Source organism: Parendozoicomonas callyspongiae (genome assembly GCF_023502345.1).
Lineage (GTDB): Bacteria > Pseudomonadota > Gammaproteobacteria > Pseudomonadales > Endozoicomonadaceae > Sansalvadorimonas > Sansalvadorimonas callyspongiae.
The window spans coordinates 1-57,671 of sequence record NZ_JAMFLX010000003.1 but is presented as its reverse complement, the minus strand read 5'-3'; the positions used below and the strand labels follow the sequence as shown (position 1 = coordinate 57,671).

The window sequence follows — 57,671 nt, the reverse complement described above, 5'->3', positions numbered from 1 at the left end:
GATCATGGCTTTCTTTGCCTGCAACACGCTTGCGAATAAGGCTGCGAAGTTCGTGCAAAGACAAACGACTGGTATCCAGGCGCATATCAGCTGCGTTGGCCATTTCCGTCAGGACATCCGCTTCTCTTCGAATGGCTTCATCCAGTGATGACTGATCATCGCTGAGAGGATGGCGGCGGCGTGTTGAACTGAATCGCTTTAACAGAGTCTCGTGGTCAGCATCCAGATAAATCACATCACAGGTGAGATTGCTGTCATTTAAAAGCTGCTTATGGGTATTGATAAAACCTGCCAGATCGCCGGACATATTACGGGCATCAATACTGACAGCAATTGAGTTCACCTCAGTCGGGTCATTACGAAACCGTTCGACAAGGCTGGTTAACAATCCTGCAGGTAAATTATCGATACAGTAAAAGCCTTGGTCTTCCAGTGCTCCCAGGGCAGCACTTTTTCCAGAACCTGAGCGGCCACTTATGATGACAAGCCGTATTGCTTTTGACATAGATTATTCTTCCCCCAGCCTTGAGCACTAAAGCGATTGTTTTCCTTGAGTGGAGTCGCTTACTTCTTTTGGCGCACTCTTTTGGTGTACAGGGCGCTTTAGCAAAGGATAGGTAAAAAAGCAGATATAAAAAAGAGCCTGCGGTAGAACACTTCTTTGGTGGGTGTTCCAGGCAGGCTCTCTCGGGAGCTGTGTTATCAATTTGTTCAAGAAAAGCTAAAGACAGAAAAAACGTCTATGGCTCGAATAAGCGAATTGAAAACAAGGCTGTATTTAACTTCAAAAAATCAGGATCAGGCCGTCACCTTATCTGTAAGCAGACGATACAAAGCTTCGCTGTTTGTCGCAGAGCGGAGTGCTTCACAGAGATCTTCATTACTGAACTGTTCGGCGATTAGCCTCAGAAACTGCAGGTGCTGCTCTGTTTCGTCTTCGGGCACCACGAGTGCAAAAACCAGATCAACCGGTTTTTTGTCTATGGCGTCGAAATCAATGGGCTCTGCAAGTCTGAGAAAAACAGCCTGTGGAGTTTCACAGCCAGAGATGCGGCAATGGGGCAGGGCAAAGCCATTTCCAAGACCGGTACTTCCCAGTTTTTCACGGGTAACCAACTGGTTGAACAGCTCTTTTGCGTCCAGCTTGGGCTGACGCTCGCTGACCAGGTTGGCGATATATTGCAGAGTGCGTTTCTTGCTGGCTCCCTGCACGCCGTAAAAGGCGTGCCCGGGAGCGAGGATATTCCGTAGGCTCATTACTTTTTGAATAGGGGGTTAATGCGATGCCCCCTGGAGGCGATCAATGTTCTTTTCTTTGTACTTCAGAAGTTGACGATCAAGTTTGTCCACAAGCAGGTCAATGGCTGCATACATATCTTCGTGTTCCGATGAAGCGGCTATGTCAGCATTTCGAACATGGAGTGTGGCTTCAGCCATCTGACGTTGTTTTTCAACACTCAAAGTGACTTGCACATTGGTAATTCCATCAAAATGTGAAGCGAGCTTGTTCAGTTTACGATTAACATATTCGTGCAGAGCTTCTGTAACTTCGAACTGATGACCGCTGATGTTAACTTGCATGCGTTACTCTCCTGATGTCAGGTTGAGCAGTCCCGGTGAATTCCATACCGGACCGACACTTTGATTCTATCACCAGTCATTGGCCTCGTCTCGACTTTTGCTCAATTGGCAGCAAACCTCTGCCAAATCCATGAGTTGGAGCAGTGGGTTTCCAAAAAGCGCTATAACGTTGCGTGGGGCAACTATATGAAATGCTTATAAATAAGGCTTCTTGCGTAGTCGGGATACCCGTTTTTTACTCATGATAAGCGAGTGCTAGGAAATTGACGGAGATGGTGGGGGAGAAAATGAAAAAGGCTGATGGTTAAATCAGCCTTTTTCTTTCATTGGAAGGGGGGATAGCCATCGCTTCCCGGTATTTGGCTATGGTTCTTCGGGCAACCTGAATGCCCTGTTCACCGAGCAGCGCTGCAATTTTACTGTCACTCAGGGGCTTCTTGGGGTTCTCCTGAGCAACCAGTTTCTTGATCAATGCTCTTATAGCTGTAGAGGAACACTCGCCACCGGAAGAGGTGCTGACATGGCTGGAGAAGAAATACTTCAGCTCAAAAATTCCCCGGGGAGTGTGCATGAATTTCTGGGTAGTAACCCGTGAAATTGTGGATTCATGCATTTCGACAGCTTCAGCAATATCATGCAGAACCAGCGGCTTCATTGCTTCTTCACCGTACTCAAGAAAGCCCTGCTGGTGTTCGACGATCCGGGTAGCAACTTTGAGTAGTGTTTCATTACGGCTCTGCAGGCTTTTGATAAACCAGCGTGCTTCCTGAAGGTGACTTTTCAGGTAGGTGTTGTCGGCGCTTGAATCGGCCCGGCGTATCAGGGATGCATAATTGTCATTGATGCGCAGGCGGGGAGATGTATCTGGATTCAGTTCAACAATCCAGCGTCCCTTGGCCTTGCGAACCATAACATCCGGAACAACATATTCGGCTTCAGATGTCTGCAGTGATGCCCCGGGATGCGGGTTAAGGCTCTGGATGATTGCCAGGGCGTTACGTAGCTGATCTTCCTTCATCCTGGTTCGGCGCATCAATGTCGCATAATCCCTGGTACCCAGAAGGTCTATATACCTGTCCAGAATACGGTGGGCAGCAATAACATCTTCAGTAGCTTCTGGAAGCTGGTGCAGCTGAAGAATCAGGCATTCGCGCAGATCCCGTGCACCCACGCCGACAGGATCAAAGTATTGAATGCGGTGCAGCATCATTTCCACTTCATCCATCTCGACGTCATCTTCCTGAGTAAAGCCGGAAAGAATCTCTTCAAGGGACACGGTGAGATAGCCGTTATCATCAATTGCTTCAATAATTGACATACCGATCATACGATCGGTTGCGGACATGGGTGTCAGTGTGAGTTGCCACTCAAGATGATCCTGCAATGTCTCGCTGGCACTGGTGCGGGCGGTAAAGTCATCAGGTTGGGAGTCGCTTGAGGTTCCATTACCTGATGATGGGGACGACTGGTAAACATCGTCCCAGACACTATCTACAGGCAGGTCGGTTGGAATCTCATTGTTCCAGTCATCCTGAGTTTCCTGGGTTTCATCCCGCTTTTCCTGGCTGGATACTGAGTTGAGGTCAGTCAACCCGGCTTCTGACAGGGCTTCCTGTGAACCGGGTTCACTATCAGTGCTATTCTGTTCATCCTGCTCCAGCATGGGGTTGCTTTCCAGTGCCTGCTGGATTTCCTGCTGCAGATCCAGAGTGGAAAGCTGGAGGAGGCGGATAGCCTGTTGCAGCTGAGGAGTCATGGTCAGCTGCTGGCCAATTTTAAGTTCCAATGATGGCTTCATGGACCTGGTGCTCAGCCTCTACTGCGTTCTGAAAGCCTGAAAAGCAAACTCCTTTGAGCCAGCGAGCTTCTCGGCAAAACGACATTATTGTTTGGGTTCCCTGTCGGGTTCTGTTCGCGAAAACAGTCTATAGACCCGGTCGGGCATGGTGTTCTCTTACAAACTCCATACCCCCATCTTACCTGTTAGTGGCTATATCCTGAAGTGCTCGCCAAGGTAAACATCGCGTACTTTCTGGTTTTCCAGAACCGTACGGCTGTCGCCTGAAGCAATAATATGTCCTTCGCTCACGATATAGGCATGTTCGCAGATATCAAGTGTCTCGCGCACATTATGGTCGGTAATCAGAACGCCAATACCACGATTTTTTAGATGAGTGACAATCTGTTTGATATCGGTGACGGAAATCGGGTCGACCCCGGCAAAGGGTTCGTCCAGAAGAATAAAGGAAGGTTCGGTGGCCAGGGCCCGTGCAATCTCAACCCTACGGCGCTCACCACCCGACAGACTCATGCCCAGACTGTCACGAATATGCTGGATATTAAATTCATCCAGCAGCAGCTCCATTTTTTCAACACGCTGGGCCTTGGCCAGCCCTTTGCGGGTTTCAAGAATGGCCATGATGTTGTCGGCAACAGTCAGCTTCCGGAAAATGGAAGCTTCCTGGGGAAGGTAACCAATACCTGCCCTGGCTCTGCCGTGCATGGGTAATCGGGTGATGTCCTGACCATCAATCAGTATCTGGCCATTTTCGTTTTTCACCAGGCCAACAATCATATAGAAGCAAGTTGTTTTACCTGCGCCGTTAGGACCCAGCAGGCCAACGATCTGGCCACTTTCTATGGAGACGGAAACGTCGCGAACAACCTGGCGGCCGCTGTAGGTTTTACTAAGATTTCGTGCTGTCAGTTGTGCCATTGGGGCTGATATCTTTACTTCGTCTGGCTGGGCTGGATAACCATTTGAACCCGGCCACCGGTTTTACCGCCCTGCTGGCCAGTGGCGTTTACAAGTTGTTTGGCCTGATCATATTCAATGTGATCACCGGTAAAGGTATCGCCTTTCTGGATCAGTTTGGCCTGCTTGATCAGTTCGATTTTTTCGACGGCAAAATCATAGTCTATGGTTTTACCCCAGGCTTTCAGCTTGCCTTTTTCTTCACTTTGCAGCTCTTCATAGTAAGCCTGTTTTTTCTTGCCTTCAGAGACGACCCGCTGAATTTCCCGGTTCTTCGAATAAATAGTGACGATATCGCCGGTCAGCTTGGTTGTACCCTGAGTCATCTCGACATCACCGCGATAGATGGCGATACCTTTGGCATCATCAATATCGGCACTGTCTGAGGAAATGTAGATGGGCTGGTTCCTGTCATCAGGAAGGGCCCAGAGTTGTGTAGCGATCAGTGCTGCAGCAAGAGTCACACAGAGTCTAGCGACTTTCATGAATGCTTCTAACCTTGGATTTGAGCTGAATAAAATCCCGTTTATAAAATGCGCGCATTCCGACAGTGTTGACAACGCTGGTGGCGTTGGTCAGGCGTGCAGGAGCGTCCGTATCCGCAAAATCCTGCCCAGAGTATACGGTCAGAAAATCCGTGTCTATACGCTGCTCGGCAGAACCATCCGGGGCAACCTGAATCATGACCACATCCTTGATAAGTTCGACGGTCTCACCATCGGGAAGTATACGGCCATTCTTTGCCGTAGAGTGCCAGGGAAGAATGTCATCTTCCTGATAGCTCCACATATCAGGCTCGGTTAAAAGAGTCACACCATTATGTGGGAAGTGGCTGATTTCTACCGAGTCCAGGGTCGATTCCAGACGACCGTTGGGGCCGTACTCACGCATCTTGGTATTGCGGGTAAAGAAGTCTGGTGCCTTGTCTGCCACTGAATTCAAGGGCTTAATAATTTCCTGAGGATTGTCGGCAGTATAAGACCAGTATCCTACAGCTGAGACAAACAGGACGAGGCATGCCGTAAATAGCATCTGGCGCAGAGACATCAGAAAGACCTCCGCGCAGAATTAGGGGGGCTGGCTGCATTTGTTTTGTCAGCCGGATTACAGGAAACGGTAAACTTCATAACACCTTTTCTTTGCCATGATGGAAGTGTCTTCCATAACCTTGAAAGACACTTTTTAAAAACACACGGCAGTTAAACAACACCTGCTTTCAGCAGATCATGCATATGGATTGCTCCAACCGGGCGTTTCTTTTCATCCACACAGATCAGCCCGCTGATTTTATGGTCTTCCATGATTTTCAGGGCTTCCGCCGCAAGAATTTCGGAAGAGATGGTGACGCAGTTCTTGGTCATGACCTCTTCAATTGAGGTCTGCTTGGGATCAACATTATGATCCAGAGCCCGGCGGAGGTCACCGTCAGTGAAGACACCAGAGAGACTGTGGTCTGCGTCAGTAATTGCAGTCATGCCCATGCCTTTGCTGGTGACTTCCATCAGCGCCTCACTCAGAGGAGTGCCTTTCGTAACCAGAGGCAGACGGGGGCCTGTGTGCATGATATGGCTGACCTTAAGCAACAGTCTGCGGCCCAGGCTGCCACCAGGGTGAGAAAATGCAAAGTCCTCAGCAGTAAATCCGCGAGCCTCCAGAAGGGCAACAGCCAGGGCATCACCCAGTACTAGTGTGGCTGTGGTGCTGGATGTTGGAGCCAGATTCAAAGGGCAGGCTTCCTGCTCAACGCCATTGTTCAGATGGATATCAGACGATTTGGCCAGAGCGGATTTCGGGTTGCCTGTAATGGAAATAACCGGAATACCCAGTCTTTTAAATAGTGGCAGCAGGGTTACTACTTCAGAAGCACCACCGGAATGGGAGAGTGCGATGACCACATCATCCGAGGTGATCATGCCCATATCACCATGGGAAGCTTCTCCAGGGTGAACAAAAAATGACGGGGTACCTGTGCTGGCCAGGGTGGCGGCAATCTTGTTGCCGATATGGCCGGATTTGCCCATGCCGGTTACGATAACACGTCCACGGCAGTCGAGAATGACTTTACAGGCTTTGGCGAAGTCGGAATCAATGCGGTCCTGAAGTGCGCTGACGGCCTGCTGTTCTATATCCACAGTTCTGCGGCCGGAGGCAATAAAATCTTCCGCTTCTTTCATGACGAGAATCGTCCACTTCCAGATGTTAAGCGAGTGATTGTAACGGATGGGCAGCTTTCCTGCATCCGGACTCCGTTACAACCGTTGGGTGAGGGCGGTATTCTACCTTGAAAATCTACAGGAATCAGGCTTAGCAGAGAATCAAGCTTGGAACAGGATTAAAAGTGTATAGGCAATGTAACAGCCCAGCAGCAGGAATCCAGAGGGTCTTCCTAGTACTTTTGGGGTCTTGCCAACCAGGGTCATAATCGCCAGAAGAATCGTTAAACCGGCCATAATGGGGAAATCCCGTCCAAAGACTGTGGGATCAATCGACATTGGCGCAACAAGACCTGGTACCGCCATGACTGCCAGCAGATTAAATATGTTGGAGCCAATCACATTGCCAATGGCCATATCGTGATGCTTTTTCAGGGCGCTGGTTATGCTGGCTGCCAGTTCTGGCAGACTGGTACCAATGGCTACAACCGTCAGGCCGATTGTCAGCTCACTGACTCCAAACCAGAGGGCGATTTCAGTCGCTGACCAAACCAGCATGCGGGAGCTGACCAGAAGTACTACCAGTCCAACCGCCAGATTCAGGCTGGCTTTCCCCTGAGACAACTCTGGGATTTCTTCATCACATTCCTGGCTGGCAGCGACCTCATCTTCCGGACGGCGGTTCTGTTGCTGCCATTTGTGAATGATGAACAGCGTGACGACTAAAGCCACTATCAGAATGATGCCATCAGGACGGCTGAGAAACTGATCATAAATCAGAACTCCAGTTGCCAGAGTAATCACTGTCAGCAGGGGCAGCTCTCTTTTGGCCAGCATGGAGTTGACTGGAATCGGGGCAAGCAACAAGGTTGCACCCAGCACCAACGCGATGTTGGCAATGTTGGAGCCCACGATATTACCAATCGCCAGATCGCCGTGCCCGGATAAGGCTGCCATCAGGGAAACCAGGATTTCAGGTGATGAGGTGCCGATGGATACAATGGTTAATCCGATAAGCATCGGCGACATACCCAGGTTGCGGGCGGTGGCCGCAGCGCCATCAACAAAATGATCAGCACTCCACATCAAGGCCAGAAATCCAAGAAAGAGAGCGCCTGAGGCTAAAAACATGAAGTCAAAACCGTCTAGTTAGAATATTTAGGGGAATAAACAACCCATTTTACCGTTATTGATATTGTGGATACCACAAGTTGTTTGGGGCTAGGCCTTGTTGAGGTTTTATGGAAAATCTCAGCAGTTTGATTTGCTGACTATTCTGTATACATACAGACAGGGATGTGGAAGAAAAGCATGGCTAATCCGGTCAGAGAATCAACCAGTAGAAACTCTTTGTATGCAGAACTCAGTACGGCTGAATCAACTACCGAGAGTGGTTCGGTGACTCCTGCTCCGGGTATGTCCTATCACCACAGCAGTGAGTCGATGTTTGATCATGAGATCAAGGACCTGTTTGATCGCAGTGTCGCACATAAACCTGGTGCGTTGTCCTGGCTGGAGTTTTTCGGAACTGCAGCCCTCAGTGTGGGAGGCTTGATCTATGCACCAGCCATTGTCGGTGCAGGTCTGGCAGGGCTTACCATAAAGAAAGGATATGATATCTGGAGTGGCTGGTCGGCGAGCAAGAACTCAGAACAGTTAAAGCAGGAGCTTCTTAACAGAGAGAGGCCTCCTGTTCTGTACTCATCCCAGATCATGGATCTTGCTTCTAAAGATGAAGAGTCCTGGGTCGAAGGGCAGAGTGAGATGGTTGGCCTTCTTCAGAGAGGGGTTAATCCTGAAGAGAGTCTAGCTACTGCCAAATTAAGTTCAGATGTCCAGAGTCCGGACTCATCGCTGAACCCGGTTCTTCATGCAGATATCCACTCTCCTCTTCTTATATCTGATCGGGAGGTGGAGGGGGAGGTTTCTCCAGAAGGCGCTGCAACCGCTCAAACTCATAAGCCTGACCCCAGTGAGGTTGTTGTTGAGGATTCGTCAGTCAGTGATCAGGATATTTTTGATCGTCTGGAAAAGCAGACAGGGAAATTGCAGAAAGATGCTGAGGCTCTCCGGAGTGAAAGAGATCGCTTGTTGGGCTTGCTTAAAGATGCGGGCCAGTCTCTTGATCGTCGTGATGCTAAAGATAAAGAGAGACAGGAAACATCAAAACATTTGGATGCGGATATGCAGAAACTGAGAACTCAAAATGAGGCTCTGCAGGATTCAGTAAAGGATTACTCCAGCCAACTTCAGGCAAAAACTGAGTTTGCCAACAGTCTGAAAGCAGAACTTTTTGAAAAAGAAGAGCAGTTCGATGCTTTGCAGGCTGAATATAATCAGGTGAAGAATGAACTGGATGGACTCAAGCGGGACGCTGAAAAGTTTGTTGAAGATGTTGATAGCCGCGCCCGGAACAGTATTCATGAGCAACAAAGAGAAGTTGAACATACAAAAAACATCTTGGGCAAAATTGTAAATCAGGAAGATCAATCGCTGACGGATGATGAGTTAAAAGAGATCGTCGTTCAGCTTGAGCTTCATAAACATCAAAGTGAAAACTGGGAAAAGCTGTGTAAAAGCATCGGTGCGCCGGGCATTGATCTGCAAAACCTTGTTGATAACTGGAAGCATCAGGCCGATGCTGCACAGAAGTGGCACGATACCATTGATCCCTTGCGGGCAGCGGGTCTGGATATATCCGATGATAAGTTCCTGAGTCTTGTGCAGAACGTGGTTTTTGCTCAACAAGAGGCAAGGCCAGTTAGAAAAAATGCCCGATAAGTCTGTCATGATTGCAGGAGATATATGGTATGTTCAACAACAATTTATGCTGATCCAATCATTTTTTAGTTGTACCTTCGTGTTAAGTAAGCTGCTTTTCCAGCCTGTTGAGTGTTAGAATACTCAATCAAATCCAAATTACCTGATTTGCGCTGACTGTTTAAAAGTGAGGAGTGTCGTCTATCCAGGGAAGTGGACTAGCTCGCTGGGTGGCCAGTATCCGATGAAGCCTGAACAAGATAATTATATTCAGATTCGTGGCCTGACGTTTTATCGGGGTGATCGGGTCATTTTCAATAATATTGACCTTGATATTCCCAAGGGGAAGGTCACAGGAATTATGGGTCCGAGCGGAACGGGTAAAACCACTCTTCTGCGGCTTATCGGTGCCCAGCTGAAACCTGATGCAGGTCAGGTCATTGTGGATGGTCAAAATTTAAACCAGACTGGCCGGGACGAGCTTTTCCATATACGTTCCCGAATGGGTATGCTATTCCAGAGTGGCGCACTGTTCACAGATCTGACTGTCTTCGAAAATGTCGCCTTTCCTCTCAGGGTTCATACCCACCTTCCGGAAGTCATGATTCGCGATATCGTCTTGATGAAGTTGCAGGCGGTAGGTTTGCGTGGTGCCAGTCAGCTTATGCCATCAGAACTGTCTGGAGGTATGGCCCGTCGTGTAGCTTTGGCCCGGGCTATTGCGCTTGATCCTGATTTTATTATGTATGACGAACCGTTTGTTGGTCAGGATCCGGTTGCCATGGGGGTGCTGGTAAACCTGGTTCGCATGCTTAACGATGCTCTTGGACTGACCAGTCTTGTGGTTTCTCATGATCTGAGTGAAACGGCCAGCATCGCTGATTATCTTTACCTACTGGCGGACGGGCATGTGATTGGCCAGGGTTCGCCCGATGAACTGCTGGCTTCTGACGACCCACGGGTACGCCAGTTTATGAAGGGTATTCCTGACGGCCCTGTTCCATTTCATTATCCGGCAGCCGACTATCGGCATGAGTTGTTGGGGGATCTTTCATGAAGCAGGCGCTGGATCACCTGGCAGCTTTTGGCCGAACCGGGCTTGATATTGTCCAGGCTATTGGCCGCGCAACAATCATGTTGTTCCAATCCGTTTTTGGGCGACGGAGTGGATATGGATCTTTTACTCCTCTGCTGATCAAACAAATTTATTCTGTTGGCGTACTGTCCCTGATTATTATTACTGTATCGGGACTGTTTATCGGCATGGTGCTGGGGCTGCAGGGATATAACATTCTTATTCGTTATGGCAGTGAGCAGTCTATTGGACAGCTTGTTGCTCTCAGCCTGGTGAGAGAGCTGGGGCCGGTTGTTACAGCGCTCTTGTTTGCCGGGCGGGCAGGCTCCGCACTGACGGCTGAAATTGGCCTGATGAAGGCAACCGAGCAGCTCTCCAGCCTGGAAATGATCGGTGTAGATCCACTTAAGCGTGTCATTGCTCCCCGCTTCTGGGCTGGTGTGATCAGCATGCCTCTTCTGGCCGGCATTTTTTCCATGGTCGGTATCTTTGGTGGTGCCATGATTGGAGTCGACTGGCTGGGAATCTATGAAGGTTCGTTCTGGGGCAATATGCAGCAGGCTGTCGATTTCCGAAACGATATTGTTGATGGTTTGATCAAGAGTGTGGTCTTTGGCTTCGTTGTCACCTGGATCTCCGTGTTTCAGGGATATGACGCAACACCGACTTCAGAGGGAATCAGTCGGGCGACCACTCGGACTGTTGTTTATGGCTCCCTCGCTGTTTTGGGGCTGGACTTTATCCTCACAGCCGTGATGTTTGGAGATTTATAAAAAAATGCGGATGCGAACCGTTGAGATCAGCGTTGGTGCCTTCCTTCTGGCGGGAATCTTTGCTCTTGTTCTTCTGGCCTTGCGGGTGAGTGGTCTGTCTGTTGATTCCAATGACAGCACATACCGGCTCTATGCCGAGTTCGATAATATTGGCTCGCTGAGTCATCGGGCCAAAGTATCTATGGCTGGTGTGACCATCGGTCGGGTGGTCTCAGTAGAGCTGGACAAGAAAACCTATATGGGCCGGGTCGTTATGGATATTGATTCGGACGTCGATAACATTCCAGTAGACAGTACTGCAGCAATCATTACTGCCGGCCTGCTGGGTGAGAAGTTTATTGGCATCAGTGTTGGCGGTTCCCGTGAATTTTATAAGGAAGGGGAAACTATAGACGACACTCAATCTGCTATCGTTCTGGAAGATCTTATCGGCAAGTTCCTGTTGGGCTCTGTCGGCAAAGAAGGTGACGATAGTGGTGGTGAGTTCTAACCAACTCTGGCTGTAATTTTTTGAAGGGAGCTGTTTTATGAATGTCAGTCTACGGAATTTTTTTGCTGGTCTTATGGTTTGCTTTTGGGCGTTGACTACAACCGCCCAGGCAGCGGACGGACCGGATAAAATTGTCGGCGATGCGACGGGCAAGGTTATACAGCTTCTGAAAACCGAACGGGCGGTATACGAAAAGAATCCCGGTAAGTTCTACGACGATGTGGAACAGATTATCGATCCTGTAATTGCCTTCGATGAAATGGGTCGGGGAGTTATGGGGAAATATGCCCACCGTGCAACGGATGCTGAAATCGCACGCTTTACTAAAGTCTTTCGCGACAGCCTGGTGACCTTCTACAGTAAGGCCGTGCTTACTTTTGATACCAGTCAGCTGACCCTGGGCAAGGTTGATTCTGTTTCTGCTGATACGCTGAAAGCCTATGAGGCAGGCAAGAGCCGTTCCATTCCTGTTGGCCTGAAAATTCGCAGCAAGGATACCGAGTATGCCATGTCCTATTCCGTGATGAAGAAGGACGGGCAGTGGAAGGTACGCAACATTGTTGTTGAAGGTATTAATATTGGTATCCAGTTCCGTAACCAGTTCCAGGATGCCATGAACAAATACCGCAGTGTTGCCACTGTAATCGATAAGTGGCCATCCCTGATGCAGCAGGAAACTGATCAGCAACAGAAAGAGCTGAAAGAAAAGGAAAAGGCGAAGTCATGACTGCAGGCCTGAGTCCTGTTAAGCCCGGACGTTTTGTTCTGAGTGGCGATGTTGATGTCTGGAATACCCCGGTTCTTGTTGAACAGGGGTGGCAGCTTCTGGTCAGCCAGGAAGAGAAAGAGCTGGTCATTGATATGTCTGCGATTGGTCAGGCTGACAGCTCCGCTCTGGCAATGCTGCTGTCCTGGCTGCGCAGGGCAAAAGGCCGCCAGATGAGGCTCTCTTTCTGTGGTTTCTCTCAGGACCTGATGGCGCTGGCCAAGGTTTGTGATATCGAGAGCATGCTACCAATCATTCCCAGCGAGAATCTGGGCTAGATCATTTTCAGGAAAATTTTCAGATTTTTACTGTTCGGCGGCTTCTGGACGCTGGTTTCCTGACCGCCACTTCCCTATCATAGAGCTCTTTTGTTTCCGATCCGGTTAGAGTTCTATGCATGCCAGTGAAGTTAAACAACTGCTAGAAGAGAAAATGGATGGGGCCCTGGTCGATGTCTCAGGGGAAGGCTGCGACTTTCGCCTGACTGTGGTTTCCGATGTTTTTGAGGGTGTGTTACCGGTCAAGCGCCAGCAGATGGTCTATACCCATCTCAACGAGCTGATTGCAGCCGGAACCATTCATGCTGTGACTATGCAGACCTTTACCCAAAACGAGTGGAAGGCCCAGCAGGGCTGAGCCGGCTCGGATAGCGTTTTACCTGCGGATATTCGATGGACAAACTGATAATTACTGGCGGTAACCGGCTGGACGGAGAAATTCGAATCTCCGGAGCCAAAAACTCTGCTCTGCCGATCCTGGCATCTACCCTGTTGGCCTCAGAGCCTGTTACCGTCTGCAACCTGCCTCATCTCCACGATATCACCACCATGATCGAGCTGTTTGGCTGCATGGGTGTGGAGCTGATGATTGATGAGAAGATGAATGTTGAGGTGCACGCCAGCACCATTCGCCACCAGACGGCACCTTACGATCTGGTAAAAACCATGCGTGCATCCATTCTGGTGCTTGGTCCTCTTGTGGCTCGCTTTGGTTATGCCGAAGTCGCTCTGCCAGGTGGTTGTGGTATCGGTAGCCGTCCGGTCGATCTGCATATTCGTGGTCTGGAGGCCATGGGTGCAGATGTTGTTGTGGAAGACGGTTACATCAAGGCCCGCGCCAAGCGCCTGAAAGGTGCCCGTATTGTTCTGGAAACTGTCACAGTAACCGGTACCGAAAATCTGTTGATGGCGGCGACGCTGGCGGAAGGCGAAACCATTATCGAGAATGCGGCCCGTGAACCGGAAATTGTCGATCTGGCCGACTGCCTGATCCGTATGGGTGCAAACATCGTTGGCCATGGTACTGATACCATCCGCATCCAGGGCGTAGAAAGCCTGAATGGCTGTGTTTACTCCGTTCTGCCTGATCGTATTGAAACCAGCACCTACCTGATTGCTGCCGCAGCTACCCGTGGCCGTGTACGTGTTAAAGATACTGATCCTCATATTCTGGATGCCGTACTGGTCAAACTGCGTGAAGCCGGTGCCAAGATTGAGTATGGTGAAGACTGGATTGAGCTGGATATGGAAGGCCGTCGTCCAAAGGCTATCAGCCTGAAAACAGCTCCTTACCCGGCCATGCCAACGGATGTTCAGGCGCAGTTTACTGCCATGAATGCTGTTGCTGAAGGCACTGGTGCTATCACCGAAACTATTTTCGAAAACCGCTTTATGCATGTTCAAGAAATGAAGCGGATGGGTGCCACCATTGATGTGGAAGGTAATACTGCCATTGTCCACGGTGTGGAAAGACTGAAAGCTGCACCGGTTATGGCTACGGATCTGCGTGCCTCTGCCAGCTTGGTTATTTCCGGTCTGGTTGCTGATGGTGACACCATTGTTGATCGCATTTACCACATCGACCGTGGTTATGAATGTATCGAGGAGAAGCTGCACCAGTTGGGTGCGACTATTCGTCGACTGCCACGCTAAACCGGCTTTATATTCCTGATCTGACAGGCTCCGTTGCGGTTTCCCGTAGCGGAGCTTGTGTGTATTGGGGGTGAGATGTAGTCTTGCGATATCTCTAATAATTCCTATATCACCATCGCAATCACATAGTCGGATAATAATGATTTCAAATTCGTTGACGATAGCGCTGTCCAAAGGGCGCATACTTGAGGATACCTGTCCCTTGCTGGAGCAGGCTGGCATCAAGCCGGCTGAAGATATCAGCAAAACCCGCAAGCTTATTATTCCTACCAACCATTCCCATATCCGACTGTTGATTGTCCGGGCCAGTGATGTGCCCACCTATGTTGAACATGGTGCTGCAGATATCGGCGTAGCAGGCAAAGATGTCCTGATGGAACATGACTCCGATGAACTGTATGAACCCCTGGATTTGAATATTTCCCGGTGCCGGTTAATGACGGCAGCGCCTGTTGGTTACCAGGAACAGCCAGGCAAAAGAGTTCGGGTTGCGACCAAGTTTGTGAATGTTGCCAAGAAATATTATGCGAGCCAGGGCAAACAGGTAGATATCATCAAACTCTACGGTTCCATGGAACTGGCTCCACTGATTGGTCTGGCAGACCAGATTGTCGATATTGTTGATACCGGTAATACCCTGAAAGCAAATGGACTTGAACCCCGCGAGCATATTGCAGATATCAGCTCCCGCCTGGTGGTGAATAAAGCCTCCATGAAAGTGAAACACGCTATGATCAGTCAGCTTGTGGAACAGATGGGCGTGGCGGTGGCCAGGGAACAAAGAAGCTGAAAAAGCTTTCTAACGTAAAAGATTTTGTGCAGAGGGTAGTTATGGCCAGCGAAATGCTACAGCCATCAAGGCTGGTTTATGGAAGTGAAACCTTTAAACAGCAGTTGGATACATTACTGGCATGGGAGTCTGTCTCAGATGCCAACGTTCAGCAGGTTGTTACAGATATCGTTGAGAGAGTGCGGAATGAGGGAGATTCTGCGCTGCTGGAATTTACCCGCAAGTTTGACCATCTTACCGCAACTTCTGCCGAAGAACTGATTCTAAATAAAGAACGCCTTCAGCAGGCTCTTGTAAGCCTTTCCGATGAGCAGCGTAATGCTCTGGAAATCGCGGCAGCGCGTATCCGCAGTTACCACGAAAAGCAGCTACAGCAGGACTGGAGTTTCCAGGAAGAAGATGGGACTGTACTTGGCCAGCGGTTTACCCCTTTGGATCGGGTTGGTCTGTATGTTCCTGGTGGACAGGCTGCTTATCCATCATCCGTTTTGATGAATGCCATTCCGGCCAATGTGGCGGGGGTGCAGGAAGTGGTAATGGTTGTTCCCACGCCCGGTGGTGAGCTGAATGAACTGGTGCTGGCGGCCGCAGCACTGGCAGGTGTTGAGCGCGTATTAACCATTGGTGGTGCGCAGGCTATTGCAGCCCTGGCCTATGGCACAGAGTCTGTCCCTGCTGTGGATAAGATTGTCGGCCCCGGAAATATTTATGTCGCCACAGCCAAACGTATGGTCTTCGGACAGGTTGGTATTGATATGATTGCGGGCCCTTCAGAGATTCTGGTGATTTCTGATGGCAAGACAGATCCGGACTGGATCGCCATGGATCTGTTCTCGCAGGCTGAGCACGATGAAGATGCTCAGGCAATTCTGATTAGCCCGGATCTGGAGTTCCTGGATCAGGTGCAGGAGAGCATGAATCGCCTGCTGCCCACTATGGAACGCAAGGGAATCATCACGACTTCTGTGAATGATCGTGGTGCATTGATCCATGTTCCTGATATGAAGGCAGGGGCCGAGGTGGTGAACCGTATTGCTCCCGAGCACCTGGAACTCTCGGTTGAAGAGCCGGAAGAACTGCTCTCTCTTATCCGCCACGCCGGTGCGATCTTTATGGGACGTTATACAGCCGAGGCGCTTGGAGATTACTGTGCAGGTCCGAATCATGTTCTTCCGACATCCGGAACGGCAAGGTTTTCATCTCCGCTGGGCGTTTATGATTTCCAGAAGAAAACATCCTTAATTCACTTTTCTGAAGCAGGAGCTTCGAAAGCCGGACAGGTTGCCTCGGTTCTGGCTCGGGGAGAAGGGTTAACTGCTCATGCCAGATCGGCAGAGTACCGAATCAAGTAACTGGCGGAAAAAGAACTATAAAAAAGGGGCATCCCCAAGGATGCCCCTTTTTTATATGCTGTTTCTAGAAGGGGCGGTGCTCTCCATAACAGCGCCTTTCATGATCCAGCATATTGAATGCGTCCCCCATTGCTTCGGGCATCTGACTTCTCATCAGGAAAAAACAGGCTTTGCAGAAAAATTTGTAGCCATTAAAGATAACCTGCTGCCTGATCATATTTCCAAGCTTAAACTCCCAGTCCCTTATTCTGTCGATCCAATTCTGGCGCTCCCGCTCAGTCAGGTTATGAACATAGGTTCTGAGAATGTCACGGGGCCAGTAAGAGGTATAGGGAAGTTTTTCCTGACCTTCTCTAAGCGAATCTTCTGAGATGGAGTTCATAAGAGACAGGTGGCTGCTTATGCTTGCAGTTGGGTCGTCGTCCTCTGCATTATGAAGACTACCCAGGGATGACATGACACTGTTGCTCAGGCTTTTCATGGATTCTGTTAGATAATCGGTGACAAGATAAAAAGGGTTAGTCGCTACAGGGATACTTTGATCGACGTCAGGGGCACTGGTTGGGATAAAATTTCTCTTGTCAACCTTAGTCCATTCATAGATGTTGCGATTGCAGAGGCTGGTCAGCTCATCTTCACTCTCAAACTCTTCTTTTTTTGTGGAGGCGGTGAGGCCAAGGCTTGATTTTATTGAGCTAGAGATCATTCCAATAGAGCGAAAACCACTTTTTACTGTCTGAAGGACCTCTTGGCCAACAGAAAAGTAGACACTGCGAGCATTTTCTGGGAATGAGCAAAGTGATGATTGACGCATATCCATAGCCAGTCTCCTAACGCTTCCTTGTATTAGTAAAGCCGGGATTATGCGTGAGGAGTGAATTGGAAGCCCTGACAGGGCTGTCAGTATGCCTAACTGGTTAGCTTTTAGGTTCGGGGGACTGAATCGGGTCTCTCTCCAACCTCAGTCAGAAGTGAGAGTTCCTTTCCGTTCCTGAGAACGACGATAGAAACTTTCGACCCCGGCTTAAGCTTGGCGACTTTGTTCATAACCCTGCGGGCATCGTAGGTTACCATATCATTGATACGGAGAATGATATCTCCCCTTTGAAGACCAGCCTGGTCAGCAGGGCCGCCGTCATAGATACCGGAGATCAGAATGCCACTGCCCAGTGGCAGGTTGAATGCTTCGGCCAGTTCTGAGCTGAGGGCGGTGGATTCGATCCCCAGCCAGCCCCGGATAACCCGGCCACGCTCGACAATGGAGGTCATTACGAATTTGGCCAGATTGGACGGGATGGCAAATCCAAGCCCTTCGCTACCGCCATCGCTGGAGATAATGGCTGTTGATATCCCGACAAGCTCACCCTTTGTATTCACCAGTGCTCCACCGGAGTTACCAATATTGATGGCGGCATCGGTCTGCAGAAAGCCTTCATAGGTGCTCAGGCGCAGATCTCGGCGGGTTGCGCTGATAATTCCCTGACTTACGGTCTGACCAAGCCCAAATGGGTTACCTATAGCCAAAACAATATCGCCAATTCTCACTTCTTTGGAGTTGGCCCAGTCGGCGCTGGGGAGGTCATCAAGATCAATCTTAAGAACGGCGAGGTCAGTATCTGGGTCTGAGCCAATCACCGCAGCCCGGGTTTCACGATAGTCCTGCAGGGCAACAATAATATCGTCAGCACCGTTAATAACATGGTTATTGGTCAGGATATATCCGGCCGGGCTGACAATAACACCGGATCCCAGGCTGGATTGCACAAGCTGGCGGCGGGGAACCCTGTTCTGGCTGTAACTATCGTTAATCAGGTTATTATCGTGGTTTTTGGGGCGGCGCAGGCTTCGCTGGGTAAAAATACTGACGACGGATGGCGCGGCTTTTTCAACGGCGCTGTTAAATGACATAGGGCCGTTGAAAGGGATGATTTCAGTCTGTTGGCTTTGCGGGGGCTGTATGCCGGAAAGGGATGGATATTGCTGAAGCAGCAGAAAAGCAACCAGCAAACCACATAGGGTCGGCCAGCCGAACCAGCTAAGAGTGCGCAAAAACCTGGTCATGGAAATAGTGATCCGATCCTTGTCATGTGTTTTATGCCACTCTAGCTTGACAGGACATAGAATGGCAGTACCAGATATTATAGGAAGTTGCCTGCCCATGGATATATGGGAACACCCGATAATCAACTATTCGGGAGCGTAATGACCGTGATTTACCTACTGGAACGCTAATGAAACTGAAAGAGCTTATTGAAATTCTGGGAAATGAACTGCAACCGGAACAGTTTCGGGATTATTGTCCAAATGGCCTGCAGGTTGAAGGGAAGCCTGACGTTCTAAAAATTGCCACAGGGGTAACAGCCTGCGAAGCCCTGATTGATAAGGCCATCAGCTGGGGCGCAGATGCCCTGCTGGTACATCACGGTTATTTCTGGAAAAGCGAGAATGCCCAGATCGTGGGTATGAAAAAACGCAGGTTGCAGAAACTATTGGCCAATGACTTGAGCCTGCTGGTTTATCACCTTCCACTTGATGCTCATCCGACCATGGGAAATAACGCAACCCTGGCCAGCATGCTTAATATCTGTGAAACCGGCCCCCTCGATCCTCTGGAAAGCCGACCTATTGGTAATATCGGTGAACTGGATACCCCGGAAACTCTGGAAGATTTTGGCAAGAGAGTTGGCGGAGTATTAGGGCGTGAACCCCTGCTAATTAGCGGAGGAGATCACCCGATCAAGACTATTGGTTGGTGCACAGGTGGCGCACAGGGTTACATCGATAAAGCACTGGCTGCAGGAGTGGATGCTTTTATCAGCGGGGAAATATCAGAGTCGACCGTTCATACCGCCAGGGAAGAGGGTATTCACTATATTGCTGCCGGGCATCATGCCACCGAGCGTGGTGGTGTTATGGCTTTTGGCGAATGGCTTGAAAAAGAACATGGGCTGGAGCATCAGTTCTTTGATATTGGCAACCCGGTCTAGAACTTTGGTATACCTCCCGGCCTGAGAATTTGGGTCGGGTGTTTCTTATCTCACTGTTTACCATGAAAATAGGCACTGAGCGGGCAGAATAAGACCGCCTCGCCGACAGATAAGGTATGGTGAGTTGACTCCACCATTTTCATGGTTAGGGGTGGCCGAAGATTGGTCATGGCTGTTTGTGGGGAAAAGCTGGATTTCATGGTAATTGAGTTGTCAGGAATACTGACAATCATGTGAACAAGTAGCCTCTCTGCTGTTCTAATCGTGAGTGCTGGAGTTTCATGGAGGAACAAAGTATGTGGTCAGGGCTGAAAACTTTTGGGAATAACTGTGTCCTGGTTGGGCGCAGCGTACAAGCAATAAATTTGACTGGGGCTGCCAAACCTACCCCGAGAATATTGTCAGAGGATGAGCTTGAAAGGCAGCTATCAACAAATACTATCGATAATCAATATCAACCTCTCCCTGATTCCAAAGAACTTGGTAATTTTGACATCCAACAGGGACAGGATAGAAAAAGAGTCTTAAGAAAGCGGGGGCACCGTAATATTGATACGGAAACTGACAAAGCTGAAGTTGGCTTCTTTCCTACTACAAACACTGTTGGTTATATTCGCGGAGAGCACCCCAAAACACTCTATGCGTTGGAAGATGCGCTTCTCATTGAGGAAGATTTTAACAAGATCAAAATCCATGGGGAGCCTGTAAGGCGTTCGGTAAAACTTGATCATGAGGATTTGAATTTAGCCAGAGGAATGTTTGAGGAAGCTTCAGAGTCATGGTGGGTGGAGGCAAGAAGCCCTAAGCCAACTCAAAAATCATCAATTTTAAAAAAACCTTTACCTAAGAAGAATGTTGCGAATCTGAAGGGCTTGTCAGAAGGTGATGTTGGCTGTCTTACAGAAATGCATACTAAGTATCAAGGCAACATAGGCTTTTCAGAGGCAGATAGGATTGCCTTCCTCAAAGAAAGAGTAAAGAAACTTAAAGAAGAAGCAAGAGGGGAAAGGCTGCCTGACCTTATTGCTGAAAGCGAAAGGGACATCAAAAGACCTAGAATTGCTGCAAGTGATGACTGATAAAAGACCAATAGATTGTTAAAAAATTGAAAGAGGTTCGTGGGACATGACTGGCAAGTCGTGCAGTCATATCAATATGCAAATATATTCTAATCAAGACAGCTAATATTCCTTATGATTATTGATATAGTGTCTTCCCGCTTCCAATAAACCTATGAAACAGCGGGATTCTATGACAATAACGGAGTTCACCATGAGCTCAGATGAAAGCCTGAATCACCTGCGGCAGTTAGAAGCCGAAAGTATACATATTATTCGTGAAGTGGCAGCGGAGTTTGATAATCCGGTGATGATGTATTCCATCGGAAAAGACTCGTCTGTCATGCTGCATCTGGCCAGGAAGGCTTTCTTTCCGGGACGTATCCCGTTCCCTCTGTTGCATATTGATTCCAACTGGAAGTTCCGCGAGATGATTCAGTTTCGGGATCAACAGGCAGAGAAATTTAATCTTGATCTGATTATTCATAAAAATCAGGAAGGGGTGGATGCCGGGGTCGGACCATTTACCCACGGCAGCGCCAAGCATACCGATATTATGAAAACCCAGGCGCTGCGACAGGCTCTGGATAAATACGGTTTTGATGCGGCTTTTGGTGGTGCCCGCCGGGATGAAGAGAAATCCCGTGCCAAGGAACGGGTTTATTCGTTCCGTGACCGCAATCACCGCTGGGATCCAAAGAATCAAAGGCCTGAACTATGGAATACCTATAACGGCAAGCATGAAAAAGGGGAGAGTATTCGTGTCTTTCCACTTTCCAACTGGACAGAACTGGATATCTGGCAATATATCTGGCTTGAGAATATTGAAATAGTTCCCCTTTATTATTCCGCAAAGCGCCCAATTGTTGAACGTGATGGTTTGCAGATCATGGTGGACGATGAGCGTATACCTCTGGGGAAGGATGAAGTACCGAAATTAAAGTCTGTTCGTTTCCGCACCCTTGGCTGTTATCCGTTAACCGGGGCAGTGGAATCTGAAGCTGCAACACTCCCGGAAATTATCCAGGAGATGCTGCTGACCAAAACATCTGAACGACAGGGTCGTGCCATTGATCATGATTCCTCCGGTTCCATGGAAAAGAAGAAGCAGGAAGGATATTTCTGATGAGCCATCAGTCCGATTTGATCCAGTCCGATATCCTCAGCTACCTCAAGCAGCATGAGAGTAAAGAGCTTCTTCGTTTCCTGACCTGCGGCAGCGTTGATGATGGCAAAAGCACATTGATTGGCCGTCTGCTGCACGACAGCAAGATAGTTTATGAAGACCAACTGGCAGCGGTAGCAGGAGACAGCAAGCGTGTTGGTACCCAGGGAGAGAAGATTGATCTCGCTCTGCTGGTGGACGGCCTTCAGGCTGAACGGGAGCAGGGCATAACCATTGATGTTGCCTATCGTTACTTCTCCACTGAAAAGCGTAAATTTATTATTGCTGATACCCCGGGGCATGAGCAGTACACCCGTAATATGGCCACGGGCGCTTCTACCTGTGATTTGGCGGTGATTCTTATTGATGCCCGCTATGGTGTAGTGACCCAGACCCGCCGCCACAGCTTTATTGCCAGCCTGCTTGGTATCAAGCATATCGTGGTAGCAGTTAACAAAATGGATCTGGTGGAATACCAGCAGGATGTTTTCGAGAATATCCGCAATGATTATCTGGACTTTGCTGAATCGCTGGAAGTCAGTGATATTCGTTTTGTCCCGGTATCAGCCCTTGAAGGTGATAATGTGGTCAATGCCAGCCGTCATATGGGCTGGTACTCTGGTAGTACCCTGATGCAGCTGCTGGAATCTGTTGATATTACCCATGACCATGATTTCGATGGGTTCCGTTTCCCCGTTCAATATGTGAATCGACCGAACCATGAGTTTCGGGGTTTTTCCGGAACAGTTGTGGCTGGTGAGATTAGACCCGGAGATACCATACTTGCTCTGCCATCAGGAAAAGCCAGCAGGGTCAAAGATATTGTGACCTTCGGTGGCGATCTTCCAAAAGCTTCATTTGGCCAGGCAATCACTTTAACGCTGGAAGATGAAATTGATATCAGTCGCGGGGATATGCTGGTATCACCTGATGCCAGACCCTTACAGGCACAGGAGCTGGATGCTGAAATTGTCTGGATGGGGGAACAGCCTCTGAAACCGGGCAGGCAGTATGATATCAAGCTTGGAACAGTAACAACGGCCGGTCAGGTTTCAAAAATTCATCATCAGATTGATGTGAATAGTTTTGAACAGCATACGGTACAGTCATTATCCCTGAATGAAATTGGCTACTGTCGTTTGTCTCTTTCCCGGGCTGTCACTTTTGATGCTTATCGGCGTAACCGTTCAACCGGCTCATTTATTGTGATAGACCGTGTAACCAATGAGACGGTTGGTGCCGGAATGATCAATGGAGCCGTTCGCACGGGGTTAAAAACGCCAGTTACCGTTGAAGAGCGGGCGGCACGTTTTGGGCAAACCCCTCAAATTATCCAGGTGAAGAGCGCCTCATGCCAAACGCTGGCATTGCTGGAAAGAGAACTGTTTGACCGGGGAGTGTCGGTTGCTATATTGCCCCGGCCAGAGTTTTCTCAGGAGCAGCTTTTGCGAAAACTGGGATTTATTGTACTCACCCGGGATGCGGCATCACCTGAAGCCATGACGCTGGATAGCCAGAAAACCAGTGAAGAGCTGCTGGAAAGTGTTTACCGTTGCTCCCAGATAAGTACTGGGTTTTAGAGGTTTCTTTACTTGCTTTATTTCTGCTGAGTGCCACATTTGTTCCCCCTGTTTTTGTATGCACCTGGGGGAGATTGTGAAACTCAACAGTCAAGCCAGCTATTGGCGCGTTATCAGGCGGGCTTTTGCTATTGGTACCTGTATGTTTTTTTACAGTACTCAAGAGGTAAGTGCTTTATTGACTCCTGAAGACTATCAAACACTTCAGAGAGCATGTAAAACAGGTCAGATTCATATACTTCAACAGTATCTTGAACATAGTGGGTATCAGCCAAATGATTATCTAGAGTTAACATTGAGAAGAGGCGATAAGGTTTCTGTTACATGTCTTGGCCTGGCCAGCCAGGCAGGCAGCATTGAAGCAGTAAAAAAAATGATAGAGATGGGGTGTGATGTCAATCTGGGCATTAAAGGTCGAGCAACACCGTTGTCACTGGCTTCTCAGCAAGGCCGTATTGGCGTTGTCCAGCTTCTTCTTGAGTCAGAGCATATCCAGGTTGATCTATGTCCAGAAGGCAAACCAACGCCACTCGGTTTTGCCATTAGTGAAGAATACCTCGATATAGCTGAACGATTAGTTGAAAAAGGAGCCGATCTTGAAAAGCCCTACAAGAAGGGAATGAGTGTACGTAATTACATAAGCGAAGAGATTGAAAGGTACTCTAAGAGCATTCTTCTTAATAATTATTTTAAAAAGAAAAAATTGGAAACGTTGCTCTTAAGGGAGAGTGTTAAAACTGTAGAATATGGGGTAAAGAAATATTTCAAAGGATATAACAAGGGAAGGCAGAAACTTTTTAATTCATATCAATTTGAACTGAATGCCATAGCAGAAGAGGTGGAATCATTGTCGAGTAGTTTTTCCTTGGATTCTTTAGATAAACCGTGTCCCAGTCCAGTCAAGCCAGCTCCTTAAAAAGCAATTAGATTTTTCTTGAGAGGTAATATGAGGTTATCCACAGTATATTTGGTTAACTCATCTGGATGACCTGTGGATAAGTTGCTTCACCTCTTCTCCGCCAATAGATGATTAAATGTGTCTTTTTTTGAACAGTCGGGATGCATCCTCATTTTTAAATTTTAAACGGCTGAATGTGGAGATGAATGCGAACAGAAAAATGTGGTAAGTACCAGCATGAAAAGGTTTTTTAAATAAGTTTGATAAGATCAGTAAAGATAATGTTTTGTAATTTAAACAATAAATATATGAAATGATTTGTGTTTGCCTGTCTGGGTGGTGGTATTCCCTAGGCAATAGGCATGGAATCTGCTAGGTGTTTGTGCTATCGCCACACTTCCGGATTAGCAGTAAGATGCCGCCAGTTTTGTGATATAACCTGCCGCTTCTATGTTCAATAGAAGCGTTGATATTTTCCCTGGACCCATTCCGGAGCCAAGATGAAATCTGCATTTTACGATCAGTTATCCACACAGCTGGAAGAACTGAAAGAGCAAGGCCTGTACAAGGACGAGCGTGTAATTACTTCCCAGCAGTCTTCCGATATTACTGTTACTGGTGGTGAGCACGTACTGAACTTCTGTGCCAATAACTACCTTGGTCTGGCCAATGCGCCAGAACTGATCGAAGCAGGCCAGAAGGCTCTGGATAAATATGGCTACGGTATGGCGTCTGTCCGCTTTATCTGTGGTACCCAGGACGTTCACAAGGAACTGGAAAACCGCATGTCCGAATTCCTGGGCATGGAAGACACTATCCTGTACTCCTCCTGCTTTGATGCCAACGCCGGTCTGTTTGAAACTGTGCTGAGCGCTGAAGATGCGATTATCAGTGACTCTCTGAACCACGCTTCCATCATCGACGGTGTGCGTTTGTGTAAGGCTAAGCGTTTCCGTTATGCCAACAACGATATGGCATCTCTGGAAGAGCAGCTGAAAGCCGCTGACGAAGCTGGCTGCCGCCACAAGATGATCGCCACCGACGGTGTATTCTCCATGGATGGCATCATCGCCAACCTGCAGGGCATCTGTGATCTGGCTGACAAGTACAACGCGCTGGTGATGGTTGATGACTCTCACGCTGTTGGCTTTGTCGGTGATAAAGGTCGTGGTACCCACGAGTACTGCGATGTTATGAGCCGCGTTGACATCATCACAGGTACTCTGGGCAAGGCCATGGGTGGTGCTTCCGGTGGTTACACCTCTGGTAAGAAAGAAGTGATTGCCTGGCTGCGCAACCGCTCCCGTCCATACCTGTTCTCCAACACTCTGTGCCCAACCATCGCGTCCGCAACCCTGAAGGTTCTCGATATGCTGGCTGCAGGCGATGACCTGCGTGCCCGTCTGCGTGAAAATGCGGCTCACTTCCGTGCAGAGATGGAAAAGCATGGCTTCACTCTGGCAGGCAAGGATCACCCAATCATCCCTGTAATGCTGGGCGACGCTGCTCTGGCCAAAGACTTTGCTGACCGCATGCTGAAAGAAGGTATTTACGTGATTGCCTTCAGCTTCCCGGTTGTTCCGAATGGCAAGGCCCGTATCCGTACCCAGATGTCTGCTGCTCACACCACAGAGCAGATTGATCACCTGGTTGCTGCTTTTGCCAAGGTTGGCCGCGAACTCAAGGTCATCAGCTAAGACTGATTACCAGCTAAGGTCTAATTAACAACATTTATAGTTTTGAGCCGTCAGGAAACGGCGGCTCGCGGAGTAAGCCCCATGACCATGATGAAGACTCTGGCCAAACTGCATGCCGAAAAAGGCATCTGGATGGATGAGAAGGAAATCCCGACTCCAGGCCATAACGACGTTCTGATCAAGATCAAGAAGACTGCTATCTGCGGTACTGACATCCATATCTACAACTGGGATGAGTGGTCTCAGAAGACTATCCCTCTGGGTATGACTGTTGGTCACGAGTTCGCTGGTGAAATCGTGGAAGTTGGCCAGGAAGTTCAGGGTCTGAAGATAGGTGACCGTGTTTCTGGTGAAGGCCATCTGGTGTGCGGCCACTGCCGTAACTGCCGTGCTGGCCGTCGTCACCTGTGCCGTAACACCAAGGGTGTTGGCGTAAACCGTCCTGGTTGCTTTGCCGAGTACCTGTGTATTCCCGCTGCCAACGTATTCCCTCTGCCGGATGATATCAGCGATGATATGGCGTCCATCTTCGATCCATACGGCAACGCCGTTCACACTGCCCTGCAGTTTGATATGGTCGGTGAAGACGTTCTGGTTACCGGTGCTGGTCCTATCGGCATTATGGGCGCAGCTGTTGCCCGTCACGCCGGTGCCCGTCACGTTGTGATCACTGATGTGAACGAATACCGCCTGGATCTGGCCCGCAAGATGGGCGTAACCAGTGCTGTAAACGTGGCTGAGCAGAACCTGGAAAACGTGATGAAAGACCTCGGCATGACCGAAGGCTTCGACGTTGGTCTGGAAATGTCCGGTAACGGTCGTGCATTCGAGCAGATGCTGGAGCTGATGAACAATGGTGGCAAGGTATCCCTGCTGGGTATTCCTTCTGCTGATACCACCATCGACTGGAACCAGGTGATCTTCAAGATGCTGACCCTGAAAGGCATCTACGGTCGTGAAATGTTCGAAACCTGGTACAAGATGGGCAGCATGCTGCAGTCTGGCCTGGATCTGGATCCGATCATTACTCACCGCTTCCCTGTGTCCCAGTTCGAAGAAGCCTTCGAAATTATGGCCAGTGGCAAGTCCGGTAAGATCGTTCTGGATTGGACTGAGTAATTCCCTGCTTAAGCCGTTGTTGCCTGCTCTGGGCAGCAACGGTTCTGCTTTCATTTCCCCTCCTCTTGCTATTTCTTTCACCTCTCTGTCATAAAAATACAATCTATATTTTTCGTTTCCTGAAGTGGCTTGCCAGTTAATGCTTATTATCTGGAACTCAAAAAGTGTTTAAAACAAACGTAATTCTCCGGTGTTTGTCTCAGTCTCCGTGAAAATTCCGCTTTCCCTGCTATCTTCTCAGGATGGATTGGATGGGGGATACTAATCTAACTGCCAGCAGCAGCCGATGAATAAACGTCTGTCACTTTGCAGAAATAATAAACGCTCCTTCCGTTAATGGTTTTTCAAGCATGGGGGGTGGTGTTTGTGTATAGGCTGACTTCTTATGTTTGTATTTGTGTAGCCCTTGGGTATGGTGTGATAGAGCCTGCCTGGGCAATGCTTAGTAAAAAGAAACATGCACGCCACGGGTCTGTCCCCCCGGATATTCCGATGAGAGGAACAGGTGAGGAGGTCGTTCAACCGGGTGGCGATCATAATGGGGGCGGTGATGGGGACAGAGATAGTGGAATAAGTTCTACTCAGGTAAGAAGAGACAAGTACACACCCTCAAGATTTCCGGGCAGAAGCCTGTCTTCGGCAAACTTATCAATGAGCAGTAGTTATTCGCATCTTTCTTTTTCTCCAAGTAGCTCATCGCTTTCGAGTAGTGGAGTGGAAGATCCCAATGAGCTGTCATCTTCATCTTCGTGTCAGGCACTTCAAACTGAAGAGTTACATAAATACAAATGGAGCAAGCAGGCGGAACAAGAATATAAACGTTCGATCTCAGAGAATGAAGACGGGGTTCTTCCTAACTCTTGGGAAGGGCATCAATCTGGCTTGCGATACAGTCACTCTACAAAGCCTGGAGCCAGTGCAGGTAGCTATGATAAGAGCTTCCTGCGTGTTCACCATCCTATGGGAATTAAAGCATCCGCTGCTCCGATATATCGCACAACACCAATGTTAAATATACCCCGTACTGGTTTTAGTGCACCAATGGAAGTTTGCATGGAAGAACCTGCTGGAGAAGACAGCTCTTCTGATTCTACATATGGGTCACAGGGAACAATAATCCGTCATGATCGAGATGTTGTAATACTATCAGAGGAGCTTGATGCACTAAGTCTCAGCCTGACACCGATAGATGATCTTCCTGACTGGTCAAATGAGAGAAATAATAACCCCCATCGTAAAGCCTTTGGAAGAAGCGAGGGACGGAATAGCAAAAGGGTAAGGTTGAGGGCTCCAAAGGTGTCAGTTGTGAGTACGCTGTCAAAGTGGAAAAGTGATCGAAATCTCTTTAAGTCAGTAAGTAAATCTGCGGACATCGGGGGGGAAGGGGCCAAGCTGAGAAAAGAGGCTGATACAAACAAGAAAAATGCCTATCGAGTGCTGTATGACAAATCTGGTGTTTGGAAAGTGTCAGCACGAGATGATGCTGAATTCGCCGAAATTATGGACGCGCTGAAGAAGTTAAAGTGTACCCTACCAGACGTCAGAACTAATGACTGGAGCACAATTATTCTGAGATTGTGTAAATGGATTATTGCAAGAACTTGGACAAATGGTACGAATCTTCTTTACCACACTGTTTCTTTGAAATATCCCAAATATAACGGTGTTGATATTTTTGATACTTATGAAGTTGATATTGTTCTCCCATCCCTGCCTGTAAAGGCACCAGTGAATGAAAAATTTATTAAAAGGCTTGTGAAAGCTTTAAAGACCATTGATAAGAATACAGAGGATATCCCAGATGACGAAGCCTGGTCTCAGCCATGGGTTTTGTTTAAAGCACAGCTGACGACTCAAATTAAAACGATTGTAGGACAGAACTCAAATCCCAAGAAGTTAGGTCAAGACCGAACTCAGGCAGTATCTAATACGGCACGAGTTTTAGCATCTATCACATCTTCATGTACTGACTACCTCAGGTATGTAGAGGTGAAAATATCTTTAAGTAAGGGTGATATCTTTGATGTGACTTATCAAAAAATGCTAACAGAGATACGTGCTGTCAGGCATGCTATGAAATCTGTTGAGAAAGTATTGCTTTATGCTAGAACCTCCTCTGAGCTTGAGCGCAATCTCCATATGCTGAAAGGTTTGCTATCTATTGTCGATAATCCGTTACAAGTAGATTCAGACCCTAGACGATTTGAAACTCTGGGTGCTATTGGGGATATTTTGGGTAAAAAAGTTGATATGGGGTGCCCCTACGATAGTTCAGCTGTTAGGGGAGCGGTATTTCCAGGTTTGCCTGAAGTAGGCCCTCAAATAGATGAAAGCGATTACAGCTCTTTAATGAATTTTATTGATCTGGTGATTGGTGGTCATACTACCGGCTTTGTTCCTGTACCAGAAGCTAAAGCTGGCTCCCCTGCAGTAACTGGTGAGATCCCTCTCTTATGGGGGTATAGTTGGGATGCAGGCGCGCTTGGAAAAGATATTTACTCCCTTGAAGGGGGAGGAAGTGTGATGCCTTCAACGGCCCTTTTTGTAAACGCAATTGATGGCAATGCGCTGAAACTGACAAAGGAAACATTAAAATGCCCAGAATTTAAATCTTTGTTTTATCAGTTGTTCAGGCTAAGTGTTTCAAGTGCCAGTGTCAATCCAGTCTCATTTTATCTTTTCTCCATCTGTCGAACTCTTTCTGACTTGTATTCTATGCCTTGCGATGCGGAGATCTGGTCTGCTAGGAGTGAAAGTGGAATTAATTCAGAGTTAAATCAGATAGCTGCTGCTTTAGCTACTTTCGCCGAGGGAATCAGAACAGGTTCTGTCCGTGAGGAGTGGGTGATAGAAAGCAAGCTGTCATCTGCATGCATGGCCTTGCAAAAAAAATTAGAGATTGAACGCTGTGGGGAGCAGTTCTGGGGAATCATGGATGGCCTTCTTGATGATGTTGAAGCTCTGGAAATGGGAATTTTGAAGATGTTTGTAGGAGAGGAAGAGCTGCAGAAAAGATTTGAGAAACTAAGGCTGCAGCAGGAAACTTGAGCAGTTAATACTGCAGCACTGGTCAGGCATTACTTTGCGATATAACGCAGGAACTCTTCACGGGTTGGAAGGTGATTACGGAAGTCGCCTCGCATCACCGATGTGGTCATGGATGAGTTCTGTTTCTCCACACCGCGCATCATCATGCACATATGCTTGGCTTCGATAACAACAGCCACACCACGGGCTTCTGTTACCTCTTCAATGGCCTCGGCAATCTGCAGGGTCATGTTTTCCTGGATCTGCAGGCGGCGGGCAAACATGTCCACAATCCGGGCAAACTTGGACAAACCCAGAACCTTGCCTTTTGGAATATAGGCAACATGCGCCTTACCAATAAAGGGCAGAAGGTGGTGCTCACACAGGGAGTAGAGCTCAATATCCCGAACAACGACCATCTCATCATTGTCAGATTCAAAAACTGCTCCGTTTACGATTTCTTCAAGGTCCTGACGATAGCCCCGTGTCAGGAAGGACATAGCTTTGGCGGCCCGTTTGGGGGTGTCCTTCAGGCCATCCCGGTGTGGGTCTTCTCCAACTCCTTCAATAATGCCTCTGTAGTATGAGGACAGGGCTTCAAGTTCGAGTTCACTCGGGTTATCGGTCATGTAGTGGTCCGTTTCATCTCAATGACATTCCACCGTCAACTGGCATTGTCGTTCCGGTGACATACGGGTTGTGCAGTATGTAACTCAGAGACTGCCAGATGACATCTTCGCCGGGTTCCAATCCCATTGGCGGAATGTGCAGTGTATTCTCGGCTGCTGCCAACTGGTCATGATCATTCATGATGATCAGATAAGGTGCTATAGCATTGACCTTAACTTTTGGGGCGTAGAGCCTTGCAAAAGAGCGGGTCAGGCTTTCAAGACCAGCCTTGGTGGCGGCGTAAGCTGCATAATGTTCGTCACCTCGGAGGGCATTGTAATCGGTCATATGGACGATGTCCGCAGTTTCAGGATAATTTTTCAACAAACCGTAAAGGCTACGGTTTATTAACCAGGGTGCTTCCATATGTAACTTGAACAAATGTGCAAGTGGTTCGTTATCCTGCGGGTTATCACTGTCTGAAATCCAGCCGGAGGCATTATGAATAATTGCCCTGAGATCTGAGGTGATCGATTTAACCTGCTCGATCAGGTTGAGGATACTGCGGGTCTCGTCAAGATTGGACTGCAGAACAACAGCTCCGGCTTGCTTCAATTCATCTATGCCGGAAGAGTGGTGGCGAAAGGTGGCAATAACTCTGTATCCGGCTTCCAGAAGCCGACGGGCATTGTATAAACCAAGCCGACGTGAAGCACCGGTTATTAGAACCGTCCCTTTCTGACTGCTCATGCTGGTATCTCCTGTGAGACATTAACCCCTGGCGTCTTGTTGGTATTTGATGAAGAAATCATTTCTTCGCTCGGTTCACCAGGGGCTGTTTAACGGGAGCATAGCAATTTTAAGAAGCTTTTACTCGGGCCTCTGTTGTTCGTAGCATGAACTGTTAATCATGGGTGACATAGCACCTTTAGCCAATTCATTCTGTGTGTGTTCAGGATGACTGATCAGCAGACAGCGAACGGCATAAATAAATGCACCAGTCAGGAACAGGTTCAAGGTCAGCGAAAACATGGCGATGGTCAGGATATCTCCACCAATTCCATAGCCTAGGCTGATCATTATTACGCCAGCTCCAACTTCACCTCGCGGGAAAAGCCCAATACTGAGAGCAAGCCTTTCTTTGAGGGAGGCTTCCTGTCGGTAACAGAAGAGAGGAAACATTTTTCCAAGATTGGAAATAACAGTGACCACAAGCACATGGCCAAAGATTGTTGACAGCTCCATCCCTGCTGCTGAATCTACTCTGGCAGATGTCATCAGGTTGATATGGGGCATGTTCAGCCCCACAAGAACCATAAAGATAGCTGCAATGATATCTCTGGCTTTGAGCTCGACAGGGCTTTCATGATTAACTTCTGGATCTGGTTTTATAGCACAACCCAGCAGGAAGGCTGGAAGCAGTACTTCAATATGCAAAGGAGTAGCAGGGTCAATAAACAGGCTACCCAGCAGAATCAGCTTGCTGGCAGTGGCGATAATAAAGGCATAAAGCAGAAGCCAGCGCCATGTGCAGGGAATTCTCCAGGCACGCAGGTTCTCATATCCCAGTAAAAGCATAATCAGCATCACAGCCAGAATAACACCCAGCTGCCAAGTGAGGCCAATCATCATAATGGTTAACGGAACCAGCAGCAGAACTGTGTCGAGGTCGTCAAAAATGGCAAGAGTGCGGGCTTTGTGGAACATCCAGGTTGCACCCAGTCCTGCAGCCGTCAGCATGGTGAAGAGAACACCGGCTGAAGTCGGTGCAGCAAAACGACCCAGCAGAAGCATCTCCTTCCAGGTTTGGGATTCAAACCATCCACCGGAAGGCGACAGGACAAATACAAAGTAAAGAGCAACAAAAAGCCAGGGCAGGGTGGCTGCGGTCATGGCAACCAGATAATCCCATGCGTATGAGGAGAGGTGTGACTTATCAATCTCAAACTCTGTACCGACATTGATCATGATAAATGACAACGCAGTCATGGTCAGATACATGACCATCGGCTGAAAGAAAGTGTGAGCCTCGGCAAAATGGAGAGGGAGCATTTGCGACAGTGCTATGCCCAAAAGCAACAGCAGGGACAAAGTAATGACTTTTTTCAAAACGCTACCCTAATTCTTAATTTTTAGAGAAGTAACAATCAAAAAGTTCAGTGCGCTTATTTGTTATTGTTCAATCATTATCGAAATTGTCTATTTGCAGTCTATTTACTTTTTCCTCTTTTAAAAACTGTCGTAGATCAATAAAATTACCGATTCGAAAACTGGTCTTGCAGTTTTAAACCGAAATAAATGCAATAACTCCAAAGACCTGTAGTTAAACCTTAAGTGAGCTGTAAATAGTAAAAGACTGGTTGTTCGCAATATGAAGTGAACGGATATCAGTTCCTTATATGGTTTGTGTCATCAGCAATCATTGTGTTCTGGATTGTTTTAATAATGCTTTTGAATTTTCTCGACTTGTTGGGAACAGGGGTCTTTGCCGCAACCGGGGCAATGGTTGCTGCCCGAAGAAACCTCGATATTTTTGGTGCCCTGGTTCTGGCGTTCGTCACGGCCGTGGGTGGCGGGACGATCCGAGACTTTACTCTGGGCAGTATGCCAGTGTTCTGGGTGCATGATACGTCCTATCTGGCCATTATCTTCCTATCGACGGCTTTAACTCTGTTTGGCCGACGCTGGTGGGATCAGACTCGTGCGATCCTTCTGGTATCTGACGCACTTGGGCTGGGTGTGTTTACTGTGATTGGCATCGAAAAAGCTCTTCGGTTTGGAGTTCCTCCCATGACTGCTGTCATGATGGGAGTTTTAACCGGTGCCGGAGGTGGTTTGATCCGGGATATTCTGGCTGGACGCGTTCCTATGGTGCTTCGAAGTGAGATTTACGCAACAGCTGCCATTGCTGGCGGGCTGTTTTATATTGTTATGCAGGATGTCGGTATTGCCCGCTCTGTGGTTGCAATTGCGTGTGCCTGTGTTGTTTTTTGCCTTCGTCTTCTTGCCATTTACTGCAATATGTCTCTTCCCAGGCTTACAGCTCCCAAACAGTCCCGAAAGCCTGTCCGGGAGTAGAGCCCGTATTGAGGAGGACAAGTCCTTATCGCAGGGTATGTCAGAATGAAATATCAATAAGATCTGAATGAGCGATGCGTGCCGGGCGGAAAGCTACAATGCAGGACTGGCTTCAAATCCGGCAGCAATCAGCATGTCTTTATTGATGAGTCGGTATAGTATTACGGCTACTCTGCCTGGTCTCTTGTAAATACCCACTGTTTGTTATCGCTCATCTCCGGGTTAAAGCTATAGCCAGCATAATTAAATTTCTTGATAGAGGCAGGTTTGGTAATTTTCTTGTCGATGATGTAACGGGTCATCAGTCCCCGGGCTTTCTTGGCATAGAAGCTGATGATTTTGTACTGCCCGTTTTTTAGATCTTTGAAAACTGGTGTGATGATATCGGCATTCAGCTGTTTGGACTTGATGCTCTTGAAATATTCATTGGAAGCCAAGTTAACCAGAACATTATCACCCTGCTGTTCCAGTTCGGCATTCAAGGCATCGGTAATAATATCACCCCAGAAAGCGTAAAGGTCTTTCCCCCGGTTATTCGCAAACTTGGTTCCCATCTCCAGGCGATAAGCCTGCATCAGATCAAGTGGTCGTAAAAGACCATACAGGCCACTCAGAATCCGCAGATGTTCCTGGGCAAACTGGAAGCCTTTCTCTGTGAGTGTTTCTGCATCAAGACCGGTGTAGACATCACCTTTAAAAGCCAGAACTGCCTGCTTGGCGTTCTTGTTATTAAACGGTTTCTTCCAAGCTTCGTAGCGTGCCGCATTCAGGCCTGCCAGTTTGTCACTGATGCTCATCAACTTGCCAATCTCGGTTGGAGAGAGTTCTTTCAACTGTTTAATGAGTTCCTGTGAATGTTTCAGGAAATCCGGTTGTGTATTGATATCAGTGACTGGAGCAGTTTCATAATCCAGAGTCTTGGCAGGAGAAATAATAATCAGCACTTTTTGCTCCTTTCCTCTAATTTATTGATAGCTATTTGTAAAGCCATCTTCAGATAACCAATAGTATTGTCCGCAGCTCTGCTAAACCAGCTAATCTTATTGTTTATTTTTGTTTCCGCAGGTGACATACCTTATTGACCTGTAATCACCATAAGGGGAGACTTTGGTAAAGCTACTGGTTGTGATAGTGGTTCACACGCATCGTGTAAACCGTTTTTTTTCATAACCACTTACACTCTCCAAAGAAGTTGTCCATTCCCCATGACACAAGAATTCAGCTTTCACTTGGTTAACCTGCTGCGGAAACATGTTGGCAAATATCGTGACCGTGTAGCTCTGCGCTATGCCAATCCGGAAGAAGGTCAGGATATCAGCTGGACCGAACTGGGTCGCAGGGTGGAAGAACTGGCTCTGGCCCTGATTGCCGCTGGTGTGCAGGTTCAGGATAAAGTGGCCATCTGCTCCCGGAACATGCCGGAATGGACCATTACCGACCTGGCCATTCTTTTCTCCCGGGCTGTCACTGTACCGATTTATCCTACGAATACTGCCAAACAGGTTTCTTATATCCTTCGGGATGCTGGTATTCGTATTCTGTTTGTTGGTGAGCAGGAGCAGTTTGATTCTGCCCTGGAAGCTGCTGGTGATTATGAGTTACTGGAACGCATCGTCGCTATTGATCGCAGCATTGATCTCAGAGGAATCGAAAAAGCCTGCTACCTGGATAACTTTATCCAGGCCCATGGAGGGCGGGCTGAGCAGGTTGAACTGGAACAACGACTCGAAAATCTGGATATGACCGATCTGGTCACCCTGATCTACACATCCGGAACAACCGGGGAACCCAAAGGGGTGATGCTGGATTATCAGAACTTCGCAGCGGCAGTGAGCCAGCATGATGAACGGCTTGCGTTGACTGAAGATGATATCTCGATTTCTTTCCTGCCACTGAGCCATATTTTTGAGCGTGCCTGGACCTTTTACGTTCTCTATCGTGGCGCAACCAACGTTTACATGCGCGATCAGAACGATATCAAAGATATTTTGCCCCAGGTTAAGCCAACCGTAATGTGTGCTGTCCCGCGCCTTTATGAAAAGATGCACACAGCCATTCTTTCCAAGGTTGAAGCAGCCCCTGAGTCCAAGAAAAAACTGTTCTACTGGGCTGTCGGTGTTGGTGAGAAGTGCTTCAAAACGATTCAATCAGGAAAGCAGCCAGGCCTGTATTTGAAAGCATCCCATGCCCTGGCAGATAAGTTGGTGTTTTCCAGGCTGCGGATGGCTCTTGGTGGACGAACCCGTTTCCTGCCCTGTTCGGGTGCGCGGCTGGATGATGATATCAATCTGTTCTTCCAGTCTATCGGGATTCACCTGAAATACGGCTATGGCCTGAGTGAAACAACAGCTACGGTTTCCTGTTATCAGGATGAAGGCTATCGCTTTGGCACTATGGGTAAACCTCTGCCGGCCATTCAGGTACGTATTGGCGAGAAGGATGAGATTCAGGTTAAGTCTGAAACCATTATGCGGGGTTACTACAACAAACCTGAAGCAACGGCTGAAGCGTTTACCGAAGATGGCTGGTTCCGTACTGGCGATGCCGGCCATCTCGATGATGATGGCAATATCATCATGACAGAGCGCCTGAAAGAACTGATGAAAACATCCGGTGGTAAATATATTGCTCCTCAGCTGGTGGAAAGCACCTTGATTCGTGATCACTTTGTCGAACAGGTGGCGATTGTTGCTGATACCAGAAAATATGTTTCAGCGCTTATAGTTCCTGCATTCGAAGCTTTAGAAGAGTATGCTAAATCCATTGGTGTGGAATTCGAAAATCGCATGGAATTGATTCGCGACAGCCAGATTCAGGAACTATTCAACGAGCGACTTGGAAAGCTGCAGAAAGAACTGGCGCGGTTTGAACAGGTGAAAAAGTTCACCCTTCTGTCCAGAGAATTTTCTCTGGAGCTTGGTGAAATTACACCAACGCTGAAGCTGCGCCGAAAGGTGATTATGGAGCGCTTCAAGAAAGAAATTGAAGCTATGTATCCTGGCCGCCGTTAAGTATTTAAGTAAGTATTGTTTGAAAAAGAAAGCAGACCAAGGCCTGCTTTCTTTTCTTATTTGCATCCGCTCGCTGGTATCCCGTGTGCAGCAATAAAGCGGGCAAAGTTGCTGCCTGCCAAAAATGTCGGACCAAACTGATAGGTTGACCCATCATCGTAAGTCAGACTGCCGGTTAAACTGCCAGAGATGGCCATTTCTGTTTCATTGGCATTTGAAAACAGAAATGGGCCACCACTGGCTCCTTCTCCCAGTGATATTCCATCATACAGAGTCATCCATACTCCCAGCTGTTCTGCCAGAGGGCCATCAGGGTCTTTGATAATGTCCTTAATAGTTACGTGGGTTGCATAAAGCTCATTATTGCCACCATAGGTGGCACCGTATCCGATTTGCAGGCCGGTGCGTGATACCCAGTTCGAGTTGCCGCTGTTAAAGCACTGAATAGGGTTTCCCTGACTTTGCGTGTTGTCCTGGGGAATACCAAACAGAACGTAATCGAATCCAGCATCAACTGCATTTGCTTCTTCTTGCCTTGTTGGCTGGATAATAGTGCTCTCAGCATTTGTGATCGCCCGGTCGTAGTTCTTGTTATGGGCGATCCAGAGCGGTTTGATCGCGTTGGTGAATGTTCCCTGATCAAAGGCCTGGTACCAGACCAGCTGTGAGATATCGTAATCACCTCCAAAACAGTGAGCAGCGGTCAGAAGAAATCCGGGAGCAATCAGATGAGCTGTGCAGAAAATAATGTTATCACCCTGACGCATCACAATTTTCCCACTGTTGCTGAACGGGGGCTCAGAAACGGGAACTTTAAACGGTATAGCTGATGGCTGATCGCTGGTTGCTGGCAGGTTGGTTTTGGAGTGTTGCCGGTACCCTGTTTTTGCCGGTTGTGCATTGAGAACCTGATCCAGAGTAATCTGCTTATCAGCAGCATCCCGCAAGGTACGATTGAGACCGATAAAGTTGAAGTTGTTAGCGCTGAAATGGGCTTTTAGCCGACTGTGGACCTGATCTTCAAAGTCTGGAGTAATATCAGACCGAGCCAGATGGTCATTGATTTCTCCGAGAGTCAGAGTGCCAGCTTTTAGTCCTGATATCAGGCTTTCCGGAGTGTGAGCGTCAACCTGTGGAATAAATATCAAAGAGCAGAAGAAACAAACGGCGGGTAAGATTCTTGCGATGACCTCGAAGGCAAAAGCATGCATGGTCTGAAATACTCATATCTGTGAAGAGATAGGGGGAGTAAGAAAAGACCAAGACGGGGTTTAAGCAAATCCAATATTAAAACCGGATACAGTTTTGTATCCGGTTTCCTCCAAAGTCACTCAGGTTTTACAGGTTGGCTTCAGCAAATGCTGCGAGTTCTGAGCGGGGTACACCCTCCAGTTGTACCATGCCGCCATACTCAAATTGTCTGAACCTCTGGGTGAGGTAGGTGAGACCGGAGCTGGCAGGATTGAGATAAGGCGTATCAATCTGGGCCAGGTTTCCAAGGCAGATAACCTTACTGCCATAGCCGGCTCGGGTGATGATGGTTTTCATCTGGTGTGGTGTCAGGTTCTGGCACTCGTCGATAATAATCAGACTGTGCTGGAAACTGCGGCCACGGATATAGTTCAGTGATTTGAACTGAATGGGTACCCGGTCGAGGATGTAATCCACACTGCTGCGGGTGCTTTCATCATCACTGTGCAGGGCCTCCAGGTTGTCAGTGATGGCACCCAGCCAGGGTTCCATTTTCTCGGCTTCTGTACCAGGCAGGTAGCCGATATCTTCGTCCAGTCCTCTTGTGCTTCGGGTTGCAATAATGCGGCGATACTGCTGGTCAGCCACGGTCATCTCAATGGCTGCAGCCAGTGCCAGAATAGTTTTACCGGATCCTGCCGGACCATTCAGGTTGACCAGTTGAATGTCAGGATTCAGCAGCAGGTTCAGCGCCAGTGCCTGATAGATATCCAGTGGCTGCAGACCCCATGCTTTACGATTGAGCAGAGCCTCACGATCCATATGTTCAAGGGTGACTGTTCCTTCAGACACCTCGGTAACACGGCCGACAAAACCCTGTTGATCGATAATGAACTCATTTATGCCAGGTTCCCCAAGCTCCTCTGCTAGCTCCTGAGTAAGTCGTGGCAATGAGTGCAGTGTTCTTCCGTTATGTTGCGTGGTTTTTACATCGCTGACCCTGTCCCAGAGACTGCCGTCCAGCTCCAGAAATCCCTTGCTGAGCAGACGAACATCTGAGATCTGCTGGTCGTTGTGATAGTCCTCTGCCATGATCCCGCAGCCACGGGCCTTCAGGCGCATGTTGATGTCTTTGGTGACAAGAACAAAGTCGTCATCAGGGTTCTGCTGACGTAGTTGGCAGATGTCGTTGATTATGCGGTTGTCATTGAGATCGGTGGGTAACATAGTGACATTAGAAGGTGTGCTGTGCATTTTGATGGACAACGTTCCCAATGGAGGCGCTTTGTCGGCCCGGCGGATGGGAACTCCCTTCTCAATCTCTTCCGGTGTTGCTGAACCGACGATACGGTCAATCTGGCGAATAGCCTGACGACAGTCGGCAGCTATTGTCTGTTTTCCGTTCTTTAGGTTGTCTAACTCCTCCAGGACTGTGATTGGGATCAGGACTTGGTGTTCTTCAAAGTTCAGTATCGAGTTGGGATCGTGGATGAGGACATTACTGTCAAGTACATAAGTGGTGCGGCGAGGCGTCTGAATAGGCTCCAGCGTCACTGCATCATGCATGGGCTTCTCCTTGTTCCCTTTACGCCACCGGCGCCGGCAGGTCGGTAAACCTTAAGTGCCGGTGGGCTGCGTTATGATCTTGTCAGGATCACCCGGCCTGCCGACTGAATTGTCGTTTTAAGCAGACCTGTTTTGATTATTGGGTGATAAAAAAGAGAAGAGCAAGTGAAAATAAGGCTTGGAAAGTTATTTTTTTATTATTTTTCAGAATTGTGCTGTTGAGCATTGCGAGGGAGAAAAAGTGCACATATATTGAGATAGATAACCCTTGAACTTATCTCCTCTTTTTCCGCCTTTTCCCTCTCGATTTACTCATCACTTAGCTTAATCTCAGGCCAGCCATAACTGACCTGAAATGCTCGTTCCCGTAATCAGAGAACCATCACAGCCAGCCAGCCAAACAGAACCAGCGGGATATTGTAGTGAATGAAGGTCGGCAGTACGGAGTCACGGATGTGATCGTGCTGGCCATCAACGTTCAGACCTGCGGTGGGGCCAATGGTAGAGTCAGAGGCTGGAGAACCTGCGTCACCAAGGGCACCTGCAGTACCAACCAGTGCCGCAATAGCCAGAGCAGAAAGACCCATTTCCATACCCAGAGGAACGTACAGAGTGGCGATGATGGGCACAGTGGAGAAGGATGAGCCAATACCCATGGTGATCAGCAGGCCAACAATCAGCATCATCAGCACACCGAGAGAGGTGTTACCGGCGAACAGTTCGCTGATGGAGGAAACCAGAGTGTTTACATCGCCAGTGGCACGCATAACTTCGGCGAAACCGGCCGCAGAAATCATGATAAAGCCACAGTAAGCCATCATCTTCATGCCTGAGACGAAGACTTCGTCTGCTTCCTTGTAGTTAATGACACCAGTCGCGATCAGGGTCAGACAGCCAGCCAGGGCACCCAGGCTCATGGAGCCGCTCCACAGCTGTGCTGCCAGAGAGATTCCGATACCAGCGGCAATGCCGATCAGCTTGGTTGTTGGCAGGGCCACATTTTCAGGGTTGATGGTCTTGGACTCGGTTTCACGGTAATCGCGGGGATTACGGTAGGTCCAGAACACGGCAACCAGAAGACCGAGAAACATGCCGCCAACCGGGATCATCATCGCCTGTGGCATAACGCTGTTGGAAATTTCCAGACCGTTGGTACGCAGATTGTTGGCCAGGATCTCGATCATGTAGATATTACCGAAGCCAACAGGCAGCAGCATGTAGGTCGCGGTCAGGCCGAAGGTCAGACAGCAGGCTACCAGGCGACGATCAAGCTTCAGGCGGCTGAACGCTGCCAGCAGAGGTGGAATCAGGATTGGGATAAAGGCGATGTGTACGGGCACAAGGTTCTGAGATGCCACAGCCATCAGGATAATGCACAGCAGCAGGTTGTACTTAACCTTGTTACCACCACCTTTGCTGTTATGGATGATGGTGATGATCTTACCGGCAAGATAATCAGGAATACCGGAACGGGAAATTGCCATGGCAAAGGCACCCAGCAGCGCATAGCTCAGAGCGATACTGGCACCATTGCCCAATCCGCTCCCAAAAGACTCAAGACTGCCAAGGGCTCCCAGGCCCCCGGTCACTCCCCCAACGATGGCCCCCATAAATAGGGCTAAAACCACATTCACCCGGGCGAGACTGAGCCCGAGCATGATAACAACAGCGACAACAACTGCATTCATAAGACAAACCTGTTTTTTATGTTTTGCTTATTCCGGCTGCGACAGATGCTACGAACCAGCGTCATATTCACATGAACATGAGACAACTATGGCCCAGAAAAGCGGCTCAGTAGAGAAAAACCGGCATATTGTGTGTTAGTAAACGGGTAGGCGCGGAGCCTGAGACAACTTAAAGCTTAAAACCCAAAGAGAGCAGCTTTAGTGATGGTGATGATGCAGATGGGTATGATGATGAGGGCGCAGGGAAGCAGACAGGGCAAAGGAACTGTTGAGAGGGCTTGGTAAAGCCGGTAGCGAAGCTGAAAATGTTAACGACTGCATAGCTGTCACTTGTTGAAATCTGAATATTTGTAGTCCATCACCAACAGGCCGGGTATCGGGAGCTGGCGTTTGTAATACCTTAACCTTACAAAGGTTTTTTTGGCAAGAGCGTATTCCTACCAATTTTTCTTCTGCTTCTTCCTGCAAAAACCACAGTTGTGGCTTTGCAGGAAGAACAGGTGATTAGGGGGTATTCACAATCAAACGTCGAACTCTCGGAAGCGCCCTTTGGGTGGCTCTAAAAGTGGCCACCTGCTGCGTCGGGCTTGTTCAATGTAGAATAACTACGATTTTCACAAGCCCTTCTAACATCTGGCCACTTTTAGAGCCACTGAGTCGATGTTTAATTGTGAACACCCCCTAGTCGATCCAGCCCCCAAGCTCTTTCCAGCGGTTCACAATGCCGCAGAAGAGTTCGGCCGTACGGTCAGTATCGTAACGGGCGGAGTGAGCTTCTTCCTTATCAAAAGGAATACCGGCCACATCACAGGCACGGGACAAAACAGTCTGACCATAAGCCAGGCCCGACAGGGTTGCGGTGTCAAAGCAGGAGAATGGGTGGAACGGGTTGCGCTTGATGCCACTGCGCTCAACCGCGGCATTCAGGAAGCCCAGGTCGAAACTGGCGTTATGGCCCACCAGAACAGCACGGGTACAGCCATAGCGTTTCATGGCTTTGCGAACCATTTTAAAAACCGTCCCCAGAACATCGGATTCGGGGTAGGCCACTCTTAACGGGTGAAATGGATCAACACCAATAAACTCGATGGCTGATTTCTCGATATTGGCCCCTTCAAACGGGACAACATGGCTGGATTCACTGGCTTCCGGAAACACAAAACCCTGTTCGTCCATGCCGATAGTCACTGCTGCTATCTCCAGCAGGGCATCGGTCTGGGCATTAAACCCTCCTGTTTCAACATCAACGACGACCGGCAGGTATCCCCGGAAACGTTCGGACATCAGGGTTTTCGGGTCAGATTGGCTCACAGCATTGCCTTAATTCGGTGTACAAAGCGTCCATTGTAAATCTTCACCGGCCCTTAGGGGAATGACTTTACTGTCTCCCATGGGCAAAGATTCCGGAACCGGGCATGCTTCCCGCTTGAGAGTCACTGTTTCAGTGTTGCGTGGCAGGCCATAAAAGTCCGCACCATAGTGGCTGGCAAACCCTTCAAGACGGTCCAGAGCTCCTGCCTGATCAAAGACTTCGGCATACAGCTCCAGTGCTCCAAAGGCGGAATAACAACCCGCGCAGCCACAGGCGCTTTCCTTGGTTTCTTTGGTGTGTGGGGCAGAGTCTGTGCCCAGGAAGAACTTGGAACTGCCGCTGGTGGCGGCCTTGATCAGGGCAGCCTGATGGATATTCCGCTTAAGAATCGGCAGACAGTAATAGTGGGGCTTAATGCCGCCAACCAGCATATGGTTACGGTTGTAGAGCAAATGTTGGGGCGTTATAGTGGCTGCAACATTGGCGCCGGATTCACTGACAAAAGCTGAAGCATCCGCCGTGGTGATATGCTCCATCACCACCTTCAGCTCAGGGTAACGCTGGATCAGTGGCTGCAGGTGACGGTCAATAAATACCTTTTCACGATCAAAGATATCAATATCTGAATCAGTCACCTCTCCATGAACCAGTAGCGGGAGATTGCACTCAATCATGGTTTCCAGGGCTGGATAGATCTTTTCCAGAGTGGTTACGCCATCATCGGAATTGGTTGTGGCTCCGGCAGGGTAGAGCTTCAGGGCATAAACATCCCCGCCAGCCCAGGCTTCCCGAACCGTATCAGGGGAGGTTTTATCGGTCAGGTACAACGTCATCAGTGGAGTAAAGCCGCTGCCAGCGGGGCAATGAGCCATTATCCGCTCTTTATAGGAGGCGGCCTGGGCTGCGGTTGTCACTGGTGGCTTGAGGTTGGGCATGACGATTGCCCGGGAAAAGGTTCTGGCTGTGGCAGGAACCGTAGCCGCCAGAACGGCTCCATCACGCAGATGGAGGTGGAAATCATCAGGTCGTGTCAGAGTTATTTGCACTGTTTTTCATCTGTTATAAGCGAGCTTGCGGTGAATACTAACTCAGGAGCCAAGATGCACAAAACAACTTCCTTGGTAATTTTCCGCCACTGGCGCAGCTATTGACCATAATGACTACTAAAGGTGATTTTAGGGATGATGCGTTATGGGAAAACTCACAGGGGACGTTAACTTCAACAGGGAGCTGGCCAGGCAAATGCTGGCAGACCTGAACAGAGAAGAGGAATTGCATACTTCTCAGAAAGGAGCAAGTAAGGCCAAAGCTGCTGGAATGCCGGTCAGAATTAAAAATAAAGGAAGCCGGGAAGCTCTGTACCTTGGAATAGCAACCGACAGAGGCGCCAGACATCAAACGAATATCATTAAAACGGCTAAAGAGCAGATTCATACCCGTGTTCTAATGGATCGAATAGCTTCGAAAACCGGGGATATGAAATTACAGGTTCCCGCAGTTAATTTAGTTAAGCCCCAGAGCCTGAAAGATGATGATATTAAGGCGGGTTCTCAGTTACACACAGAAAGTGGCGAAACTTTTAGTGTTATGAGCTGTGCTGAAGTGAGAGCCCGATTGATCCAATATGATCACGATAGTGCCATCCAATACTTGCTGACAGCAGAAGCTCCAGCCGCTGAAACTCTAGCAGATGATATGCTCATTTATGAAAGTGCTGGAGACGAAGCAGCAAAAAAGCTGACATTAGCCTGTCTGCGTTTAAGCTCAGACGATTATCAAAGGCTGATGGGAAGCTTGCTGAAACAACCAGAAAAGCTCTATGCATTTCGTAGGATTCTGGCATCAGGGTTGAGCCATTGCACTCCCACTTCTTCAAAAGATCTGATTGCAATGAAAAAGCTCTACCGGGAAGCAGGGGAAAGTGGAGCTTTATATCTTCAAAAGCATATGTCGACTTTACCCTATGAAGAAGCACTTCCTGCATTTAATAGCTTCAGTGGAGATGCCTTCCTAGAAAAAGCTGCCAGCTCAGCAATGATGTCTCATATGGCTCTTGCTGCTGATATCCAAGACAAAGATGCTGCCAGTTTCAGCGAATGGAACTCCCAGTGCGCCAAGCTTATGGAAACCTGTCAGAAGAGTTCTGACCCTGTCTTTGCGTACGATGATGTTGAACCCGATGAAATTGTTCAGTCATCAGATGAGATGATGGATAAGCTTGAGAAATTGCTTGGTACTACAGATGGGCCTTCATTTGATGAAGTTGCGGCTCTTCCAATCTCAGTCCTGAATAAATTATTTCAGAGAATATGTGTTGGAAAACCAGGTCATCCAATGGCACAGGATATTGCCGATGCCTGGGAAAACAAAATCTATGAGTATGGACTGAATGGTGAAGCAGATCCGAAGTCAGGCTTGGTTATGGATTGTTATGCCACAGTCCCTCATGAAAGTGGGGATGATACGGTTGAGACAGATGAGCTAAAGCGAGAGTACAGTAAACTGCCAGCACCCAGCCGGGCAGGTAATATTGACTTGAATAAAAACCCTGATTTCAAAAGTATTGCAGCTCCGGCATTCAGTGATATTCCTACCCCGGCTCTTAGTGCTGTAAAAAATGCAGATGGTGAACCGGTATACCCAGGAAATACAGTGGCTATGCCATATGGAAATTATCTTGCTTTACAGGGGCCAACAGAGGCAAATGTTGGCCAGCTCTGGGATGTCATCCTCCATAACAACGCTAATGTTTCAGTTTCTTTGACAAGGGAGGGGGAAGTTGATGATCCATTTCCACTTGAAGAAAGTGAAAGCCAGTTCGGTTCCCATACTGTTAAAAACATCAGAACAAGGACTCTGATACCTGGGCGGCTGGAAGTTCACCATTTGCTGATCGATGGGAAAGTCCCACATGTGCGGGTCTGTATGCGGAACTGGACAGATAAAACAGGCTCCAACCCGGCTATTCTTGCTGCAACGGCTGCTGTTGCAAAAAGCTTCACTGATGGAATGGGAACAGTAGCGGTTAACTGTAAAGCGGGAGTAGGCCGCACCTGTACCTTTATTGGGGTTTTTGAGGCTGTTATGGCTGCCATGAACAATGAACCCGTACAGGAAGTGGTTGATAAGGTTGAATTGATGCGGGATCAGCGTGGTAACTTTGGTGTGCAAAAGCCAACGCAGTACCAAACCCTGAAAGTTGCTCATCAATATGCCAGTGAGCTGGCTAAGGCATTTAGGCCAGTTGTCTCTGTATACTGATCTTGGATAGGAAAATAGCCTGCTGATTATGGCAGGCTTCTCTTCTTGCTTTCCTCTTAGCTTATGTTGCCACGATTGTTAGAAAATCTAACAATCGTGGTTATTGATACTTCCTTCTTTTGTTACTGGCACGAACAAACACTCCCTTATCAGGTCTTGCTTAATAGGATTCTACTTTTTACAGGGCAGGGAGGTTCTGGCATGGAATATCAATATCAAGACTCAGGCGTGAGAGCACAGGTTGATCAGCCTTTCTATCAAGATAGAGAGGATGGTCCTGACGAAGCTCAAGATTGCTGTGCTAAGTTCGGCGCTTATACTGTTTCTGCCACTAAATCCATTTTCACCTGGGTAATTCCAGTTATACCTGTCTACCATTTAGCAACGACAGCTATTAATACTCTTCTTGTTCGCCCTACTTGTGCAGTCTGTTACCACATTGGCAGATGTTTCGACCCTGTTATTCAACTTGAATATGAACTCGATCAGCTTGAGAAAGAGTATACCCGAGATGAGGAAGAATTAAGGAAAAGGCAGGCAGGGGAAACCGAGAAGGGAGCCAGAGCCCAGAAATACTTCGATGACAAAAAAGACGTAAAAGAAAGAGTTGAGGAGCTTGCATTAACAGTGGGTGGCAAGCGTTTTCAGTCTCTGATGGAGCGAATAGGAGTTGGTATTGAGATTAAGGAAAAACTTCAGGGTGAGGTTAAGAGAATTCAGAGTGATATGGATAAAGTTCAGGACGAACTTAATATTTTTACAAAAATTAATGAACAAAAGAGCGAAGAATGCACTCGGTTCCAAAGGCTGGTAGATAGTCTTAAGCAGGATGTTAGGGGACTAAGAAACCAGAATACCCGCCAATCACAGGCTTCAAAACAGGATATAGCCAAGAAACAGCGTGAGCTGGATGATCTTTCGAGACAGTTCAGTTATGCCCGGAAAGAACATGAACTTAGCTTGCTGGAGTATCAGAAACGAGTTAATCAGCTTGAAGGATTATTGCAAGATAGAAACGCTCTGCTGGGTAAGGTTGAGAGAGAAAAACAAACAGATTTACAGGAAAAGTCACAATTAAGTTCCTGGCGAAAGCAGTTGCAAAATGAAATTGAAATTAAACAGCGTGAACTGAGTCAGTCTAGAATAGAGCTCGAAAGGATAAGCAGCTCTTATCAACAAGAGCTGGTATCAAGAGATTGGCAGATTTCTGATTTAAGACAGGACGTTGATCAAAAGAATGAGTTGCTTAGGAAAGCTGAAGAATCCAAGAAATCTTTAGTAGAGGCGTCTAATTCCAATGCGCGGGCAAAGCAAGAAATAGAACTCCGCCTCGAAGAAGTTGAAGAGCGCTATAAAGGAGAACTTTCGACAGCAAGTGAACGGCTAAAAACCATTGGATCAAGGGCTCAGCAGGCAAAGGATACTTTTGAGAGAGAGTTGAAGGGCAAGAATCTCGAAATTGAAAAAGCAAATGCCAATGTTAAGGTCAAGCAGGCTGAAATAAGAAGTTTGCAGGCGGAGCTAAGAAGAGCGAATGAGGAAAAGCAGCAGGCAAACGCTGCAAAACTTTCAGCTCTTCAAGAACTAGAAGACGCAGGCAGGCAGAAAAATGTTGAAGCAAGCCTCAGGCGGCATAAAATTTCCCTTGAGTCTCAGGCTCAAGAGTTACAAGAGCAAAATGAAAAGTTAGAAAAAGAAGTGCTGGGTCTTAAGGAACAACTACGTGAAGCCAAAGACCAGGTACAGACAGCAGTAGACAACTCTGAAAAAAAGCAGAGAAAGTGTGTTGAGCTTGAATCTGAAGTTGCTCGATTGGTGAAGAGTGAGAAGGTCCAAATAGCAAAAAATGAACAGCATCAGAGAGACTTGGCCTGTATAAGAAAAGAAAGAACAAAGCTAAAAGCTGAGCTTGATGAAGGCGGTTCTGAGCTGAATAAAGCTGTGGAAAGCAATAATGAGAAAATTAAGACCCTGCAGACGGAGTATGTGAGGGAAAAGGATCAGCTTCAGCGGAAGCACCAAAGCTCGATCGAAGCTCTTAATTTGCAACTGAAGCAGGAAAAAGCTGAAACCATGCATTATCAACAAGAGTGCGATCGAAAAGATCAACAATTGCAGGGGCTTCAGAGGCAATTAGAGGGTTCTCATAGTGTGTCAGAAGAAACTGAAAAACTCCGCCAACAACTCGAAATTGAACAAGCAAGAGTTCAGCGTTTGGAGGGAGACGCTGGAAAACACAGAGAAGAGGTTGAATCTGCTCAGAGGCAGTTCAATATTAAAAATCAGATGCTGAGTACCGAGAATGAAGCGTTGAGGCGCCAACTGGCAGAACTACAGGAAAAGCAGGAATGCCAGGAGCGAGATTTACTTTTGGCTAAAACGGCGAAAACTGAAGCTGAAGAAGAGTTGCAGATCGTATCAGAACAGTGCATAGAAGCTAAAGCCGAAAGTCAGAGGCTATGGGGACTTATGGAGAAGCTTGTTGATGGTTTTGATAAGAAACTAGGTGCTGGTCAGCTTATCAGGTTGTTGACATCATTGCTTTTCAAAAAAACCACCTCTGCGCAAAAAGAAAAGGATGCTCTTATCAATGGGGCGCGACAGGAGCTGGCAAGAAGGCGAACTGTGGCTGTTAAATAAGAAGTGGTAGTTCCAGTCGTTTAAGGGACGTAAAAAAAAGGGGGCTTGTGCAAACAAGACCCCTTTTTTAATGTGGGAAGATTAGCTGGTCACAAGGTTTTTATTTTCAGTCTGAGCCTGTTTGTTTTCACGGTGAGTGATAAACAAAGTTGCCCCAACGATCAAAGCTGCACCCAACCACATTTTTCCGGGTGGTACTGAACCCATAACCAGGAACCCAATCAGGACATTCAATGGCAGTTTGGCCAGGTCGAATGGCTGTATAAAGGCAGCTTCCGCAGACTGATAAGCTTTGGTCAGAGCCAGCTGGGCAAAACCAGTCAATCCTCCGGCTACCAAAAGCAGCGGCCACATATTGGCTTCAGGCAGTGCCAGTACCGGAAGGGAAATAAACAGGTTAAACGGCACGGTTAGGGCGAACAGGTAGAACACCAAAGTGGTTGGGCTTTCTGTTTTGCACTGGGCTTTAGTCATCAGTGAGTAGGCAGCCCAGAACAGGGCAGCTGTTACTGGCAGCAGAGCAGACTCGTGGAAAGACTCTCCCCAGGGTTCCAGAATAATCATGGCCCCGATAAAACCGATAACCGTTGCCAGCCAGCGGGTTAGGGTCACCTTTTCTTTGAGGAACAATGCCGAGCCAATCACTACGAATAATGGTGAAGTCATCAACAGGGCAATGGCCTGCCAGATTGGAACCGGCCAGGCCATAGCCCAGAGCCAGAACTGAACACCGGTAACTGCAGTGGCTACACGGATGATATGGAAAGTCAGGTGGTTGGTTTGCAGGCTGGCGCGAAAACCCTGGCGGGCCATCCACGGCAGCAGCACTATAGTTGCAATACCGTACTGATAGAGAGCCACATTGGCAGACTCAAAGCCCTGCTTGAAGCTGACCCATTGCACTGTGCTGTTAACCACAGCAAAGGCCAGGCCACTGGCCAGCATCCAGAAGGCTCCCAGTAATGGGGCGTGAAACGTTGAATTTTTCATAGACTGAGACACGACAGAAACTCCTGTTTATCGTGTCAGGACAGATCATCGGCAGCGGTTTGGGCGGTTGGTCAGACTGAAAAGTATAAATCCCTGACCATAGGTCCAGCCCGGTGCTTGTAAGAAAAACACCGGGAGAGGCGGCCGTTATCTCTTCCATCCGGACTCTAACCGTCGGCTCTGGAGTCTCACCAGATCTGCTGTCCCCTGACATTAGAAAAAGCTAATGCCGGGCGCTCGCGGGCTTACGGGTACATTTATCTCATAATGTACGAGCTTACCGCCGGTAGGGAATTTCACCCTGTCCTGAGAACATTTTGCCAAACGTTTCAGACTGAGACTGTTTGTACTGTGACAGAAACAAACAGGTTTGCAGCTTGAAACGAACAACTGCATTGTATTCGAGCCTTGTCTGAGATGCCAGTAGGCTCTATTGCTGGTGGAAGTTACTTATAGGCGGAGAGTGAGTAACTCTAACGGTTAACTGGTGAATCAAGCCTTTCACCATGGCATTGCTGACCGTTCTGTTTATGCGCCATTTTCACGGTATGTGGATTTCATCAAGTCTTGCGGATGAATATATAGCAGGCATGATTCTGCCGGGTGTTGCTCCCTGCACAGCCATGGTTTTTGTCTGGAGTCAGCTGACCAAAGGTGATTCAAATTATACTCTGGTTCAGGTCGTGGTAAATGACCTGATTATGATTGTTGCCTTTGCACCTATTGCAGCCTTAGTTGGTGTGCTTGAGGAAGTTCCGGTCATGCTGGCTTTGGTTGTCTATGCCAACAGAACACGACATATGTTTCCTGTCGCTGGGGCTAACGCCTAAACTTTGTGAGCTGAATTGAACGAGAAACTGAAAATGACTACTGACCATCCTGTCTGGTTTGTTCCTGTCGCGGGTTGCGGAGGGAAGATAGGGATGACACCTTGCCCCGGAACCAAAAAAGCTTCGCTGGATGCATCGTTGATAGTGCTGAAGGATGAAGGTGTGGAGGCTGTTCTCACTTTGATGATGGCTGATGAGATGGAGCGGAATAACGTTTCTGATCTGGATGAGAAAGTCACTCAGCATGGTATGAAATGGTTTCATCTTCCGATACGAGATGATCAGGCTCCGGGTGAAGAGTTCAGGGAAGGCTGGGATAAATATCGTAATCAGGTACATGACCTGTTAAGCAAGGGAAAGCATATTGCCATTCACTGTAAGGGCGGTTCCGGACGCACAGGTTTGATTGCCATCCAGATACTACTTGAACGGGGTGTCTCCCTTGAAGATGCTTCATTGCTGGTGAAATCCCAGCGACCAAAGGCTCTTACGCCAGTTCCCCATCAGGACTATATTCAGGCCTTTGCTCAATCGTTGAGCTGACTCAGTCACCAGACCTTCTTTTTGAGAAGGTCTGGGCGTGCCAAATATATGGATTTTCGTATATATGATATTCCATATATTTCTCCAGTAGATACAATGCACTCAAACCTCACGGTAGCAGGGCTTTAGTTAGCCTGTTGCCAGAGTTCTGTGTCGGATAATTGTATGTTCTCCATTCTTTTCCTTTGTACTGGTAACTCAGCCCGCTCGCAGCTGGCAGAGGCTCTGTTCCGAAAGGTGGCAGGCGACAGATTCGAAGTATTCAGTGCCGGAACATACCCACAGGACGTTGATCCACGGGTCTATCAGGTATTGGATTTATTGAGTGTTTCGCCCCAAAACCTGAGCAGCAAAACTTTGCAGGAGCTGCCGCAACAGAGCTTTGACTTCGTCATAACCCTGTGCGATCAGGCCAGTCGGGAATGTGCCGCGTATCCGGAGTCCCAGGCGCTGATGCACTGGGATATGGTTGATCCAAAGCCTCTTGATGGTGTTGAACCATTTCTGGAGTCAGCCCGCTTTCTTGAGCAGAAAATCCGGCTTTTCCTGCAGCTTAACTCGCTGGATCGGCTGTCCCCGCTCGAGTCACCAACCGACCTTTTCAAAATCTTAAGTGATGGCACACGCCTGCGTATCCTGATGATGATTGAAGATGAGAAAGAGTTGTGTGTCTCTGAACTGGTTGGGGCTTTGAATGAGAGCCAGCCAAAAATTTCCCGTCATCTGGCCCAGATGAGGGATGTCGGCATTCTTGAAGTTCGCCGACAGGGCCAGATGATGTTTTACCATCTTGCTCATGGTCTACCAGACTGGTGCCAACTGGTTCTGGAAACCGTGCGTATTGGTAATCCTGCGTTTATTAATAATGAAAAGATCAGGCTTAAGGCATTGAGTGTCCGTGCTTCTGAAAATGAACCTGAACTGACCTGAATTCAAAAACATCAAAACCTGAAAACACAGCAACATAACTGAGAGTGCTTTAGAGAGTTAACGTTATGGCTATTAAAATCGGTATTAACGGCTTTGGCCGTATGGGACGTCTGGCCCTTCGTGCAGCCTGGGACTGGCCGGAAATTGATATTGTTCATATCAATGACCCTGCTGGAGATGCTGCATCTCTTGCTCACCTGCTGACTTTTGACTCTATTCATGGTCGCTGGCACCACGAAGCAACCGGTGAAGGTGAACAGATCACTATTGGTGACAGCACCATCACCACCAGTCGTAACAAAACCATTGGTGAGACCGACTGGTCTGGCTGCGATCTGGTTATTGAAGCCTCCGGTGTTATGAAGTCTCAAAAGCTGCTTCAGGCCTATCTTGATCAGGGGGTTAAGCGGGTTGTAGTGACTGCTCCGGTTAAGGAAGAAGGCGTTCTTAACATCGTTATGGGTGTCAACGATCATCTGTATAACGCTGACGAGCATCGCATTGTGACGGCAGCATCCTGCACCACTAACTGCCTGGCACCTGTTGTTAAAGTGATTCATGAAAAGTTGGGCATTCGCCATGGCAGCATGACTACTATTCACGATATCACCAACACCCAGACTATTCTGGACGCGCCCCATAAGGATCTGCGCCGTGCCCGTGCCTGTGGTATGAGCCTGATCCCAACCACGACTGGTTCTGCAACTGCAATCACTCATATCTTCCCTGAGCTGAAAGGTCGTTTGAATGGCCATGCTGTTCGTATCCCTCTGGCCAATGCTTCTTTGACCGACTGTGTTTTTGAAGTGGAACGCGAAACCACAGCGGAAGAGGTTAATGCTTTGCTGAAAGAAGCTGCTGAGGGTGAGCTGAAAGATATTCTCGGTTTTGAAGAGCGTCCGCTGGTTTCTATCGATTATAAAACCGACCCTCGTTCCAGTGTTGTCGATGCCCTGTCCACCATGATTATCAACGGTACCCAGGTGAAACTGTACGTGTGGTACGACAACGAGTGGGGCTATGCCAACCGTACTGCGGAACTGGCTTTGAAAGTCGGTCTGTCTGATCAATAAAAAGTACCAGGGAACAGGAACGTAAGTTATGAGTGGGCTGAAAAGCAGTGGGTTAAAAGGCCTGGCACCGGATATGCGGCAGTACCTGATTGTGACGGGCAACTACTGGGCGTTTACCCTGACCGATGGTGCCCTGCGCATGCTGGTGGTGCTGCATTTCCATCATCTGGGTTACAGCCCGCTGGAAGTTGCGTTCCTGTTTCTGTTTTATGAGTTCTTTGGCGTCGTCACCAACCTGCTTGGTGGCTGGCTGGGAGCGCGGGTAGGCCTGAATAGAACCATGAGCATTGGTCTGTTTATGCAGATAGTGGCTTTATTGATGCTGACTGTGCCTGCTGCCATGCTGACAGTTCCCTGGGTGATGGCGGCTCAGGCGCTTTCTGGTATCGCCAAAGACCTTAATAAGATGAGCGCCAAAAGCTCTATCAAGACTCTGGTGAAAAGCGGTGCAGAAGGAAAACTCTATAAATGGGTGGCTATTCTTACCGGCTCGAAAAATGCCTTGAAAGGTGTCGGCTTTTTCCTTGGCGGCTTCCTGCTGGCAACGCTTGGGTTTTCGGGAGCAGTTCTAGCCATGGCCGTTGTTCTGGCTATGGTCTGGGTGTTCTGCCTGCTGACTCTCAAGCAGGATCTGGGCAAAGCGAAAACCAAACCCAAGTTCAATGAGATTTTCTCTAAAAGTTCTGCTGTTAACAGACTCTCCGCTGCCCGGCTGTTTTTGTTCGGTGCCCGTGATGTCTGGTTTGTGATTGCACTACCGATTTTCCTGGGTGATGTTTTTGGCTGGAGCACCAGTGAAGTGGGTGGGTTTATGGCCCTGTGGGTTATCGGTTATGGATTTATCCAGGCCTATACTCCCAAGCTGACTGGCCGGGAATCCGGGAAAACACCGGATGGCTTCTCTGCCATGTGGTGGGCTGCTGTACTGGCTGTGATTCCTGCTTTGATTGCTCTGGGGCTTTGGATTATTCCGAATGAAAATGGTGTTCTGGTACAGGCAATTATTGTTGGCGGGTTGTTGATCTTTGGTGGTCTTTTTGCGGTTAACTCATCTCTGCACAGTTACCTGATAGTCAGTTATGCCCAGGAAGATGGTGTGTCTCTGGACGTTGGTTTTTATTATATGGCCAACGCTATGGGACGTTTAATCGGAACCATATTATCCGGTTATGTCTTCCAGGTTGCCGGGCTGGTGGCTTGCCTGTGGATATCCGCTCTGTTTGTAGCTCTGGCTGCTGTTATCTCACTTTCTCTGCCCCGCCACCCAAACATAGAGTGAAAGGCGATAGTCCAGAAGCCAGTCCATAAGTAACTGATGTTTCTGTGAAGGCATGTCAGAACTGTTTGTTCTGACATGTTCGCACCATTGAAAGAGATCTTGTGAATACTCCTGGAGAGTATCTGTTGTAAGAACCCACTTCCCATAGTGTTTCAGGAGGGCGAACTCATCATCTGTGATCAGGAAGCTAATTAGCTTCTGTGCATCTTCACCCATTTCACTCTGGGCTTCTGCCAGAGCCTGCGCACGAAGCCAGTTATTGGCTTTGGTCAGATCCCTTTTATGATATAACTATCGAGGGATACCGATATTTTTCGTAACAGATTTCAGCCAGATTGTAGAAAAATAGGGTGTAGCAGAGTTTCTTGAATAGATATTGGGAAAATGTGCCACGAGACTGGTTTCATCATGAGATTCCAGGCTCCTAGGGCTTTGTTCTTTTAAAGGAAGGATCATGAGTTGGAGAATGTGATACTTTCCTTTTCAACCTTGAGGTAGTGGGAATTTGATCTGAGGCTTCATCAGAATCAATAGCAACTTCAGCGGGTTCCTGGCTATCAATATCTTTACCTTTCCTTTGTTCTTCCAGTATGGCTCTGTATCTGAGAATCAGGCGATACCTGTCAAGCAAGCCTGCTGCATTCAGTTTGGTGGTTCCACCTTCATCTGAGATCTCGATTGTTTGGCTTTCGACAGCTTCTTTCAGGGCTTTAGCTTGGTTTCCCCCTTCCAGAAGACACTTGTCAAATTCCTCCATTTCCCCCTGATAGAACTCCATCATGTCAGTGGGAAGCTTTGACACTGTCAGAATGTCGCTTTGTCCTTTAAATGGTGCGGTTTCAATTTGGAATAGTTTGTCGACAAGAGCAGGATCTTTATAGCTCTTGATTGCCCAATCAAGAGCTATAACACCACAACTGGTGTAGTCATATTGATTGGCGAATCCAGGAACTACAATTTTCAATGCATAGTCAGAGAAAACCTCCCGTAGTTGGGGACAAACGAGTTCACGCATAGTTGTTGCGATATTGCTCTTCGGATGGAGGGTCTCGAGAAAAAAGACCTCACAAGTTTTAGTCGGGTGGTTTGTTACTCGAATAATTAAGCCAGAAGTGTGACAAAAGTCGTTTTCAACAAGCATGACATGAGTGCTGTTTTTATTCTCTAAAGAGAACTCCTTTATTTGTGACAGATTCTCAAGTAAAGCTTCTTTTGATTGGGCAAACTTCAATTTTGTATCTGTTTCGTCCTGAAAAAGTTTGCACATGACTTTTTTGTTTAAGTGCAGCTCTCCAGTGTTTTGCGCTTCTGCGTTATTTACTTTTTCTTGTGTTATCGGTTTCAGCTCTTTCAATTGAGGGTTGTGTTGAAATGCGGGTTGCTCAACTGGTTCAAAACATGACCGGTGAGCTACCAGCCATTTTGGAGCGTGCTTAGATCCATTGGTTCGCAGGGTAACAACGCTATGTGGTTTAACGATCTCGATAGGAAGTGTTCCCCTCTTTTTACAGGCAACCTGGACACACCATTCTGTTTTATTTATTAAAGAAAGAAAGTCAGTTTTCTTTTTGCATTCTGGGCTGGGAATAAAGTAACTTGTTTCATAAGTCTCTAAATCACACTTGGTGAAGCTGTAACAAGTATGCTCTCCATTGAGCTCAAGAACTTTCTTTTTAACAACAGTTTTTTGATCAGCTTTCGTTTCTGTTTTTTTGTCATCCTTGTCGGCTTTCTGGAATTCCCGTTCATCTGGAATAGGTGTTCCTTTCTCATAGTAAGTACTTACGCAAGGGGATCTGTACTCAGCAGTTGATCGTTGTATTTTCTTTCTGGCTTTGCCAATCAAAGCGCCGCGCATAGGCTCCTTTACACCCAACTGGTGATCTGTCAGCCCAGAAAAAATATAAGTGCCTTCCTTCAGTTCTATTTGGCCTTTAAGAAGCCCTTGCATCATCCTTCGTCTGACAGTTAAGGGAGATGTTCCTTTAATGGTCCTCATAAAAGTTCTGACTTTCTTTCTGAGTTTTTTGTCAAGAAGTAGTGAAGAGGATGCGCCTCCTGCTGTGGCATGTACCTGCATAGTCCCTGTCTCTTATGCTGAAATCCTGTAAACCACATTTGACAGATAAGGGCAGGTTTTGATGCCAGATCAGCTCCATAGAGTTACCCTGGCTGACAGTTTTGTTATCACAGCTTGACCAGAACGATTTTTGATAAAAGTTATCAGGTAAATGCTATGGTATCAGGACGTCACTGGTGTAAACCTTAATATCAGGCAAAATAAAAACAACCAAGGCCTGACTTATGACAACTCCCCGATATGACCTCATCGTCTTTGGTGCAACCAGCTTTGTCGGTCAGATACTTGTCAGGTATTTCGTTCAGCATCTTTCCTGTAGCAGTAAACCCATCCTTTGGGCCATGGCTGGTCGTTCAGAGCCCAAACTCCAAAGAGTCAGAAACGCTATTACCGGGGCTGAAGATATTCCCATCATTGTGGCTGATGCATCCGATGAAGCAGCATTGAGAAGGATGTGTGAGGAAGCCAAAGTGGTGATTTCAACTGTTGGCCCTTATGCACTCCATGGCGAAACACTGGTGAAATGCTGTGCTGAGACTGGAACTGATTACTGTGATCTGGCCGGCGAGCTACCGTGGATCAGGCTGATGATCAGCCGGTATGAAAAAACTGCCAGAAAGAGTGGTGCCCGAATTGTAAGCTGCTGCGGTTTTGACTCGATTCCCTTTGATCTTGGTGTGGCATATCTGCAGAAGCAGGCGAAAGAAAGATTTGGAGTAACCTGCAGTGCGGTCAAAATGCGTCTTAAAGCTGCAAAGGGTGGGGCTTCCGGGGGAACAGTGGCCAGCATTATCAATGTAGTTAAAGAGGCTACGTTTAATGCTGACATGCGCAGGGAGTTGGCTAACCATTACTCACTGTGTCCAGATGGTCATGGCTTCACAATCCGCCAGCCTGAAACCAGATTTGCAGTTTATGATCAGGATTTTCAATCCTGGACAGCACCTTTCATTATGGCTGCCCTGAATACCAGAGTTGTGCATCGCACCAACGCTCTACTTGGCCATGCCTATGGAAACTATTTCCTTTATGACGAGGCCGTGATGACTGGTCATGGTTTGAAAGGGAGGTGGGCTGCCATGACATTGGTTGCGGGTTTAACATCTTTCTTTGCCGGTGCCGCAATAAAACCAGCGCGATGGATAATGCAGAAATTCCTGTTACCCGAACCTGGAGAAGGGCCTTCACCCAAAGCGCAAGAAAATGGTTTTTATGATCTTCGTTTCAAGGGATGGACTGTTGATGGCAAGGAGATCCAGGTAAAAGTCACGGGTGACCGTGATCCGGGGTATGGGTCAACTGCCAGAATGCTTGGACAGGCAGGGCTTTCTCTTGCCTGTGATATTGAAAGAAGTGAATGTGGAGGAGGCTTCTGGACCCCGGCTTCAATTTTTGATGAAAGGATGTTTGACCGGCTTAAACACTTTGCAGGTCTGAAGTTTGAAGTGACTGGGTGAACTTTGTCGACAAAAGACATTGGTCAGATACCAATTGATTCCTCATTGGTTTGGCTGGATATGTCTGTCTGATCATGGGTATTTTCGGTTCCGCTATCGGTACTGTATCCGCCCTGATGCTGGCCAGGATTCTGATGACTCTCTAACAGCCCTGAGAGGAAAAAACTGTTAAAAAG

Annotated in this window: 49 protein-coding genes, 1 pseudogene and 1 riboswitch (1 of these 51 running past the window's edge); of the genes and pseudogenes, 28 read left to right on the top strand and 22 right to left on the bottom strand. The window is 48.1% G+C overall.

Features of this window, described 5'->3' with window-relative positions; translation table 11 throughout:
- The 9 genes from rapZ to M3P05_RS02850 all read right to left on the bottom strand — a co-directional run.
- Nucleotides 1-505, bottom strand: the 5' portion of a protein-coding gene (rapZ, locus tag M3P05_RS02890; RefSeq protein ID WP_283777655.1) for an RNase adapter RapZ. It extends 404 nt beyond the left edge of the window; only the first 505 of its 909 coding nucleotides appear in the window; its start codon is at nt 503-505; its stop codon lies beyond the left edge, outside the window.
- A 293-nt stretch (nt 506-798) separates the two neighbouring features.
- Nucleotides 799-1,257, bottom strand: coding sequence for a PTS IIA-like nitrogen regulatory protein PtsN (gene ptsN, locus M3P05_RS02885; protein WP_249697731.1), 459 nt, complete (start codon nt 1,255-1,257; stop codon nt 799-801).
- Nucleotides 1,258-1,275: 18 nt separating this feature from the next.
- Nucleotides 1,276-1,581, bottom strand: coding sequence for a ribosome hibernation-promoting factor, HPF/YfiA family (gene hpf, locus M3P05_RS02880; protein ID WP_249697730.1), 306 nt, complete (start codon nt 1,579-1,581; stop codon nt 1,276-1,278).
- A 304-nt stretch (nt 1,582-1,885) separates the two neighbouring features.
- Complete coding sequence (locus M3P05_RS02875) at nt 1,886-3,379, bottom strand: RNA polymerase factor sigma-54 (RefSeq protein WP_249697729.1); 1,494 nt, start codon at nt 3,377-3,379, stop codon at nt 1,886-1,888.
- A gap of 192 nt (nt 3,380-3,571) precedes the next feature.
- Nucleotides 3,572-4,297 carry an LPS export ABC transporter ATP-binding protein gene (lptB, locus tag M3P05_RS02870; RefSeq protein WP_249697728.1) on the bottom strand — a complete coding sequence of 242 codons (726 nt, stop codon included), beginning with the start codon at nt 4,295-4,297 and terminating at the stop codon, nt 3,572-3,574.
- Nucleotides 4,298-4,311: 14 nt separating this feature from the next.
- Nucleotides 4,312-4,821 carry a lipopolysaccharide transport periplasmic protein LptA gene (gene lptA / locus M3P05_RS02865; protein ID WP_249697727.1) on the bottom strand — a complete coding sequence of 170 codons (510 nt, stop codon included), beginning with the start codon at nt 4,819-4,821 and terminating at the stop codon, nt 4,312-4,314.
- Entirely contained in the window at nt 4,808-5,383 is a 576-nt protein-coding gene (gene lptC / locus M3P05_RS02860) for an LPS export ABC transporter periplasmic protein LptC (protein WP_249697726.1), read from the bottom strand. Before lptC ends, lptA begins: the two co-directional genes overlap by 14 nt.
- A gap of 152 nt (nt 5,384-5,535) precedes the next feature.
- Nucleotides 5,536-6,510 (bottom strand): KpsF/GutQ family sugar-phosphate isomerase, encoded by a 975-nt coding sequence (locus M3P05_RS02855; RefSeq protein WP_249697725.1) that lies wholly within the window; start codon nt 6,508-6,510, stop codon nt 5,536-5,538.
- A 141-nt stretch (nt 6,511-6,651) separates the two neighbouring features.
- Entirely contained in the window at nt 6,652-7,620 is a 969-nt protein-coding gene (locus tag M3P05_RS02850; RefSeq protein WP_249697724.1) for a calcium/sodium antiporter, read from the bottom strand.
- Between the two features lie 180 nt (nt 7,621-7,800).
- Between M3P05_RS02850 and M3P05_RS02845 the strand changes: the two genes are divergently transcribed.
- The 10 genes from M3P05_RS02845 (at nt 7,801) to hisD (ending at nt 16,426) form a co-directional block, all read left to right on the top strand.
- The gene (locus M3P05_RS02845; RefSeq protein WP_249697723.1) at nt 7,801-9,270 is read left to right on the top strand and encodes a hypothetical protein; all 1,470 of its coding nucleotides are present in this window, start codon (nt 7,801-7,803) and stop codon (nt 9,268-9,270) included.
- A gap of 223 nt (nt 9,271-9,493) precedes the next feature.
- Entirely contained in the window at nt 9,494-10,306 is an 813-nt protein-coding gene (locus tag M3P05_RS02840; RefSeq protein ID WP_249697722.1) for an ATP-binding cassette domain-containing protein, read from the top strand.
- Entirely contained in the window at nt 10,303-11,097 is a 795-nt protein-coding gene (gene mlaE / locus M3P05_RS02835) for a lipid asymmetry maintenance ABC transporter permease subunit MlaE (protein ID WP_249697721.1), read from the top strand. The genes M3P05_RS02840 and mlaE overlap by 4 nt, the downstream gene beginning before the upstream one ends.
- 4 nt (nt 11,098-11,101) lie before the next feature.
- Nucleotides 11,102-11,587, top strand: coding sequence for an outer membrane lipid asymmetry maintenance protein MlaD (gene mlaD / locus M3P05_RS02830; protein ID WP_249697720.1), 486 nt, complete (start codon nt 11,102-11,104; stop codon nt 11,585-11,587).
- Between the two features lie 37 nt (nt 11,588-11,624).
- Nucleotides 11,625-12,314 (top strand): MlaC/ttg2D family ABC transporter substrate-binding protein, encoded by a 690-nt coding sequence (locus M3P05_RS02825; RefSeq protein ID WP_249697719.1) that lies wholly within the window; start codon nt 11,625-11,627, stop codon nt 12,312-12,314.
- The gene (locus M3P05_RS02820; protein ID WP_249697718.1) at nt 12,311-12,631 is read left to right on the top strand and encodes an STAS domain-containing protein; all 321 of its coding nucleotides are present in this window, start codon (nt 12,311-12,313) and stop codon (nt 12,629-12,631) included. Before M3P05_RS02825 ends, M3P05_RS02820 begins: the two co-directional genes overlap by 4 nt.
- Nucleotides 12,632-12,746: 115 nt before the next feature.
- The gene (locus M3P05_RS02815; RefSeq protein WP_249697717.1) at nt 12,747-12,989 is read left to right on the top strand and encodes a BolA family protein; all 243 of its coding nucleotides are present in this window, start codon (nt 12,747-12,749) and stop codon (nt 12,987-12,989) included.
- Nucleotides 12,990-13,024: 35 nt separating this feature from the next.
- Nucleotides 13,025-14,284 carry a UDP-N-acetylglucosamine 1-carboxyvinyltransferase gene (murA, locus tag M3P05_RS02810; protein WP_249697716.1) on the top strand — a complete coding sequence of 420 codons (1,260 nt, stop codon included), beginning with the start codon at nt 13,025-13,027 and terminating at the stop codon, nt 14,282-14,284.
- 142 nt (nt 14,285-14,426) lie between these two features.
- On the top strand, nt 14,427-15,074 hold the full coding sequence (hisG, locus tag M3P05_RS02805; protein WP_249697910.1) for an ATP phosphoribosyltransferase: 648 nt from the start codon (nt 14,427-14,429) through the stop codon (nt 15,072-15,074).
- Between the two features lie 41 nt (nt 15,075-15,115).
- Entirely contained in the window at nt 15,116-16,426 is a 1,311-nt protein-coding gene (gene hisD / locus M3P05_RS02800) for a histidinol dehydrogenase (RefSeq protein ID WP_249697715.1), read from the top strand.
- A gap of 64 nt (nt 16,427-16,490) precedes the next feature.
- Here hisD and M3P05_RS02795 read toward each other — a convergent pair whose 3' ends face one another.
- Nucleotides 16,491-17,246: a hypothetical protein gene (locus tag M3P05_RS02795; protein WP_249697714.1), complete on the bottom strand. Its 756-nt coding sequence runs from the start codon at nt 17,244-17,246 to the stop codon at nt 16,491-16,493.
- A 104-nt stretch (nt 17,247-17,350) separates the two neighbouring features.
- Nucleotides 17,351-18,487 (bottom strand): S1C family serine protease, encoded by a 1,137-nt coding sequence (locus M3P05_RS02790; protein WP_249697713.1) that lies wholly within the window; start codon nt 18,485-18,487, stop codon nt 17,351-17,353.
- A gap of 170 nt (nt 18,488-18,657) precedes the next feature.
- Between M3P05_RS02790 and M3P05_RS02785 the strand changes: the two genes are divergently transcribed.
- The 8 genes from M3P05_RS02785 to M3P05_RS02750 all read left to right on the top strand — a co-directional run bounded on the left by M3P05_RS02785 (nt 18,658) and on the right by M3P05_RS02750 (nt 29,978).
- Nucleotides 18,658-19,413, top strand: coding sequence for a Nif3-like dinuclear metal center hexameric protein (locus M3P05_RS02785; protein WP_249697712.1), 756 nt, complete (start codon nt 18,658-18,660; stop codon nt 19,411-19,413).
- Nucleotides 19,414-19,709: 296 nt separating this feature from the next.
- Nucleotides 19,710-20,492 (top strand): hypothetical protein, encoded by a 783-nt coding sequence (locus M3P05_RS02780; RefSeq protein ID WP_249697711.1) that lies wholly within the window; start codon nt 19,710-19,712, stop codon nt 20,490-20,492.
- Nucleotides 20,493-20,664: 172 nt separating this feature from the next.
- Nucleotides 20,665-21,597, top strand: a complete 933-nt coding sequence (gene cysD, locus M3P05_RS02775) for a sulfate adenylyltransferase subunit CysD (protein WP_283777653.1) — start codon at nt 20,665-20,667, stop codon at nt 21,595-21,597.
- Nucleotides 21,597-23,216, top strand: coding sequence for a sulfate adenylyltransferase subunit CysN (gene cysN, locus M3P05_RS02770; RefSeq protein ID WP_249697709.1), 1,620 nt, complete (start codon nt 21,597-21,599; stop codon nt 23,214-23,216). The genes cysD and cysN overlap by 1 nt, the downstream gene beginning before the upstream one ends.
- 76 nt (nt 23,217-23,292) lie before the next feature.
- Nucleotides 23,293-24,132 (top strand): ankyrin repeat domain-containing protein, encoded by an 840-nt coding sequence (locus M3P05_RS02765; RefSeq protein ID WP_249697708.1) that lies wholly within the window; start codon nt 23,293-23,295, stop codon nt 24,130-24,132.
- Nucleotides 24,133-24,614: 482 nt separating this feature from the next.
- Complete coding sequence (locus tag M3P05_RS02760; RefSeq protein ID WP_249697707.1) at nt 24,615-25,811, top strand: glycine C-acetyltransferase; 1,197 nt, start codon at nt 24,615-24,617, stop codon at nt 25,809-25,811.
- A 90-nt stretch (nt 25,812-25,901) separates the two neighbouring features.
- On the top strand, nt 25,902-26,930 hold the full coding sequence (tdh, locus tag M3P05_RS02755; RefSeq protein ID WP_249697908.1) for an L-threonine 3-dehydrogenase: 1,029 nt from the start codon (nt 25,902-25,904) through the stop codon (nt 26,928-26,930).
- 492 nt (nt 26,931-27,422) lie between these two features.
- Entirely contained in the window at nt 27,423-29,978 is a 2,556-nt protein-coding gene (locus M3P05_RS02750) for a hypothetical protein (protein ID WP_249697706.1), read from the top strand.
- Between the two features lie 29 nt (nt 29,979-30,007).
- Here M3P05_RS02750 and folE read toward each other — a convergent pair whose 3' ends face one another.
- The 3 genes from folE to M3P05_RS02735 all read right to left on the bottom strand — a co-directional run bounded on the left by folE (nt 30,008) and on the right by M3P05_RS02735 (nt 32,675).
- The gene (gene folE, locus M3P05_RS02745; protein ID WP_249697705.1) at nt 30,008-30,586 is read right to left on the bottom strand and encodes a GTP cyclohydrolase I FolE; all 579 of its coding nucleotides are present in this window, start codon (nt 30,584-30,586) and stop codon (nt 30,008-30,010) included.
- A gap of 13 nt (nt 30,587-30,599) precedes the next feature.
- Nucleotides 30,600-31,316: a dihydromonapterin reductase gene (gene folM / locus M3P05_RS02740; protein WP_249697704.1), complete on the bottom strand. Its 717-nt coding sequence runs from the start codon at nt 31,314-31,316 to the stop codon at nt 30,600-30,602.
- A 120-nt stretch (nt 31,317-31,436) separates the two neighbouring features.
- Complete coding sequence (locus tag M3P05_RS02735; RefSeq protein ID WP_249697703.1) at nt 31,437-32,675, bottom strand: cation:proton antiporter; 1,239 nt, start codon at nt 32,673-32,675, stop codon at nt 31,437-31,439.
- 336 nt (nt 32,676-33,011) lie between these two features.
- Between M3P05_RS02735 and M3P05_RS02730 the strand changes: the two genes are divergently transcribed.
- On the top strand, nt 33,012-33,644 hold the full coding sequence (locus M3P05_RS02730) for a trimeric intracellular cation channel family protein (protein ID WP_249697702.1): 633 nt from the start codon (nt 33,012-33,014) through the stop codon (nt 33,642-33,644).
- A 167-nt stretch (nt 33,645-33,811) separates the two neighbouring features.
- Here M3P05_RS02730 and yaaA read toward each other — a convergent pair whose 3' ends face one another.
- Complete coding sequence (gene yaaA / locus M3P05_RS02725; protein ID WP_249697701.1) at nt 33,812-34,588, bottom strand: peroxide stress protein YaaA; 777 nt, start codon at nt 34,586-34,588, stop codon at nt 33,812-33,814.
- Nucleotides 34,589-34,849: 261 nt separating this feature from the next.
- On the opposite strand from yaaA, the gene M3P05_RS02720 reads away from it, so the two are divergent.
- Nucleotides 34,850-36,655, top strand: a complete 1,806-nt coding sequence (locus tag M3P05_RS02720; protein ID WP_249697700.1) for an AMP-dependent synthetase/ligase — start codon at nt 34,850-34,852, stop codon at nt 36,653-36,655.
- A gap of 56 nt (nt 36,656-36,711) precedes the next feature.
- On the opposite strand, the gene M3P05_RS02715 is transcribed toward M3P05_RS02720, so the two are convergent.
- The 5 genes from M3P05_RS02715 to pyrC form a co-directional block, all read right to left on the bottom strand.
- The gene (locus M3P05_RS02715) at nt 36,712-37,866 is read right to left on the bottom strand and encodes a trypsin-like serine protease (RefSeq protein ID WP_249697699.1); all 1,155 of its coding nucleotides are present in this window, start codon (nt 37,864-37,866) and stop codon (nt 36,712-36,714) included.
- 127 nt (nt 37,867-37,993) lie between these two features.
- Complete coding sequence (locus M3P05_RS02710; RefSeq protein WP_249697698.1) at nt 37,994-39,412, bottom strand: PhoH family protein; 1,419 nt, start codon at nt 39,410-39,412, stop codon at nt 37,994-37,996.
- Between the two features lie 371 nt (nt 39,413-39,783).
- The gene (locus M3P05_RS02705; RefSeq protein ID WP_249697697.1) at nt 39,784-41,100 is read right to left on the bottom strand and encodes a Na+/H+ antiporter family protein; all 1,317 of its coding nucleotides are present in this window, start codon (nt 41,098-41,100) and stop codon (nt 39,784-39,786) included.
- 681 nt (nt 41,101-41,781) lie between these two features.
- On the bottom strand, nt 41,782-42,411 hold the full coding sequence (gene rnt, locus M3P05_RS02700; protein WP_249697696.1) for a ribonuclease T: 630 nt from the start codon (nt 42,409-42,411) through the stop codon (nt 41,782-41,784).
- A gap of 9 nt (nt 42,412-42,420) precedes the next feature.
- Entirely contained in the window at nt 42,421-43,452 is a 1,032-nt protein-coding gene (gene pyrC / locus M3P05_RS02695; RefSeq protein WP_249697906.1) for a dihydroorotase, read from the bottom strand.
- 151 nt (nt 43,453-43,603) lie between these two features.
- Between pyrC and M3P05_RS02690 the strand changes: the two genes are divergently transcribed.
- Entirely contained in the window at nt 43,604-45,673 is a 2,070-nt protein-coding gene (locus M3P05_RS02690) for a protein-tyrosine phosphatase family protein (RefSeq protein ID WP_249697695.1), read from the top strand.
- Nucleotides 45,674-45,874: 201 nt separating this feature from the next.
- A complete protein-coding gene (locus M3P05_RS02685; RefSeq protein ID WP_249697694.1) occupies nt 45,875-48,313 on the top strand; it encodes a coiled-coil domain-containing protein in 2,439 nt (812 codons plus the stop codon).
- Between the two features lie 81 nt (nt 48,314-48,394).
- Here the strand turns inward: M3P05_RS02685 and M3P05_RS02680 are convergent, their stop codons facing one another.
- A complete protein-coding gene (locus tag M3P05_RS02680) occupies nt 48,395-49,315 on the bottom strand; it encodes a DMT family transporter (RefSeq protein ID WP_249697693.1) in 921 nt (306 codons plus the stop codon).
- 132 nt (nt 49,316-49,447) lie between these two features.
- Nucleotides 49,448-49,621: riboswitch (FMN riboswitch) on the bottom strand.
- 149 nt (nt 49,622-49,770) lie between these two features.
- Here M3P05_RS02680 and M3P05_RS02675 point away from each other — a divergent pair.
- The 5 genes and pseudogenes from M3P05_RS02675 to arsJ form a co-directional block, all read left to right on the top strand.
- A pseudogene (locus tag M3P05_RS02675) lies at nt 49,771-50,085 on the top strand (arsenic resistance protein); the annotation flags it as partial.
- An 81-nt stretch (nt 50,086-50,166) separates the two neighbouring features.
- Entirely contained in the window at nt 50,167-50,676 is a 510-nt protein-coding gene (locus M3P05_RS02670) for a cyclin-dependent kinase inhibitor 3 family protein (protein WP_249697692.1), read from the top strand.
- A gap of 165 nt (nt 50,677-50,841) precedes the next feature.
- Nucleotides 50,842-51,606, top strand: a complete 765-nt coding sequence (locus M3P05_RS02665) for a metalloregulator ArsR/SmtB family transcription factor (protein ID WP_249697691.1) — start codon at nt 50,842-50,844, stop codon at nt 51,604-51,606.
- Between the two features lie 65 nt (nt 51,607-51,671).
- Nucleotides 51,672-52,679 carry an ArsJ-associated glyceraldehyde-3-phosphate dehydrogenase gene (locus M3P05_RS02660; RefSeq protein WP_249697690.1) on the top strand — a complete coding sequence of 336 codons (1,008 nt, stop codon included), beginning with the start codon at nt 51,672-51,674 and terminating at the stop codon, nt 52,677-52,679.
- A 28-nt stretch (nt 52,680-52,707) separates the two neighbouring features.
- Nucleotides 52,708-53,958, top strand: coding sequence for an organoarsenical effux MFS transporter ArsJ (gene arsJ / locus M3P05_RS02655; protein ID WP_249697689.1), 1,251 nt, complete (start codon nt 52,708-52,710; stop codon nt 53,956-53,958).
- A 424-nt stretch (nt 53,959-54,382) separates the two neighbouring features.
- On the opposite strand, the gene M3P05_RS02650 is transcribed toward arsJ, so the two are convergent.
- Nucleotides 54,383-56,038, bottom strand: coding sequence for a hypothetical protein (locus M3P05_RS02650; RefSeq protein WP_249697688.1), 1,656 nt, complete (start codon nt 56,036-56,038; stop codon nt 54,383-54,385).
- A 224-nt stretch (nt 56,039-56,262) separates the two neighbouring features.
- Between M3P05_RS02650 and M3P05_RS02645 the strand changes: the two genes are divergently transcribed.
- Nucleotides 56,263-57,495, top strand: a complete 1,233-nt coding sequence (locus M3P05_RS02645) for a saccharopine dehydrogenase family protein (protein ID WP_249697687.1) — start codon at nt 56,263-56,265, stop codon at nt 57,493-57,495.
- Nucleotides 57,496-57,671: the final 176 nt, after the last annotated feature.

What these genes read in the sequence shown, in the direction of transcription:
- ptsN (WP_249697731.1), bottom strand. Translation starts at nt 1,257, where the DNA reads ATGAGCCTACGGAATATCCTCGCTCCCGGGCACGCCTTTTACGGCGTG.
- hpf (WP_249697730.1), bottom strand. Translation starts at nt 1,581, where the DNA reads ATGCAAGTTAACATCAGCGGTCATCAGTTCGAAGTTACAGAAGCTCTG.
- M3P05_RS02875 (WP_249697729.1), bottom strand. Translation starts at nt 3,379, where the DNA reads ATGAAGCCATCATTGGAACTTAAAATTGGCCAGCAGCTGACCATGACT.
- lptB (WP_249697728.1), bottom strand. Translation starts at nt 4,297, where the DNA reads ATGGCACAACTGACAGCACGAAATCTTAGTAAAACCTACAGCGGCCGC.
- lptA (WP_249697727.1), bottom strand. Translation starts at nt 4,821, where the DNA reads ATGAAAGTCGCTAGACTCTGTGTGACTCTTGCTGCAGCACTGATCGCT.
- lptC (WP_249697726.1), bottom strand. Translation starts at nt 5,383, where the DNA reads ATGTCTCTGCGCCAGATGCTATTTACGGCATGCCTCGTCCTGTTTGTC.
- M3P05_RS02855 (WP_249697725.1), bottom strand. Translation starts at nt 6,510, where the DNA reads ATGAAAGAAGCGGAAGATTTTATTGCCTCCGGCCGCAGAACTGTGGAT.
- M3P05_RS02850 (WP_249697724.1), bottom strand. Translation starts at nt 7,620, where the DNA reads ATGTTTTTAGCCTCAGGCGCTCTCTTTCTTGGATTTCTGGCCTTGATG.
- M3P05_RS02845 (WP_249697723.1), top strand. Translation starts at nt 7,801, where the DNA reads ATGGCTAATCCGGTCAGAGAATCAACCAGTAGAAACTCTTTGTATGCA.
- M3P05_RS02840 (WP_249697722.1), top strand. Translation starts at nt 9,494, where the DNA reads ATGAAGCCTGAACAAGATAATTATATTCAGATTCGTGGCCTGACGTTT.
- mlaE (WP_249697721.1), top strand. Translation starts at nt 10,303, where the DNA reads ATGAAGCAGGCGCTGGATCACCTGGCAGCTTTTGGCCGAACCGGGCTT.
- mlaD (WP_249697720.1), top strand. Translation starts at nt 11,102, where the DNA reads ATGCGGATGCGAACCGTTGAGATCAGCGTTGGTGCCTTCCTTCTGGCG.
- M3P05_RS02825 (WP_249697719.1), top strand. Translation starts at nt 11,625, where the DNA reads ATGAATGTCAGTCTACGGAATTTTTTTGCTGGTCTTATGGTTTGCTTT.
- M3P05_RS02820 (WP_249697718.1), top strand. Translation starts at nt 12,311, where the DNA reads ATGACTGCAGGCCTGAGTCCTGTTAAGCCCGGACGTTTTGTTCTGAGT.
- M3P05_RS02815 (WP_249697717.1), top strand. Translation starts at nt 12,747, where the DNA reads ATGCATGCCAGTGAAGTTAAACAACTGCTAGAAGAGAAAATGGATGGG.
- murA (WP_249697716.1), top strand. Translation starts at nt 13,025, where the DNA reads ATGGACAAACTGATAATTACTGGCGGTAACCGGCTGGACGGAGAAATT.
- hisD (WP_249697715.1), top strand. Translation starts at nt 15,116, where the DNA reads ATGGCCAGCGAAATGCTACAGCCATCAAGGCTGGTTTATGGAAGTGAA.
- M3P05_RS02795 (WP_249697714.1), bottom strand. Translation starts at nt 17,246, where the DNA reads ATGGATATGCGTCAATCATCACTTTGCTCATTCCCAGAAAATGCTCGC.
- M3P05_RS02790 (WP_249697713.1), bottom strand. Translation starts at nt 18,487, where the DNA reads ATGACCAGGTTTTTGCGCACTCTTAGCTGGTTCGGCTGGCCGACCCTA.
- M3P05_RS02785 (WP_249697712.1), top strand. Translation starts at nt 18,658, where the DNA reads ATGAAACTGAAAGAGCTTATTGAAATTCTGGGAAATGAACTGCAACCG.
- M3P05_RS02780 (WP_249697711.1), top strand. Translation starts at nt 19,710, where the DNA reads ATGTGGTCAGGGCTGAAAACTTTTGGGAATAACTGTGTCCTGGTTGGG.
- cysD (WP_283777653.1), top strand. Translation starts at nt 20,665, where the DNA reads ATGACAATAACGGAGTTCACCATGAGCTCAGATGAAAGCCTGAATCAC.
- cysN (WP_249697709.1), top strand. Translation starts at nt 21,597, where the DNA reads ATGAGCCATCAGTCCGATTTGATCCAGTCCGATATCCTCAGCTACCTC.
- M3P05_RS02760 (WP_249697707.1), top strand. Translation starts at nt 24,615, where the DNA reads ATGAAATCTGCATTTTACGATCAGTTATCCACACAGCTGGAAGAACTG.
- tdh (WP_249697908.1), top strand. Translation starts at nt 25,902, where the DNA reads ATGAAGACTCTGGCCAAACTGCATGCCGAAAAAGGCATCTGGATGGAT.
- M3P05_RS02750 (WP_249697706.1), top strand. Translation starts at nt 27,423, where the DNA reads ATGAGAGGAACAGGTGAGGAGGTCGTTCAACCGGGTGGCGATCATAAT.
- folE (WP_249697705.1), bottom strand. Translation starts at nt 30,586, where the DNA reads ATGACCGATAACCCGAGTGAACTCGAACTTGAAGCCCTGTCCTCATAC.
- folM (WP_249697704.1), bottom strand. Translation starts at nt 31,316, where the DNA reads ATGAGCAGTCAGAAAGGGACGGTTCTAATAACCGGTGCTTCACGTCGG.
- M3P05_RS02730 (WP_249697702.1), top strand. Translation starts at nt 33,012, where the DNA reads ATGCTTTTGAATTTTCTCGACTTGTTGGGAACAGGGGTCTTTGCCGCA.
- M3P05_RS02720 (WP_249697700.1), top strand. Translation starts at nt 34,850, where the DNA reads ATGACACAAGAATTCAGCTTTCACTTGGTTAACCTGCTGCGGAAACAT.
- M3P05_RS02715 (WP_249697699.1), bottom strand. Translation starts at nt 37,866, where the DNA reads ATGCATGCTTTTGCCTTCGAGGTCATCGCAAGAATCTTACCCGCCGTT.
- M3P05_RS02710 (WP_249697698.1), bottom strand. Translation starts at nt 39,412, where the DNA reads ATGCATGATGCAGTGACGCTGGAGCCTATTCAGACGCCTCGCCGCACC.
- M3P05_RS02705 (WP_249697697.1), bottom strand. Translation starts at nt 41,100, where the DNA reads ATGAATGCAGTTGTTGTCGCTGTTGTTATCATGCTCGGGCTCAGTCTC.
- M3P05_RS02690 (WP_249697695.1), top strand. Translation starts at nt 43,604, where the DNA reads ATGGGAAAACTCACAGGGGACGTTAACTTCAACAGGGAGCTGGCCAGG.
- M3P05_RS02685 (WP_249697694.1), top strand. Translation starts at nt 45,875, where the DNA reads ATGGAATATCAATATCAAGACTCAGGCGTGAGAGCACAGGTTGATCAG.
- M3P05_RS02670 (WP_249697692.1), top strand. Translation starts at nt 50,167, where the DNA reads ATGACTACTGACCATCCTGTCTGGTTTGTTCCTGTCGCGGGTTGCGGA.
- M3P05_RS02665 (WP_249697691.1), top strand. Translation starts at nt 50,842, where the DNA reads ATGTTCTCCATTCTTTTCCTTTGTACTGGTAACTCAGCCCGCTCGCAG.
- M3P05_RS02660 (WP_249697690.1), top strand. Translation starts at nt 51,672, where the DNA reads ATGGCTATTAAAATCGGTATTAACGGCTTTGGCCGTATGGGACGTCTG.
- arsJ (WP_249697689.1), top strand. Translation starts at nt 52,708, where the DNA reads ATGAGTGGGCTGAAAAGCAGTGGGTTAAAAGGCCTGGCACCGGATATG.
- M3P05_RS02650 (WP_249697688.1), bottom strand. Translation starts at nt 56,038, where the DNA reads ATGCAGGTACATGCCACAGCAGGAGGCGCATCCTCTTCACTACTTCTT.
- M3P05_RS02645 (WP_249697687.1), top strand. Translation starts at nt 56,263, where the DNA reads ATGACAACTCCCCGATATGACCTCATCGTCTTTGGTGCAACCAGCTTT.